Origin of the sequence: Amycolatopsis sp. NPDC051128, assembly GCF_040682715.1 — a bacterium.
GTDB lineage: Bacteria > Actinomycetota > Actinomycetes > Mycobacteriales > Pseudonocardiaceae > Amycolatopsis.
Window position 1 is genome coordinate 1 of the sequence record NZ_JBFBBN010000021.1, and the last position, 55917, is coordinate 55917.

Annotated in this window: 53 protein-coding genes (1 of these 53 only partly in view); 23 read left to right on the forward strand and 30 right to left on the reverse strand. The window is 72.2% G+C overall.

Annotated features, from left to right (window positions below; all coding sequences use genetic code 11):
* Nucleotides 1–60: 60 nt before the first annotated feature.
* Both mshC and AB0M82_RS21935 read right to left on the reverse strand, forming a co-directional pair.
* Nucleotides 61–1299: a cysteine--1-D-myo-inosityl 2-amino-2-deoxy-alpha-D-glucopyranoside ligase gene (gene mshC, locus AB0M82_RS21930; protein WP_364724614.1), complete on the reverse strand. Its 1239-nt coding sequence runs from the start codon at nt 1297–1299 to the stop codon at nt 61–63.
* 66 nt (nt 1300–1365) lie between these two features.
* Nucleotides 1366–2124 (reverse strand): MerR family transcriptional regulator, encoded by a 759-nt coding sequence (locus AB0M82_RS21935; RefSeq protein ID WP_364724616.1) that lies wholly within the window; start codon nt 2122–2124, stop codon nt 1366–1368.
* Nucleotides 2125–2250: 126 nt separating this feature from the next.
* Here AB0M82_RS21935 and AB0M82_RS21940 point away from each other — a divergent pair, with 126 nt between their 5' ends.
* Nucleotides 2251–3654: a hypothetical protein gene (locus AB0M82_RS21940; protein WP_364724619.1), complete on the forward strand. Its 1404-nt coding sequence runs from the start codon at nt 2251–2253 to the stop codon at nt 3652–3654.
* Here AB0M82_RS21940 and AB0M82_RS21945 read toward each other — a convergent pair.
* Nucleotides 3630–5663 (reverse strand): VWA domain-containing protein, encoded by a 2034-nt coding sequence (locus AB0M82_RS21945; protein WP_364724621.1) that lies wholly within the window; start codon nt 5661–5663, stop codon nt 3630–3632. The genes AB0M82_RS21940 and AB0M82_RS21945 overlap by 25 nt on opposite strands.
* On the reverse strand, nt 5660–7057 hold the full coding sequence (locus AB0M82_RS21950; RefSeq protein WP_364724624.1) for an ATP-binding protein: 1398 nt from the start codon (nt 7055–7057) through the stop codon (nt 5660–5662). Before AB0M82_RS21950 ends, AB0M82_RS21945 begins: the two co-directional genes overlap by 4 nt.
* 101 nt (nt 7058–7158) lie before the next feature.
* Between AB0M82_RS21950 and AB0M82_RS21955 the strand changes: the two genes are divergently transcribed.
* Nucleotides 7159–7956, forward strand: coding sequence for a hypothetical protein (locus AB0M82_RS21955; RefSeq protein WP_364724627.1), 798 nt, complete (start codon nt 7159–7161; stop codon nt 7954–7956).
* On the forward strand, nt 7953–8444 hold the full coding sequence (locus tag AB0M82_RS21960; protein ID WP_364724629.1) for a GNAT family N-acetyltransferase: 492 nt from the start codon (nt 7953–7955) through the stop codon (nt 8442–8444). Before AB0M82_RS21955 ends, AB0M82_RS21960 begins: the two co-directional genes overlap by 4 nt.
* On the opposite strand, the gene AB0M82_RS21965 is transcribed toward AB0M82_RS21960, so the two are convergent.
* A complete protein-coding gene (locus AB0M82_RS21965) occupies nt 8407–9450 on the reverse strand; it encodes a ferrochelatase (RefSeq protein WP_364724631.1) in 1044 nt (347 codons plus the stop codon). The genes AB0M82_RS21960 and AB0M82_RS21965 overlap by 38 nt on opposite strands.
* 86 nt (nt 9451–9536) lie before the next feature.
* On the opposite strand from AB0M82_RS21965, the gene AB0M82_RS21970 reads away from it, so the two are divergent.
* Together AB0M82_RS21970 and AB0M82_RS21975 are read left to right on the forward strand one after the other, a co-directional pair.
* Nucleotides 9537–10118 carry a TetR/AcrR family transcriptional regulator gene (locus AB0M82_RS21970; RefSeq protein WP_364724634.1) on the forward strand — a complete coding sequence of 194 codons (582 nt, stop codon included), beginning with the start codon at nt 9537–9539 and terminating at the stop codon, nt 10116–10118.
* Between the two features lie 73 nt (nt 10119–10191).
* Nucleotides 10192–11358: a Cmx/CmrA family chloramphenicol efflux MFS transporter gene (locus AB0M82_RS21975; RefSeq protein WP_364724637.1), complete on the forward strand. Its 1167-nt coding sequence runs from the start codon at nt 10192–10194 to the stop codon at nt 11356–11358.
* Nucleotides 11359–11361: 3 nt separating this feature from the next.
* On the opposite strand, the gene fabI is transcribed toward AB0M82_RS21975, so the two are convergent.
* Nucleotides 11362–12129, reverse strand: coding sequence for an enoyl-ACP reductase FabI (gene fabI, locus AB0M82_RS21980; protein ID WP_364724639.1), 768 nt, complete (start codon nt 12127–12129; stop codon nt 11362–11364).
* A gap of 88 nt (nt 12130–12217) precedes the next feature.
* Nucleotides 12218–12922: a beta-ketoacyl-ACP reductase gene (locus tag AB0M82_RS21985; RefSeq protein ID WP_364724642.1), complete on the reverse strand. Its 705-nt coding sequence runs from the start codon at nt 12920–12922 to the stop codon at nt 12218–12220.
* A 185-nt stretch (nt 12923–13107) separates the two neighbouring features.
* Between AB0M82_RS21985 and AB0M82_RS21990 the strand changes: the two genes are divergently transcribed.
* The 7 genes from AB0M82_RS21990 (at nt 13108) to AB0M82_RS22020 (ending at nt 19046) form a co-directional block, all read left to right on the forward strand.
* Complete coding sequence (locus AB0M82_RS21990; protein WP_364724644.1) at nt 13108–14454, forward strand: MFS transporter; 1347 nt, start codon at nt 13108–13110, stop codon at nt 14452–14454.
* 8 nt (nt 14455–14462) lie between these two features.
* Nucleotides 14463–15131, forward strand: coding sequence for a response regulator transcription factor (locus AB0M82_RS21995; RefSeq protein ID WP_364724647.1), 669 nt, complete (start codon nt 14463–14465; stop codon nt 15129–15131).
* A gap of 6 nt (nt 15132–15137) precedes the next feature.
* Nucleotides 15138–16532 (forward strand): HAMP domain-containing sensor histidine kinase, encoded by a 1395-nt coding sequence (locus AB0M82_RS22000; RefSeq protein ID WP_364724649.1) that lies wholly within the window; start codon nt 15138–15140, stop codon nt 16530–16532.
* Nucleotides 16529–17473, forward strand: coding sequence for a TAXI family TRAP transporter solute-binding subunit (locus tag AB0M82_RS22005; protein WP_364724651.1), 945 nt, complete (start codon nt 16529–16531; stop codon nt 17471–17473). The genes AB0M82_RS22000 and AB0M82_RS22005 overlap by 4 nt, the downstream gene beginning before the upstream one ends.
* A gap of 118 nt (nt 17474–17591) precedes the next feature.
* On the forward strand, nt 17592–18014 hold the full coding sequence (locus AB0M82_RS22010; protein ID WP_364724653.1) for a thioesterase family protein: 423 nt from the start codon (nt 17592–17594) through the stop codon (nt 18012–18014).
* Between the two features lie 3 nt (nt 18015–18017).
* Complete coding sequence (locus tag AB0M82_RS22015; RefSeq protein ID WP_364724656.1) at nt 18018–18488, forward strand: tRNA (cytidine(34)-2'-O)-methyltransferase; 471 nt, start codon at nt 18018–18020, stop codon at nt 18486–18488.
* A gap of 42 nt (nt 18489–18530) precedes the next feature.
* Entirely contained in the window at nt 18531–19046 is a 516-nt protein-coding gene (locus tag AB0M82_RS22020; protein ID WP_364724658.1) for a hypothetical protein, read from the forward strand.
* Here AB0M82_RS22020 and AB0M82_RS22025 read toward each other — a convergent pair whose 3' ends face one another.
* The 6 genes from AB0M82_RS22025 to AB0M82_RS22050 form a co-directional block, all read right to left on the reverse strand.
* The gene (locus tag AB0M82_RS22025; protein ID WP_364724661.1) at nt 19047–20027 is read right to left on the reverse strand and encodes a VWA domain-containing protein; all 981 of its coding nucleotides are present in this window, start codon (nt 20025–20027) and stop codon (nt 19047–19049) included.
* Between the two features lie 145 nt (nt 20028–20172).
* Nucleotides 20173–21117 (reverse strand): DUF58 domain-containing protein, encoded by a 945-nt coding sequence (locus tag AB0M82_RS22030; protein WP_364724664.1) that lies wholly within the window; start codon nt 21115–21117, stop codon nt 20173–20175.
* A gap of 7 nt (nt 21118–21124) precedes the next feature.
* On the reverse strand, nt 21125–22189 hold the full coding sequence (locus AB0M82_RS22035; protein WP_364724667.1) for a MoxR family ATPase: 1065 nt from the start codon (nt 22187–22189) through the stop codon (nt 21125–21127).
* 253 nt (nt 22190–22442) lie between these two features.
* Nucleotides 22443–22988, reverse strand: a complete 546-nt coding sequence (locus AB0M82_RS22040) for an NTP transferase domain-containing protein (protein WP_364724669.1) — start codon at nt 22986–22988, stop codon at nt 22443–22445.
* 10 nt (nt 22989–22998) lie between these two features.
* Nucleotides 22999–23715, reverse strand: coding sequence for a methyltransferase domain-containing protein (locus AB0M82_RS22045; protein WP_364724672.1), 717 nt, complete (start codon nt 23713–23715; stop codon nt 22999–23001).
* 42 nt (nt 23716–23757) lie between these two features.
* The gene (locus tag AB0M82_RS22050) at nt 23758–25065 is read right to left on the reverse strand and encodes an NlpC/P60 family protein (protein WP_364724906.1); all 1308 of its coding nucleotides are present in this window, start codon (nt 25063–25065) and stop codon (nt 23758–23760) included.
* Nucleotides 25066–25414: 349 nt separating this feature from the next.
* Here AB0M82_RS22050 and AB0M82_RS22055 point away from each other — a divergent pair, with 349 nt between their 5' ends.
* On the forward strand, nt 25415–28246 hold the full coding sequence (locus tag AB0M82_RS22055) for an aconitate hydratase (protein WP_364724675.1): 2832 nt from the start codon (nt 25415–25417) through the stop codon (nt 28244–28246).
* 226 nt (nt 28247–28472) lie between these two features.
* Here the strand turns inward: AB0M82_RS22055 and AB0M82_RS22060 are convergent, their stop codons facing one another.
* From AB0M82_RS22060 to AB0M82_RS22090, 7 genes are all read right to left on the reverse strand, one after another.
* A complete protein-coding gene (locus AB0M82_RS22060) occupies nt 28473–30092 on the reverse strand; it encodes an alpha/beta hydrolase (protein WP_364724908.1) in 1620 nt (539 codons plus the stop codon).
* 141 nt (nt 30093–30233) lie between these two features.
* Nucleotides 30234–30656 carry a nitroreductase family deazaflavin-dependent oxidoreductase gene (locus AB0M82_RS22065; protein WP_364724911.1) on the reverse strand — a complete coding sequence of 141 codons (423 nt, stop codon included), beginning with the start codon at nt 30654–30656 and terminating at the stop codon, nt 30234–30236.
* A gap of 46 nt (nt 30657–30702) precedes the next feature.
* On the reverse strand, nt 30703–31680 hold the full coding sequence (egtD, locus tag AB0M82_RS22070) for an L-histidine N(alpha)-methyltransferase (protein ID WP_364724678.1): 978 nt from the start codon (nt 31678–31680) through the stop codon (nt 30703–30705).
* Nucleotides 31677–32435: an ergothioneine biosynthesis protein EgtC gene (gene egtC / locus AB0M82_RS22075; RefSeq protein WP_364724681.1), complete on the reverse strand. Its 759-nt coding sequence runs from the start codon at nt 32433–32435 to the stop codon at nt 31677–31679. Before egtC ends, egtD begins: the two co-directional genes overlap by 4 nt.
* Before the next feature lie 4 nt (nt 32436–32439).
* A complete protein-coding gene (gene egtB, locus AB0M82_RS22080; protein WP_364724684.1) occupies nt 32440–33786 on the reverse strand; it encodes an ergothioneine biosynthesis protein EgtB in 1347 nt (448 codons plus the stop codon).
* Complete coding sequence (gene egtA, locus AB0M82_RS22085; RefSeq protein WP_364724687.1) at nt 33783–35036, reverse strand: ergothioneine biosynthesis glutamate--cysteine ligase EgtA; 1254 nt, start codon at nt 35034–35036, stop codon at nt 33783–33785. The genes egtB and egtA overlap by 4 nt, the downstream gene beginning before the upstream one ends.
* Before the next feature lie 148 nt (nt 35037–35184).
* Nucleotides 35185–36111: a LysR substrate-binding domain-containing protein gene (locus AB0M82_RS22090; protein ID WP_364724690.1), complete on the reverse strand. Its 927-nt coding sequence runs from the start codon at nt 36109–36111 to the stop codon at nt 35185–35187.
* A gap of 119 nt (nt 36112–36230) precedes the next feature.
* Here AB0M82_RS22090 and AB0M82_RS22095 point away from each other — a divergent pair, with 119 nt between their 5' ends.
* Entirely contained in the window at nt 36231–37430 is a 1200-nt protein-coding gene (locus AB0M82_RS22095; protein WP_364724693.1) for a Glu/Leu/Phe/Val dehydrogenase dimerization domain-containing protein, read from the forward strand.
* Nucleotides 37431–37480: 50 nt separating this feature from the next.
* On the opposite strand, the gene pip is transcribed toward AB0M82_RS22095, so the two are convergent.
* The 5 genes from pip to AB0M82_RS22120 form a co-directional block, all read right to left on the reverse strand.
* Complete coding sequence (gene pip, locus AB0M82_RS22100) at nt 37481–38428, reverse strand: prolyl aminopeptidase (protein WP_364724696.1); 948 nt, start codon at nt 38426–38428, stop codon at nt 37481–37483.
* A 78-nt stretch (nt 38429–38506) separates the two neighbouring features.
* A complete protein-coding gene (locus tag AB0M82_RS22105; protein WP_364724914.1) occupies nt 38507–39235 on the reverse strand; it encodes an ESX secretion-associated protein EspG in 729 nt (242 codons plus the stop codon).
* 25 nt (nt 39236–39260) lie between these two features.
* Nucleotides 39261–40616, reverse strand: a complete 1356-nt coding sequence (locus AB0M82_RS22110) for a WXG100 family type VII secretion target (protein ID WP_364724699.1) — start codon at nt 40614–40616, stop codon at nt 39261–39263.
* Between the two features lie 3 nt (nt 40617–40619).
* Nucleotides 40620–41222 carry a DUF3558 domain-containing protein gene (locus AB0M82_RS22115; RefSeq protein WP_364724702.1) on the reverse strand — a complete coding sequence of 201 codons (603 nt, stop codon included), beginning with the start codon at nt 41220–41222 and terminating at the stop codon, nt 40620–40622.
* 47 nt (nt 41223–41269) lie between these two features.
* Entirely contained in the window at nt 41270–41659 is a 390-nt protein-coding gene (locus AB0M82_RS22120; RefSeq protein WP_364724704.1) for a hypothetical protein, read from the reverse strand.
* Nucleotides 41660–41843: 184 nt separating this feature from the next.
* Here AB0M82_RS22120 and AB0M82_RS22125 point away from each other — a divergent pair, with 184 nt between their 5' ends.
* The 5 genes from AB0M82_RS22125 to AB0M82_RS22145 all read left to right on the forward strand — a co-directional run bounded on the left by AB0M82_RS22125 (nt 41844) and on the right by AB0M82_RS22145 (nt 47556).
* The gene (locus tag AB0M82_RS22125; RefSeq protein WP_364724706.1) at nt 41844–42425 is read left to right on the forward strand and encodes a helix-turn-helix domain-containing protein; all 582 of its coding nucleotides are present in this window, start codon (nt 41844–41846) and stop codon (nt 42423–42425) included.
* 175 nt (nt 42426–42600) lie between these two features.
* A complete protein-coding gene (locus AB0M82_RS22130) occupies nt 42601–43938 on the forward strand; it encodes a hemolysin family protein (protein ID WP_364724709.1) in 1338 nt (445 codons plus the stop codon).
* A complete protein-coding gene (locus tag AB0M82_RS22135; protein ID WP_364724712.1) occupies nt 43935–44978 on the forward strand; it encodes a hemolysin family protein in 1044 nt (347 codons plus the stop codon). The genes AB0M82_RS22130 and AB0M82_RS22135 overlap by 4 nt, the downstream gene beginning before the upstream one ends.
* On the forward strand, nt 44975–45856 hold the full coding sequence (locus AB0M82_RS22140; RefSeq protein ID WP_364724714.1) for a 3-methyladenine DNA glycosylase: 882 nt from the start codon (nt 44975–44977) through the stop codon (nt 45854–45856). The genes AB0M82_RS22135 and AB0M82_RS22140 overlap by 4 nt, the downstream gene beginning before the upstream one ends.
* 116 nt (nt 45857–45972) lie before the next feature.
* Entirely contained in the window at nt 45973–47556 is a 1584-nt protein-coding gene (locus tag AB0M82_RS22145; protein WP_364724717.1) for a hypothetical protein, read from the forward strand.
* A 7-nt stretch (nt 47557–47563) separates the two neighbouring features.
* Here the strand turns inward: AB0M82_RS22145 and AB0M82_RS22150 are convergent, their stop codons facing one another.
* Together AB0M82_RS22150 and AB0M82_RS22155 are read right to left on the reverse strand one after the other, a co-directional pair.
* Nucleotides 47564–48343, reverse strand: coding sequence for an aldo/keto reductase (locus tag AB0M82_RS22150; RefSeq protein WP_364724720.1), 780 nt, complete (start codon nt 48341–48343; stop codon nt 47564–47566).
* A 40-nt stretch (nt 48344–48383) separates the two neighbouring features.
* Nucleotides 48384–49193: a helix-turn-helix transcriptional regulator gene (locus AB0M82_RS22155; RefSeq protein WP_364724723.1), complete on the reverse strand. Its 810-nt coding sequence runs from the start codon at nt 49191–49193 to the stop codon at nt 48384–48386.
* A gap of 182 nt (nt 49194–49375) precedes the next feature.
* Between AB0M82_RS22155 and AB0M82_RS22160 the strand changes: the two genes are divergently transcribed.
* Complete coding sequence (locus AB0M82_RS22160; RefSeq protein ID WP_364724726.1) at nt 49376–49735, forward strand: nuclear transport factor 2 family protein; 360 nt, start codon at nt 49376–49378, stop codon at nt 49733–49735.
* Nucleotides 49736–49951: 216 nt separating this feature from the next.
* On the opposite strand, the gene AB0M82_RS22165 is transcribed toward AB0M82_RS22160, so the two are convergent.
* Nucleotides 49952–51106 (reverse strand): NAD-dependent epimerase/dehydratase family protein, encoded by a 1155-nt coding sequence (locus tag AB0M82_RS22165; RefSeq protein ID WP_364724729.1) that lies wholly within the window; start codon nt 51104–51106, stop codon nt 49952–49954.
* A 179-nt stretch (nt 51107–51285) separates the two neighbouring features.
* On the opposite strand from AB0M82_RS22165, the gene AB0M82_RS22170 reads away from it, so the two are divergent.
* Nucleotides 51286–51795, forward strand: a complete 510-nt coding sequence (locus AB0M82_RS22170; protein WP_364724731.1) for a GtrA family protein — start codon at nt 51286–51288, stop codon at nt 51793–51795.
* On the opposite strand, the gene AB0M82_RS22175 is transcribed toward AB0M82_RS22170, so the two are convergent.
* Both AB0M82_RS22175 and AB0M82_RS22180 read right to left on the reverse strand, forming a co-directional pair.
* The gene (locus AB0M82_RS22175; RefSeq protein ID WP_364724734.1) at nt 51719–53899 is read right to left on the reverse strand and encodes a glycosyltransferase family 2 protein; all 2181 of its coding nucleotides are present in this window, start codon (nt 53897–53899) and stop codon (nt 51719–51721) included. The two genes, AB0M82_RS22170 and AB0M82_RS22175, sit on opposite strands and share 77 nt — an antisense overlap.
* The gene (locus tag AB0M82_RS22180; RefSeq protein ID WP_364724737.1) at nt 53896–54843 is read right to left on the reverse strand and encodes an NAD-dependent epimerase/dehydratase family protein; all 948 of its coding nucleotides are present in this window, start codon (nt 54841–54843) and stop codon (nt 53896–53898) included. Before AB0M82_RS22180 ends, AB0M82_RS22175 begins: the two co-directional genes overlap by 4 nt.
* 128 nt (nt 54844–54971) lie before the next feature.
* Between AB0M82_RS22180 and AB0M82_RS22185 the strand changes: the two genes are divergently transcribed.
* Together AB0M82_RS22185 and AB0M82_RS22190 are read left to right on the forward strand one after the other, a co-directional pair.
* Nucleotides 54972–55637, forward strand: coding sequence for a hypothetical protein (locus tag AB0M82_RS22185; RefSeq protein ID WP_364724740.1), 666 nt, complete (start codon nt 54972–54974; stop codon nt 55635–55637).
* Nucleotides 55638–55703: 66 nt separating this feature from the next.
* Nucleotides 55704–55917: the beginning of a helix-turn-helix transcriptional regulator gene (locus AB0M82_RS22190; protein ID WP_364724742.1), read on the forward strand. It continues 530 nt past the right edge of the window; only the first 214 of its 744 coding nucleotides appear in the window; it begins with the start codon at nt 55704–55706; the stop codon falls past the right edge of the window.

The window sequence follows — 55917 nt, forward strand, 5'->3', positions numbered from 1 at the left end:
CGTGAATGTCGCATTGAGGGACTCTGAGTCCCTCAATGCGACATTCACGGCTTTCCGTGGTCAGAGGGTGACGCCGAGCAGGGCGTCGACGGCGATGCGGATCAGACCGGGGGCCGCCGGGTCGGTGCCGTCGCGGCGCAGGGCCTCGCTCGCCCACGCGTCGATCGCCGCCAGGGCCTTCGGCGTGTCGAGATCGTCGGAGAGGTGGTCGCGCAGGCGGGCGACGGTGTCCTCGGCCGACGGTCCGGTGGTCAGTGAGACGGCCTCGCGCCAGCGGGCGAGGCGGGCTTCGGCGTCGGTCAGCAGGTCGGCCGTCCACGGGCGGTCGGCGCGGTAGTGCCCGGTGAACAAAGCCAGCCGGATCGCGCCCGGGTCGACCTTGTCGGCCCGCAACCGCGAAACGAACACCAGGTTCCCGCGCGACTTCGACATCTTCTCGCCGTCGAGGCCGATCATTCCCGCGTGCACGTAGTGGCGGGCGAACTGACCGTCCTTCGCCACGGCCTCGGCGTGCGCCGCGCTGTACTCGTGGTGCGGGAAGATCAGGTCCGAGCCGCCGCCCTGGACGTCGAACCCGAGGCCCAGCCGGTTGACCGCGATCGCGCTGCACTCGATGTGCCAGCCCGGGCGGCCCGGGCCGAGCTCGGACTCCCACGACGGCTCGCCCTCGCGGGCCACACGCCACAGCAGCGCGTCCAGCGGGTGACGCTTGCCGGCGCGGTCGGGGTCACCGCCGCGCTCGGCGAAGTACTTCGCCATCGTGGCGGCGTCGTAGTTCGACTCGTAGCCGAACTTCCCGGTCGCGGTGTGGTCGAAGTAGACGTCGGGGAACTCGTCGTCGTCCGCCTGGTACGCGCTGCCGTTGGCCAGCAGCTTCGCGATGACCTCGACGATCTCCGGGATGCTCTCGACGGCGCCGACGAACTGCTTCGGCGGGATGACGCGCAGCGCGGTCATGTCTTCGCGGAACAGCGCCGTCTCCCGCATGCCCAGCACGACCCAGTCGTCCTGGTCACGCTGGGCCCGCTCCAGCAGCGGCTCGTCGATGTCCGTGACGTTCTGCACGTAGTGGACCTCGTGGCCGTTGTCCCGCCAGACCCGGTTCACCAGGTCGAAGGCGAGGTACGTCGCGGCGTGCCCCAGATGCGTCGCGTCGTAGGGCGTGATGCCGCAGACGTACATCCGGGCGGTGGCGCCGGGCGCGGTCGGGCGGATCTGCCCGGTGGCGGTGTCGTGGAGCCGCAGCGGGCGGGGGGTGCCGGGGATGCGGGGCACGTCGACCGATGACCAAGTCTGCATACCTCGACTGTAAATGCTGCCCCCGGCACCCTCCCGCCCGGTGGGACTGGTCCCCCACGTGGAGTATTACCCCCGGCGCGCCGCGTTCGCCCTGATCGCGTCGCGGACGAACGCGCCGGCGCCGGGCCGCTGCTCCGCTTCCCTGATCAGGAAGCCGAGCTGCACCGGCTCGGTGACGTACAGCTCACCGATCCGCCGGTGCGTCTCGTACGAACACTCCCCCATGAACCGGGCGAGCATCGCGCGGTGCTCCTCGGCCAGGTCCATCGCCTCGGCGCCGTCCGGAGCACCGCCCGCGTCGAGCACCGCGGTGAGCCGGCGCACCCAGTCCGTCCGTACCGCTTCCCCGGCCGCCAGGTCCTCCTTGGACGGTGTGGCCGCACCCTGCCATTCGGGCGTGTCACCCCACCGCCGCGCGGCCTCCTCCGCGTAGCCGTCCGGCTCGCGGAACCCGCCGAACACTTCGAACTTCTCCTCGGGCGTCAGTGCGTTGCCCATGGCTCTCGCCTCCATCACGCGATCGACGGCCGCGACCATCCGCCCGAGCTCGCCGATGCGCGCCACCAGCAGCTCCCGCTGCCGTTTCAGGTGCGCGCCGGCGTCGATCCCCGGGTCGTCGACGAGGGTCGCGATCGTCTCGAGGGGAAACCCGAGCTCCCGGTAGAACAGGATGCGCTGCAGCCGGTCGAGATCGCCGTCGTCGTAACTGCGGTACCCCGAGCTCGTCCGCCCGCTCGGGCTGAGCAGGCCGATCTCGTCGTAGTGGTGCAGCGTCCGGACGGTGATCCCGGCCAGCGCGGCGACCTTGCCCACGGGATGCCCCATCGTTCCCCTCCCTCTCCGGCCGGTGTGGCCCTTGCGGAGACCACGGTGGCGCCTCACGTGACGTGAGGGTCAAGCATCACCCTTCCGTGGCCGCCGCCCGGTGGTGCGCGCGGTTAGCCTGATTCGATGAGCGCCGAGACCGTGGTGGGCAGCGCGGTCGTCGTGATCGCCCTGGTCACGACATTCGTCCGCGTCCTGCGCCGGACGCCGTCGGCGGGGAAGCCGAGCCCGGCCCGGCGATCTTTGCCGCGGCTTGTCCACGGCGCCGTTCCCCGCGAGCCCCTTTCGGCTGTGCGCCGCGGCGCGCTGCTGGCGCGGATCGACGAGACCTTCGCCGGTGGCCGGTTCTGCGTCCTGCTCGGCGGCTGCGGCACCGGCAAAACCCATCTCGCCGCCGCCTTCGCCCTCGACGGCCGCTCGCCCGTGGTCTGGGTGGCGGCGGGCGATCCGGCGAACATCGTCCGGACGTACGCCGAGCTGGCCGGGCGGGCCGGGCTGAGCGGCGGCGACGCCGAAGCGGCGGCCCGCGCGGGCTTGGCGTGGCTCGACGGCCTCGACGGCGCCGTCGTCGTCTTCGACGGCGCGACCGACCCGGACGCGCTCAACCGCTGGCTGCCTGCCCGCGCCCGGGTGCTCGTCACGACCACCGTGCCGGACTTCGGGGTCCTCGGCGGCACCGTGCCGGTGGGCGGGTTCGGCGAGGCCGAGGCGGTCCGCTTCCTCAGCGCGCGGTCAGGCCGGGACGCCGGCGAAACCGCCGCGGCCGACGTCGTCCGGGCGCTGGGCTGCCTGCCGCTCGCGCTGGCCCAGGCGGGCGGCGTGATCCGGCAGCAGCGGCTGGACTTCGCCACATACCTCGACCAGCTGCCGCACGTCACGCCGCGGGAACGGGAACCGGGCGAGGACCGCCCGGCCTGCGTCGACGACACCACGCTGGCCGCGCTGCGGACCGTGGCGGCCCAGGACGGCCTGGCCCTGGTGATCGCCGAGCTCCTCGCCGTGCTCGCTTCGCGGGGCGTGCGCCTCACGCTGGTCCACCGCGCCGGGCCGGACCCGATGGCGGTGGACGCGGCCCTCGCCGTTCTCGCCGCCGCGTCCCTCGCCGAATTCGACGTCCGCGGCGAGATCGTCACCGTGCACCAGCTCACCCGGCATGCGGTGCTGGGCCGGCTCCACGCCGAAGAGCGGCTGGCCCCGGCGCTGGACCGGGCGTTCGCCGTCGTGGAGACGGACGACGCGGCCGTGGACCTCGTCGACCACGCGGCCGCGCTGTGGCGGCACTTCCGGGCACTGCCCTCGGCCGAGCCGGCCCCGAGGCTGGAGCGGATCCTCCGGCTCCGGCGCCGGTCGGTCGACCTGCTGGTCGCCGCCGGCGCGTACCCGCGGGCCCGCGCCCTCGGCCGCGAAGTGCTCGCCGACCACGACGCCTACCTGCCCGCCGGGCACGATGACACCGCGCTCGCCGCCCGGTCCCTGGACCAGGCGGCGAACCCGCCTGCCCCGGCTCAGCGGCGCCGGGTGCGCAAGTAGTCGCCGACCACCGCCGCGCCGAGGCCGTCGAGATCCGGCGCCACCACCCGGCCGCCCGAACGGCGCGCGATCAGGTCCACGAACGCCGTCAACCGCGGATCGTCACCGAGCCGGAACACCGTCACCGACGCGCCCAGCTTCGCCAGCCTGTCCACTTCGGACAGTGTCTTGTGGAGCGTCTGCGGCTGCGGCGGGTAGTCGAAGACCGCCTCGCCGTCCGGTTCCAGGTGCGCCGTCGGCTCGCCGTCGGTGACCATCAGCACCACCGGCTGGGCGTCGGGATGGCGCCGCAGGTGCTGCCCGGCGAGCAGCAGCCCGTGGTGGGCGTTGGTGCCCTGCTCCCACGCGCCTTCCAGCCCGATCAGCTCCGGCAGCGCCACCGGCATCGCGTACCGGCCGAAGGTGATCAGCTGCAGCGCGTCGTTGCGGAACCGGGTGCTGATCAGCTGGTGCAGCGCGAGCGCGGTGCGCTTCATCGGCAGCCAGCGGCCTTCCTGCACCATCGACCACGACGTGTCGACGAGCAGCGCCACCGCCGCGCGGGAGCGGTGCTCGGTTTCGACCACTTCGACGTCCTCGACGTCCAGCCGGACCGACCGCTCCCCCACCGACCCACGACGCTTTGGGGGGTCCAGGGGGGCTTGCCCCCCGGCTGGGGTCCGGGGCTCGGCCCCGGAGAACATTGTGCGCAGCACGGCGTTGCGGATCGTCCGGGGCACGTCCCACGGCTGCATGTCGCCGAACCGCCACGGCCGCGACGCCCCGGTCGGCTCACCGGCCGCGCCCGCCGACTCGGTCTCGCGGTCGCCTGCCTTGCCCCGCAAGGCGTTCACGATGTCGGACAGCGCCGTCTCGCCGAGCCGCCGCAACGCCTTCGGCGACAACCGGAGCGACCCGTCGGCGGCGCGTTCGAACAGGCCCTGGCGGCGCAGCTCACGCTCCAGTTCGGACAGTCGCCGGGCGTCGACCCCGGCGTCCTTGCCGAGCTGGCGCTCGAGGGCTTCCAGGTCGATGTCCTCCAGCCGCGCGCCGGGGTAGGACTGGCCGAGCTGCTCGGCCAGCGCGTCCAGCTCGGCGAGATCCGCCATCGCCTGGGCGCCTTCGCCCATGCCCAGGGGGTTCTTGCCGCGGAAGCGCTCGGACGACGTCCAGTCCTCGCCCGGCCGCGCCGCCCGCAGCTGCGCGTCCAGGTTGGCCAGCTGCTGCGCGAGCCGCGGGTCGCCGAACGCCTGCTGGGTCAGCTCGGCCAGCTCCGCGCGCTGCTCGGCGGACATCGAGTTGAGCATCCGCTGGGCCGCGGCGGACCGGGCGGCGAGCGCGTCGATCAGCTCTTCGACGTTCCGCGGGTTCTCCGGGAAGAACTCGCCGTGCTTGGCCATGAAGTCGTCGAAGCGTTCCTGGATGTCCTCGACGCCCTGGGCGTGCGCGGCCAGGAGGTCGTTGAGATCGCCGAGCATCTCGTTGATCCGCTCGACGTCCTCGGGGCCCGCGTTCTGCAGCGCCTGCTTCATGCCCTGGAAGCGGGACTCCATCAGCTCCTGGCCGAGCAGATCGCGGATCTTCTGGTAGTTCTCCCGGCCCTGTTCGGACCGCCAGTCGTACTCGGCCAGCTCGTTGACGGCGGCGGCCGTGCCCGGCGGCAGCGCGTCCAGCTGCGCCTCCCGGAACCGGGCTTCGTCGTCCGGGTCCGGGAACAGCTCACGGCGTTCGGCGTCGAGGGCCTCGGACAGCAGGCGCTGGACCTCCCGCAGGGTGCCGTCGAGGTTGTTGCGCCGCTGGATCCGCGACCGGCGCTGCCACAGGCGCCGCGTCAGCTCGTCCAGCCCCGACGTGCGTTCGGTGCCCCGGCGCAGCAGCTCCTCCAGCGCGGACCGCGGCGACGCCCCGGCCATCACCTCGCGGCCGATCTCGTCGAGCGCGTCGCGCAGGTCGGCCGGCGGCGCGAGGGGGTCCGGCCCGTCGTGCCACGGGCCGTAGGAGTAGCCGTCGGGAAGCGGGACCGCGGTCATCGGCCGTAGACGGTCGTCGCGTCGTCGGAGTCCTTGGCGAGTCTCCTGGCCAGGAACAGCGATTCGAGGGCCAGTTCGACGGCGGCCGCGATCCGCCCGGCGGGCTCGTCGGCGGCGACGCCGGCGCGCTCGGCGACCTCGTGCAGCACCGGGAGTTCCGGCAGCGCTTCGAGGACGTCCTTGCCGGGCACGCGTTCGCCGGTGGCGACCAGATGGCCGTCGGCGACCGCGTCGGCCAGCGGCCGCAGGTCCAGCCCGGCGAACCGCTCGCGCGCGGTCTCGGCGATCGCGCGGCGCAGCAGGTGCACCAGGTGCTCGATCTCGCGGCCCTCTTCGCCGGGCTCGAACTCGATCTTGCCGCGCAGCACCGACGGGACGGCGTCGAGGTCGACCGGCCGCGCCACGGCCGGTTCTTCCCCGGTCAGCGCCGAGCGCCGCAGCGCCGCGGCCGCCACCGTTTCCGCCGCGGCGACGGCGAACCGCGCCGACACGCCGGACCGCTGGTCGATCACGGACGACTCGCGGAGGTTCCGGACGAACCGGGCGATGACCTCCAGCAGCGGCTCGCCGACCTCGGCGACCAGGTTCGCCTCCTGGCGCACGACGGCGACCTCCGCCTCGACGTCCAGGGGGTAGTGGGTGCGGATTTCGGCGCCGAAGCGGTCCTTCAGCGGGGTGATGATCCGGCCGCGGTTGGTGTAGTCCTCGGGGTTCGCGGTGGCGACGAGCAGGACGTCCAGCGGCAGCCGCAGTGTGTAGCCGCGGACCTGGATGTCGCGCTCCTCCATCACGTTCAGCAGCGCGACCTGGATGCGCTCGGCGAGGTCGGGCAGCTCGTTGATGGCGACGATGCCGCGGTGGGCGCGCGGGACGAGGCCGAAGTGGATGGTCTCGGGGTCGCCGAGGCTGCGCCCTTCGGCGACCTTCACCGGGTCGACGTCACCGATCAGGTCGCCGACCGAGGTGTCCGGCGTGGCGAGCTTCTCGGTGTAGCGCTCGGAGCGGTGGCGCCAGGCCACCGGCAGGTCGTCGCCGAGTTCGGTGGCGCGGCGGAGCGACGCGGGCGTGATCGGCCGCAGCGGGTGTTCGCCCAACTCGGCGCCTTCGATGACGGGCGTCCACTCGTCGAGCAGGCCGGCGAGGGTGCGCAGCAGGCGCGTCTTGCCCTGGCCGCGTTCGCCGAGCAGGACGACGTCGTGGCCGGCCAGCAGCGCGCGTTCGAGCTGCGGCAGCACGGTGCGGGAGAACCCGACGATGCCGGGCCAGGCGTCTTCGCCCGTGCGGAGGGCGGTCAGCAGGTTGTCGTGGATCTCTTGGGCGATCGGGCGCGGCTCGTACCCGGCCGCGCGCAGGGCCCCGGCGGTGCGGGGAAGAGCGTCTGGAACAGCGTTCACCCGTTCGACGCTACTGCCGGAACGGCGGCCCGTCGATGTGGAGCGACTCCAGCGTGGGCGCATTCCCGCGATGGGAGGGCGAGCCGGTAAAATAGGGCGTCGTGTGCCGTCCCAGTGCGACTTTCGCCGTCTGGTCCAGCGCGTGGCTGAACGGAGCCGCCGCCGCGGACGATGTGCTCGATGCCCTGCTCGCGTGGGGTGAGGCCCACGACGTGGTCGCCGCCGACGCGGCCGCGGCGGAGGCGTTCGCGCTGCCGCTGGCGTTCCACCGCGCGGCCACCCCGGTCCAGCTGCTGATGGCGCTGCGTTCGCAAGGAGCGAAATCCCTCCGGCTGGTGCTCCCGGTGCCGGGCGACGTCCGCGGCCTCGGCGGCGGCGGGCCGTTCACCGAAGCGGCGTTGCGCGCCGGCGAAGCGGTGGTGCTCCCCGACCTCGGGTTCGGGCTGGTGCCGGAGCCGATCGCCGAGGGACTGGTGCGCTGGACGGTCTACTCGCTCGCGGTGCCGGCGCCTCCGGAGTACCTGGCGCTCGGCGATGCCGAGCACGGGCTGACGGACGCGATCCGGGCCAGCGCGGGGGCCTTGCAGACGCTGGACGTGGCTTCGGACCGTCCGGGCGTGCGCGCCGAGCTGTCCGCGCACCTGCGCTCGCGCCCGAACGTCGACTGGCCGGCCGGCACGCCCGGGCGCGCGCTGCGCGTGCTCCAGCGGGCCGAGGAGATCGCGGCGATCCTGGTCGTCGCGTCGACCGACGACCCCGGCGGCGCGTTGTCGGCGTCGGCTTCGACGTTGCGGGCGCAGGCGCTGAGGCCGCTGTCGGACGCGGTCCGGCTGGCTCGGTGTGCCGCGGTCAACGAGGCGGTGCGGGTCTTCGCGGAACAGACCGCCCGCGAAGGGTGACGAACATCGAGATCCGCGCCGCCCGGCCCGCCGAGCTCGAAGCCGTGGCCGGGCTGAGGTGGCGCTGGGTGGCCGAACAGGACGGCTTGCCGGCGGCGGGCCGCGACGAGTTCGTGCGGGAGTTCGCCGCGTGGGCGCGGGAGAACGCGGCCACGCACCGGTGCCTGGTCCTGCTGCGCGAGGAGCAGGTGATCGGGATGGCTTTCCTCGCGATCACCGCGCGCGTGCCGAGCCCGCTGGTGTTCTCCCGGGCTGCCGGCGACGTCCAGTGCGTGTACGTGGTGCCGGAAGCCCGCGACGACGGCCTCGGCGGCCGGCTGATCGACGCGACGCTGCGCCTGGCCGCGGATCTCGGGCTGGAACGCGTCACCGTGCATTCGTCGTCGCGCGCCGTCCCGGCCTACGAACGGCACGGGTTCGCGGCGTCCCCGCACCTCCTGCAGACCGGCGTCAGCGGGCCGGGCGCTTCGCCGGTTCGCAGCACCTGATCGCGCACGGCGCGCCGTTGACCGTGCACCCCGCCGCCGGGAACGACGACAGCTTCCGCGGCTCCGCACCGTGCGTGTGCTCGCGGACCAGCTCCACCACCAGCTCCGCGAAGCGCGGGTCCGAACCCGCCGTCGCGGCGCGGGCGAACGCCATGCCGTGCTCCGCGGCGCGTTCCGCGGCTTCGTTGTCGAGGTCCCAGATCACCTCGAGGTGGTCCGACACGAACCCGATCGGCGAGACCACCACCCCCGGCACCCCCGAGGCGTGCAGCGCGTCGATGTGGTCGACGATGTCCGGCTCCAGCCACGGCACCTGCGGCGGCCCCGACCGCGACTGCCAGACGACGTCGTACGCGTCGAGGCCCGCTTCGGCCGCGACGAGCCGGGCCGCCTCCGCGATCTGGCTCGAGTAGCGGCGGCCGCCGGCCGCGGGTGGCCCCGAAGCGAGATCCGCGCTCTCCGGCACCGAGTGCGCCGTGAACACCGTGCGGATGCCCGGCGCGTTGCCCAGCGAGGCGTGGGCCGCACGCACGCCGTCGGCCACCGCCGCGACGAACAGCGGGTGGTCGAAGAACTGCCGCAGCTTCACCATCTCGGGGGCCGCGGAGCCGACCGCCGCGCGGGCGCGTTCGATGTCCTCGTCGTACTGGCGGCACGCCGAGTAGCCGCCGTACGCGCTCGTGGGGAAGACCAGGACCCGCTTGGCACCGGCCTCGGTGAGCGACGCCAGGGTGTCCTCCACCAGCGGGTGCCAGTTGCGGTTGCCGAAGTGCACCGGAAGGTCGATCCCGGCGGCCGAGAGCTGCTTCTCGACCGCGGCCATCGCGTCGCGGTTCAGCTGGTTGATCGGCGAGACGCCCCCGAAGTGCCGGTAGTGCTCGGCGACCTCCAGGAGCCGCTCGCGTGGCACCCCCCGGCCCCTGGTCACGTTCTCGAGGAACGGTATGACGTCGTCGGGTCCTTCCGGACCGCCGAACGAAAGCCACAGCAGCGCGTCGTATCCCACCCCGTCATCTTGCCGATGTGGCGGCCCGCACGCCGATCCGGGCTCGTTATGAATCGACCAGTCCAAAACACTGGTACGGTGGCCGCATGGCCAGGCCACGGGAGTTCGAAGAGTCCGCCGCCGTCGAGAGCGCGATGCACGCGTTCTGGGAACGCGGCTACGAGGCGACGTCGACGCAGGACCTGTGCGAGGCCACCGGGCTCGGACGCAGCAGCGTCTACAACACGTTCACCAGCAAGCGGGCCCTGTTCCGGCGCACGCTGGCGCACTACAGCGCTCGGGGGCTGGCCGGGCGGAGAGCGGTGCTCGAGGGCCCGGGCACCGCCGCCGAACGGATCGCGGCGATGTTCGCCGGACTCGTCGACGAAGAGCTGACGCACGACCGCCGCGGCTGCCTCGTCGTGAACACCCTCGCCGAGCTCGGCGTCCCCGAAGACGAGGTCGGCGAAGCCCTCCGGCGCGACGCCGAACAGCAGCTCGCCCTGCTCGGCGAATGCGCGCGGGAAGGCGTGCTCGACGGCAGCCTCCGGGACGGCCGCGACCCGGCCGCCGTGGCGGAGTTCCTGCTCAGCACCATCTCGGGGCTGCGGGTGATGTCCCGCCGGGGCGCGAGCGGCGAGGCCATGCACGCCGTCGCGGACCTCGCGCTCGCCGCCATCACCGCCTGAGAGTCACCACGACCGGAACAGCGCGATCGCTGCCCGAGTTTTGAACTGACCGATACATAACACTGGAGGTCCCGTGCCCCTGGCCGTCTTCGTCCTCGGGCTCAGCGTGTTCGCGCTGGGCACGTCCGAGTTCATGATCACCGGCCTGCTCCCCGGGATGGCCGCCGACCTCGGCGTCAGCATTCCCGACACCGGGCTGCTGATCTCCGCCTTCGCGATCGGCATGGTGGTCGGCGCGCCGCTGCTGGCGATCGGCACCCTGCGGCTCCCCCGCCGCCGGACGCTGCCGGCGCTGCTCGCGGTCTTCTTCGGGGCGCACGTCGTGGGCGCGCTCTCCACCGGGTACGCGGTGCTGTTCGCGACGCGGGTGGTGGCCGCGCTCGCCTGCGCGGGCTTCTGGGCCGTCGCCGCGGCGACCACGATCGCGCTGGTGCCCGTCGAGCGACGCGGCCGCGCGATGGCAGTGCTGGTCGGCGGGCTGACCGTGGCCAACATCGCCGGTGTCCCCGCGGGGACGTTCATCGGCCAGCACGCGGGCTGGCGGACGGCGTTCTGGGCGGTCGCGGCGGTGACGCTGCTGGCCGCGGCCGGCGTGGCCACGCTGGTGCCGGAGACGACCGGCGGCAGGATGAGCGTCCGCACCGAGCTTCGGCTGTACCGGCGCGGCCGGTTCTGGCTCGCCCTCGGCGTGATCGCCCTGTGCCAGGCCATGATCTTCGCCGCGTTCAGCTACCTCGCGCCGTTGCTGACCGAGACCGACGGCCTGCCCGCGGAGTGGGTCCCGGGAGTCCTCGCCCTGTTCGGCGTCGGCGCGCTCATCGGCATCACGGCCGGCGGGCGGCTGGCCGATCGCCGGCCCTTCGCCACGCTCTACGGCTGCGTCGGGCTCGCCTTGGCGTCGCTGCTCGTCCTGGCCCTCACGACCGACACGGCGGTCGCCGTGGCCGCCGTGCTCGTCTTCGGGGCCGCCGGGTTCGGCGCCAACCCGGCACTGAACGTCCGCACGTACGCGGTGGCCGGGGACGCGCCGACGCTCGTCGGCGCCAGCACGACGGCGGCGTTCAACGTCGGCAACACGATCGGCCCGTGGCTCGGCGGCGTCGCGATCGGCGCCGGCCTCGGCTTCCCGAGCGTGGCGTGGACGGGCCTCGCGCTCGGCGTCGCGACACTGGCCGCGCTCACGGTCGCGGTCGTCGTCCAGCGGGCCGACGACCGCGACCGGGAACCGGTCGCCGCGTGAAACTCAGATGCCGAGGGCGTGGACGCCGCCGTCGACCATGATCATCGAGCCGGTCGTGGCCGGGAGCCAGTCCGACAGCAGCGCGCAGACGCTCTTCGCCGTCGGGTCCGGGTCCGAGCTGTCCCAGCCGAGCGGCGCGCGGTCGCCCCAGCCGTCCTCGAGGTCCGAGAAGCCGGGGATCGACTTCGCGGCCATGGTCTTCATCGGGCCCGCGCTGACCAGGTTGACGCGGATGCCCTGCGGGCCCAGCTCCTTGGCCAGGTACCGGTTGACCGACTCCAGCGCGGCCTTCGCGACACCCATCCAGTTGTAGACCGGCCACGCGACGCGGGCGTCGAAGTCCATGCCCACGATCGACGAACCCCGGCCCAACAGCGGCAGGCACGCCTTCGACAGCGACATGAAGGAGTACGCCGAGACGTCGACGGCGGTCTTCACGTCTTCGGACGGCGCGTCGAGGAACGGCGCGCCGAGGCAGCTCTGCGGGGCGAACCCGATCGAGTGCAGCACGCCGTCGAGGCCGTCGACGTGCTCCCGGATGTTGTCCGCGAGGCCATCGAGGTGCTCCTGGTTGGTGACGTCCAGCTCGATCACCGGCGCGGGCTCGGGCAGCCGCTTCGCGATGGTCTTGACCAGCGACATCCGGCCGAAGCCGGTCAGCACCACCTTCGCGCCCTCCTGCTGCGCGATCTTGGCCGCGTGGAAGGCGAGCGACGCGTCGGTGATGATGCCGGTGATCAGCAGGCGCTTGCCTTCGAGCAGTCCGGGCACGGATCCTCCAAGTCTTGGTGAACGAGCTGTGTTGTCGGGAAACGCTGTCGGGAAAACGTTGTCGGGAAAACGTTGTCGAAGAACGCTGTCAGTGGCCGAGGCCGAGGCCGCCGTCGACCGGCAGCACCGCGCCGTTGACGTAGCCGGCGTCGTCCGAAGCCAGGTAGCGCACCGCGGCGGCGATCTCGGCCGGCTCGGCGTACCGGCCGGCGGGCACCTGGGCGAGGATCGCCTTCTTCTGGTCCTCGCTCAGCTCGCCGGTCATGTCGGTGTTGACGAAGCCGGGCGCGATGACGTTCGAGGTGATGTTGCGCGAACCGAGCTCACGGGCCAGCGAGCGCGCGAACCCGACCAGACCGGCCTTCGACGCCGCGTAGTTCGCCTGGCCGGCCGAGCCGGAGAGGCCGACGACCGAGGAGATGAAGATGAACCGGCCCCACTTGCCGCGGAGCATCCCCCGCGAAGCGCGCTTGGCGACGCGGTAGGCGCCGGTCAGGTTGGCGTTGATGACCCGTTCGAACTGGTCCTCGCTCATCCGCATCAGCAGCGTGTCGTCGGTCAGCCCGGCGTTGGACACCAGCACCTCGACCGGGCCCTGGTGCTCCTCGACGAGCTTGAACGCCGCGTCGACCTGCGCGGTGTCGGTGACGTCCGCCTGGACACCGAAGAGACCCTCGGGCGCGCCCGAACCACGGTGCGTGACGGCGACCCGGTGCCCCTGCTCGGCGAGGTCCAGGGCGATCGCCAGACCGATGCCCCGGTTGCCCCCGGTGACCAAGACCGACCGTCCCACAGCGTTCTCCCTCTTCGTCGACCGTGCGCCAGTGTCGGGCACGAGGTTATCGGCAGCCCCGCCGCGTCGCGCACCCACGCCCGCGGGCCGCCGCGACCGTCCTAAGCGGGTGTTAGGAACTGCCCCCCGACCTTGCTGGTTACCCGCTGGTTGGTCACCGTGAGTCGCAACACAGGAGGTCGACGATGACAACCCGGATCAGCGGCACCCCCACGGGGGCCGTCAGCGAGAAACGCGTTATCGCCAACGTGCTGCGCGGCTCCATCGGCAACTTGGTCGAGTGGTACGACTGGTACGCCTATGCGGCGTTCACCACGTACTTCGCCAAGTCGTTCTTCCCCACTTCGGACACCACCGCCGCGTTCCTCGGAACCGCGGCCGTGTTCGCCGTCGGGTTCCTCATGCGCCCGCTGGGCGGCTGGATGCTCGGCCGGTTCGCCGACCGGTTCGGCCGCCGCAGCGCGCTGGTGCTCTCGGTCACGCTCATGGCGGGCGGCTCGCTGCTGATCGCCGTCACGCCGAGCTATCACACGATCGGGATCGCCGCGCCGATCCTGCTGCTGACCGCGCGGTTGATCCAGGGCCTCTCGGTCGGCGGCGAGTACTCCACCTCGGCGACCTATCTGTCCGAAGTGGCCACTCCCGGCAAGCGCGGCTTCTACTCGAGCTTCCAGTACGTGACGCTCTACGGCGGCCAGCTGCTGGCGCTGGGGCTCCAGCTGATCCTGCAGATGATCCTCACCGAGCAGCAGCTGACGGCGTGGGGCTGGCGGATCGCGTTCGCCGTCGGCACCGTGGCCGCGCTCACCGTGATGTGGCTGCGGCGCGGCATGGACGAGTCGGAAAGCTTCAAGAAGGAGTCCGGTGGCGAAACCGGCAAGGCCGCCGGGGAGCGTGGCACGCTGCGCGCGCTGGCCAAGTACCCCAAGGAGATCGCGCTCGTCGTCGGCCTGACCCTCGGCGGCACGGTGGCCTTCTACACCTTCGCCACCTACAGCCAGAAGTTCCTCGAGAACACCGCCCACATCCCGCGGCGCACGGTCACGATCATCCTGTTCTCGGCGATCCTCCTCGCGGCGATCCTGCAGCCCCTCGCGGGGAGGCTGTCCGACCGGATCGGCCGCCGGCCGCTGCTGCTGTTCTTCGGCATCGCGGGCACGCTGCTCACCGTCCCGATCATGACCGTGATGGGCTCGACCCGGAACCCGGTCGGCGCGTTCTTCCTGGTGCTGGCGGGGCTGGTGGTCGTCGCCGGGTACACGTCCATCAACGCGATCGTGAAGGCCGAGCTGTTCCCGACGAAGATCCGCGCCATCGGCGTCGGCCTGCCCTACGCGCTGACCGTCGCGATCTTCGGCGGCACCGCCGAGCTCATCGCGCAGGCGCTGAAGAGCGCCGGGCACGAGTCGGTGTTCTTCTGGTACGTCGCGGGCTGTGTCCTGGTCTCCCTGATCGTCTACGGCACAATGCGGGAAACCTCGAAGACCTCCGAGCTGGAGGCCAGGCCGGAGCCGGTGGGCGCCGAACGCTGAGATAGGGGATGGCCGTGCGCGTGCTCCTCGTCGAAGACGACGCGGGTGTCGCCGGCGCGCTCGCCGAGTCGCTGCACGCGCGCGGCCATCCGGTCACCAGTGTCGGCCGCGGGGCCGACGCCCTGCACCACCACCGCGAAGCCGACCTGGTCCTGCTTGACCTGGGCCTGCCCGACCTCGACGGGCTCGACGTGCTCCGGAAGATCCGGGCGGTGTCGCCGGTGCCGGTGATCGTGCTGACCGCGCGCGGCGACGAACGCTCGGTGGTGCGCGGCCTCCGCCTCGGCGCGGACGACTACCTGACCAAGCCGGTCCGGCTGGCCGAGCTGCTGGCCCGGATGGACGCCGTCGTGCGGCGCGCGGTGGCCCGCGACGCCCCGGCCGGCGACGTCGTGCGCGTCGACGACGTCGAGATCGACCTCGCCGCGCGCCGGGTCCTGGTGGCCGGGCGCGACATCGGGCTGACCACCAAGGAGTTCGAGATCCTCGCCGTGCTGGCCGCGCGCCCCGGCACCGCGGTCAGCCGCCAGCAGCTGATGGACGAGGTCTGGGGCGACGCGTACCTCGCGGTGTCGCGCTCGCTCGACGTCCACCTGACGCAGCTGCGCGCGAAGCTCGACCGGCCGGGGCTGCTCACCACCATCCGCGGCTTCGGCTACCGGCTCGGCCGGGACTGACCCCGCGTGCGTACCCGGCTGCTGGTTGTCCTGGTCGCCCTCGCCCTCGCGGTGGTCGCCGCCTTCGCCGTGCCGCTGCTGACCGCCACCGCCGAGCAGCGCACCCAGCAGCTGGTCATCTCCCGCACCGCCGACGTCGACCGGTTCGTCGTGCTGGCCCAGCAGGCCGTCGACACCCACGAGGCGACCGCGCTTGTGGCCGACGCGGCGCGCTACGCCGAGCTGTACGGCGAAGGCGTCGTCATCGTCGACGCCCGGCGCGTCCCGCTGGTGCAGGCAGGCGGGCTGACGGCCGCCGACCCGGCGGTGCGCGCGCTGGTGGAGGCCACGATGCGCAACGAGCCGGCGCCGCAGGTCGAGCGGCTCGGTCCGTGGTCGGCCGAACCGGCGTACTTCGCGCGCCCGGTCGGCACCGGCACCCGGGTGTCCGGCGTGGTCGTGCTGCGGGCCTCGGTGACGGCGGCCGCCGCGGACGTCGCCACCCGGTGGGCCACCATCGGCGCCGGCGCGCTGCTGGTCGCGGTGGTGTTCGTGCTGCTCGCCGTGGTGCTGGCCCGGTGGATGGTCCGGCCGCTGCACGAACTGGAGACCGGGGTGCTCGCCGTCGCCGCCGGGCACCGCGCGCACGTCCCGGAACGCACCGGGCCCCGCGAGCTGCGGACGCTGGCCGCCGAGGTCAACCGGATGTCCGAAGCTGTGCTCGAAGCCGCCGAGCAGCAGCACCGGCTGGTCGCCGACGCCTCGCACCAGCTGCGGAACCCCCTGGCGGCGCTGCGGCTGCGCGTCGACTCCCTGGCCGGCCGGGTCGAAGGCGACGGCGCCACCTACCGGGCCACCGTCGCCGAGGTCGAACGGCTCGAGAAGCTGCTGGACGGCATGCTCGCGCTCGCGCTGGCCGAGAGCACGGCGACGCGGGTCGCCGCCCTCGGCGCCGACGAGGTGTGCGACCTCGCCTCCGTGCTCGCCGAACGCGTCGACGCCTGGCGTCCCGCCGCCGAGGACGCCGGTTCGAGGCTCGTGCCGCCACCCGGCCACGACGAGCCGGTGACCGTGCGCTGCCCGGAAGGCGAGCTGGCGCAGATCCTCGACGTGTTGCTGGACAACGCCGTCCACTACGCCGGGCGCGGCGCGAAGATCACCACCGACTGGGCGGCCGGTCCGGAGACCGCCACCCTCGTCGTCGCCGACGACGGGCCCGGTCTGTCCACTGAGGACCGCGCGCGGGCGACCGAGCGGTTCTGGCGCGCCGGCGGCGAAGGCGCCCCGCGCGGGACCGGGCTCGGGCTGGCCATCGCGCACCAGCAGGTCCGCACCCGGGGCGGGCTCCTCGACCTGCGCCAGGCCGAGCCGCACGGCCTCGAAGTCCGCGTCACCCTGCCGCTGGCGGAGGTGCCGGGATGACCCTCACCCGCCGCACCGCCCTGCTCGGCGGCCTCGGGCTCGCCCTGGCCGGCTGCTCGGCGTCCGGCTACCGCGGCCCGGAGCGCGCGCTGACCATCGCGGCCGGCGAGCCGGGCGGGTTCTACCTGGCCTTCGCCGAGCTGCTGGCCGCCGAGCTGAACCGCGCGGAGCCGCTGCTGCACGCCAAGGCCGTCCCGACCGAGGCGAGCGTCGCCAACGTCGACCTCGTGCGACGCGGCCAGGCCGATCTCGGGCTGGTGCTCGCCGACGTCGCCCAGACGTCGCTCGGCGGGCACGCGCCGTTCACCGAGAAGGTGCCGTTGCTCGCGCTGGGCCGCGTCTACGAGAACTACCTGCAGCTCGTGGTCCGGGCGGACGGGCCGGTGCGCCGGCTCGCCGACCTGGCGGGCCGCCCGGTGTCGCTCGGCGCCGGCGGTTCCGGGGCGGCCCAGCTCGGCGAGCGCCTGTTCGCGAAGGCCGGGGTCACGGTCGACGCCCGGCACCTGCTGTTCGACGACGCGGTCCGCGCGCTGGCCGGACGGCGGATCGACGCGATGCTGTGGTCCGGCGGGGTGCCGACGCCGAAGCTCGCCGACCTCACCCGCACCACGCCGATCGCCCTGCTGCCCCTGGATCCGGTCGTGCCGGCGCTCCGCGCCGCGTACGGCCCCGTGTACGACCAGGTCCAGGTGCCCGACGGCGCGTACCGCGGCGTCGGCGCGCTGGGCACGATCGGCGTCGCGAACCTGCTCGTCTGCTCCCCCGCCCTGCCCGGCGACGTCGCCGCCGCGGTCGTCCGGCTGCTCGTCGGGCACGCCACCGCCCTGGTGCCCGCGGAGGCCGTCGGAACCCAGTTCCTCGACGTGCGGACGTTGATCGGCACCCAGCCGGTGCCGCTGCAGCCGGGCGCGGCGGCCGCGTACCGCGCCCTGCACGGCTGACTGTGCCGATCGTTCCCGATCCGACCACAGTCACGGCCGAATGGCTTGGTGGCAACGGGTCACGTGCCGCGCGGGGGTCGGCCTGCTTTTGGCCGGATCGGGCAACTAGATTGGGCGCGTGACCGAACCCCGCCGCCCGATCGTCGAGATGCCGCTGCGCGTGCGCTACCACGAATGCGACGGCCAGGGCATCGTCTTCAACGCCCACTACCTGGCCTATGTGGACATGTGCGCCTTCGAGGCGGAGAAGATCCTGTTCGGCTCGCACGCCGAGTTCCTCGCCCACGGCACGGACGTCGTGGTCGCGGAGGCGAACCTGAAGTACCGCGCCCCCGCCCGCTACGACGAGGAACTGGTCGTCGCGCAGTACCTGAGCCACCTCGGCACGACGTCGCTGATCTTCGACTTCGAGATCCACCGCGCGGGCGAACCCGTGCTGGCGGCGAACATCCGGTACGTGTTCATCGATCCGGCCACCCTGCGGCCCACGGCGCCGCCGGACGCCGTCCGCAAGGTCTACGCGGCGCTGCTCGAGGACTGAGCCGTGTTCCGCGTTCTCTTCTACCACCCCGAAATCCCGCCGAACACGGGCAACGCGATCCGGCTGGCCGCCAACACCGGCTGCGAGCTGCACCTGGTCGAGCCGCTCGGGTTCACCCTGGAGGACAAGCAGCTGCGCCGCGCCGGGCTCGATTACCACGACCTGGCCCGGGTGCGGGTGCACGCGGACCTTCCGGCGGCGTGGGAAGCGTTGCTGCCCGCGAAGGTCTACGCGTTCAGCGCGTCGGCGACCCGGCTCTACACCGACATCGCGTACACACCCGGGGACGTGCTGCTGTTCGGCCCGGAGTCGGCGGGCCTGCCGCCCGACGTCCAGCACGCGCCGGAAGTCACCGACCGGGTGCGGCTGCCGATGCTGCCGACCAGCCGCTCGCTCAACCTGGCCAACACGGCGGCGATCACGATCTACGAGGCCTGGCGCCAGAACGGCTTCGCCACCCCGGACGCGCGCTGAGCGCTCCGCCGCGCGCTTGATCGGCTCCGGTAGGTTCGCCGGATGCGACAGCAGTTCCTGGGGGCGCTCATCGGCGCCGCGTTCGGCACCGTGTTCGTCCTCGTCAACTCCGGCGACCCGCTCCCCGCGGCGGTGGCCTGGGTGCTCCGTGCCCTCGCCGTCGTGGCGCTCGCGGCCGTCGTGGTCCTCGGCGTCCGCGCGGGCGGGCGCCCGACCCTGGAGGGCCGGCCGATGTTCGGCCCGAGCTACCGGGTGATCGTCATCGGCGAAGTGGTGCTGCTGGTCGCCGGGTTCTTCGTGTTGAACCTGCTGGACGCGCCGGTCCAGGCGAACGTCGCGTGGATCGCCACGGTCGTCGGGCTCCACTTCGCCGCGCTCGCCTCCGCGTGGAAGACCCGCTCGATCCTGGTGGTCGGGGTGGTCCTGACCGTGCTCGGCGTCGTCGGCCTCGCCCTGCTGGGCTCCCCCGCGCTGCCGTGGGTGCCGTTCGTGAGCGGCGTCCTGTCGGGCGTCACCCTGCTCGGCGGCAGCCTGTACGGCGTCCGCCGAGCGGGGTGATCACGGCAGCCGTTGCCCGAAGAACAGGCTGGCCGCGGCGCCCAGCATGAGGAGCAGGGTGCCGACGACGACCCACGGCTTGCTGGCGTCGGCGTCCTTGAGCTCGTAGCCGATCTGCTCACCGAGGTCCGCGTACACCTTCTTCAGCTCCTCGGCGCTGGCCGCCTTGTAGAAGTCGCCACCCGACAGCCGCGCGATCTCGCGCAGTGACTCGTCGTCCACGCTCACCGGCTGGGGTTTGTCGTCGATGGTGACCGAACCGTGGGTGGTGCCGAAGGAGATCGACGAGATCGGCACCCCGGCCTGCTTCGCCGCCTGCGCCGCGGTGTACCCGCCGCGCGCCGCGTACAGGTCTTCCGGGACGGTCTGTTTCCCGTCGGACATCAGCACGACGCGCGCCGGCGGCGGCCCGTCGGCCCCGCCGACGACGCTGGAGAAGCTCTCCACCGACTGCAGTGCCGCGAAGATGCCTTCGCCGGTCGCCGTCGACTGGGCCAGCTTGAGGTTTTCGATCGCCTTGATCACGCCGTTGCGGTCCGTGGTCGGGTTGACCAGCACCGTCGCCGTGCCCGCGAACGAGATCAGCCCCAGGTTGATCCCCGGGGTCATGTTCCGCGCGAACTGTGTCGCCGCCTCCTGCGCCGCCTTGAGCCGCGACGGCGCGACGTCGGTGGCCTCCATCGACAGCGACACGTCGATCACCAGCACCACGGTCGCCCGGTTGCGCGGCACCTTCTGCTCGGCGGTCGGGCCCGCCAGCGCCACGGTCAGCAGCAGCAGCGAGAGCACGACCAGCACGGCGGGCAGGTGCCGGACCCAGCCTTCGCTCTTCGGCGCGATCTTCTCCAGCAGGTCCAGGTTCGCGAACCGCATCGTCCGCCGCCGCCGCGCCCGCTGGACGAGCACGTACCCGGCGGCGACCGCGGCCACCGCGATCAGCAGCAGGAACCACCAGGGCGCGGTGAATCCGGTGAGACTCATGCGCCGCCCCCCTCGCTGACGCTCGGCCGCACGGCAGGATTCCGGCAAAGTCTCGAGGGTTTCCTGGTCTCGAATGACTCATTCGGGACCTCGCAGGTCCCGAATGAGTCATTCGCGACACCAAGCGCGGTGTCCAGCGGCTCGTTCACGCCACACCCCCGGACCACCGGCGCTTGCGGGCGACGACGAACCGCACCACGTCGGCGATCCAGTCGGCGTCGGTGCGCAGCGTCAGGTGCGCCGCACCCGCCCGCCGGAGCCCGGCCGCCACTTTCTGCCGGTGGGCGTGGGCCGCGGCCCCGAACTCCTTGCGCAGCAAGGCCGAAGCGTGCACTTCGCGCTGTTTCCCTGTCTCCGGGTCGGCCAGCACGACGGTGCCCACCTCGGGCAGGTCGACGTCGCGCGGGTCGAGGACTTCGATCGCGATCAGTTCGTGGCGCCCGCCCAGCGCCCGCAGTGGTCGCTCCCACGAGCTGTCGCCCAGGAAGTCGGAGATCACCACGGCCAGGCCGCGACGGCGCGGCGGGCGGCGCAGCGCCTCCAGGGCCTGGGCGAAGTCGCCCCGGGTGCCCTCGGGCGCGCGCGGTGTCTCGGCCAGCTTCCGCACCAGCCCGCGGGCGTGCGGCAGGCCGCCGCGCGCCGGGATGCGGGTGGTCTCCGCGCCGGTGGAGATCAGCGCGCCGATCCGGTTGCCGCCGCCCCCGGTCAGGTGCGCGACCGCGGCGACGGCGCAGACCACCAGGTCACGCTTCTCGCAGAGTGCCGTGCCGAAGTCGAGGCTCGCCGAAAGGTCGGCGACCACCCACGTCTCCAGCTCGCGGTCGGCCACGGTCTCGCGGATGTGCGGGGTCGTGGTGCGGGCGGTGACCGCCCAGTCCATCCGGCGCACGTCGTCGCCGGGCTGGTACGGACGGGCCTCGCCGGGCTCGGACCCCGGCCCCGGCACCAGGCCGAGGTGGTTGCCCTGCAGCAGCCCGTCGAGCCGGCGGCGGACGTCGAGCTCCAGCGTCCGGAGCCCGGCCTCCATCCGGTCGCCGCGCAGCACCGGCGGCGCCCACGCCGGGCGGACGCCCTTCTCCTTCTTCGCCATCGCCGGGTTACCTGACCGGCGCGCCCGCCGGGACCGGGCCGGCCCCGCCCTGTGGCCGGGCCGAAACCTGCGGCAGCGGCACGGTCTGCAGCACACGCGTGATGATGTGGTCGATCGGCACGCCGTCGGCCAGCGCGTCGTAGGACAGCACGAGCCGGTGGCGCAGCACGTCCGGCACCACGTCGACGACGTCCTGCGGCAGCACGTAGTCGCGGCCGCGGACCAGGGCCAGCGCCCGTGCGGCGGCGATGATGCCGAGGCTCGCGCGCGGCGACGCGCCGTAGGACACCCAGCCGGCGACGTCGGCGAGGCCGTGCTCGTTCGGCGTCCGGGTGGTCAGCACCAGGCGAACCACGTAATCGACCAGCGCGTGGTGCACGAACACCTGCGACGCGACGCCCTGCAGCCGGACCAGCTCGCCCGGGCTCAGCACCTCGTGCGGGGTGGGCGGGGTGACGCCCATCCGGTAGATGATCTCGCGCTCCTCCTCGGCGGAGGGGTACTCGACCAGGATCTTGAACAGGAACCGGTCGCGCTGCGCTTCCGGCAGCGGGTACACGCCCTCGTTCTCGATCGGGTTCTGGGTGGCGAGCACGAGGAACGGGTCCGGCATCGGGAACGTCTGCCCGCCGATCGACACGTGCCGCTCGGCCATCACCTCGAGCATCGCCGACTGCACCTTCGCCGGCGCGCGGTTGATCTCGTCGGCGAGCACGAAGTTCGCCACGACCGGGCCGAGCTCGACGTCGAACCGCTCGGCGCCCTGGCGGTAGATCCGGGTGCCGAGGATGTCGGCGGGCACCAGGTCCGGGGTGAACTGCACGCGCGAGAACGACCCGCCGACGACCCGGGCGAACGTCTCCACGGCCAGCGTCTTCGCCACACCGGGCACGCCTTCGAGCAGCAGGTGGCCCTTGGCCAGCAGACCCACCAGCATCCGCTCGACCAGGCGGTCCTGGCCGACGATGATCCGCTTGACCTCGAACACGGTCCGCTCCAGCAACTGGGCGTCCCGCGCCGGCGTCGCGGGCTGCTGCCCGTTCCCGCTCTCGGCGTAGCCGGGCTCGGTCACTCTGCCTCCTCAAAATCGTGCGCCGCCCCCGCGACGGTGATCACGCGGTGCGACCGTACTGCGTCCCCCGGTCGTCCGTCCGTCCGGCTCGCGGACGCACGCGTTGGCCCGTCAGTAGCCAACACGGTCACCGGTATGACACCTGTGAAGCACCTCTCGACCTGACAGGCGCCCTGGTCCCGCGGGGCCTGCGGGAATCGCGGGGGACCGGCCGAGATCCGCGCGACCGGCGAGCCCGCCTGATCCGGGTGGCTCAGCGGTGGCGCTCCAGGTCCTCCGGGGTGTCGATATCGTCCGCTTCGCCCCGTTCGGCCGGGACCTCGGCGACGGCCAGGCCGCCCAGGACGCGCCGCAGGGCGGCGTTCGCCACCTGCTCCGGCAACGCCGCCTTCAACGCGGCCACCCGCCAGGCGCCCAGCAGCCACTGCCGCGCCCCCGCGGCGTCGACCAGGACCGCGCCGTCGCCGTCGCCGACCGCCGCCACCAGCTTGTCCACAGTGGACCGGCGGACGCCCGGGAGGTCGGCCGCCAGCAGCGCGACCACCTCGACCTCGTCGGGGACGAAGACGAGCCCGGCGGCCAGCGCCGCCACCGGGCCGGTGCCGGGCACCGGTTCCCGCGTCCACACCACGTCGAAGCCCGGCCGCCGCGGGCCGACGGCGATCACCCGTTCGGCGCCGCCGAGGGCGTGGATCGCGCGGGCCAGCAACGGTTTCCCGCCCACCGACAGCGCCGGTTTGTCCACACCGGACAGCCGGCGGGCCGAGCCGCCGGCCACCACGATCCCCGCGTAGCGCATCCCGGGAACATTAGCGGCCCAGCACGAGGTAGGTGAAGCCCAGCACCCCCCGGTAATCCCGGACGTACTCGCGCAGCCGCTGGTCGAGCCACTCACGGACCTCTCCCGCCCGCGGGTCGGCGGAGTGCCCCGCCAGCCACTCCTCCCAGCCGGCCCGCGAGGTCGACTCGAAGTCGTCCCATTCGAGCTGGTCGGCGGTGCTGAGGTGCAGCACGCGCCAGCCGGCGTCGTCCACGGCGTCGAGCAGGTCCGGCAGGGTCAGCAGGCCGGGGCCCAAGATCTCCGCCGCCGCATCGGACGGGGGCACGGCCCAGAAGCCGTCGCCGTAGAGCAGACGGCCGGACGGCACCACCCGGGCGAGCCGGTCGAGCGCGGCCTTCGTCGAGCCGAAGGCGTGCGCGGCGCCGACGCAGAACGCCCGCTCGGCGGGACCGTCCCAGGTCGCGGCGTCGGCTTCGGTCAGCTCGACCCGCGAGGCCAGCCCGCGCCGCTCAACCGCCGCCCGGCCGCGCTCGAGCGAGGTGACGTCGTTGTCGACGCCGGTGCCGCGCAGCCCGGGCGTCCGCTCGACGGCACGCAGCAGCAGCTCACCCCAGCCGCAGCCGAGGTCGGCGAGGTGCCCCTCGGCCAGGCCCATCCGGTCGAGCAGCAGGTCCGCGTGCGGCTCGGACAGGGGCGTGTTCCAGCGCATCCGGGCGCGCCGCAGCGCGTTCAGTTCGTCGTCCACGACTCGATCTTGGTCCGGGCCGGTGACGGCGTCGAGCGGGTTTCAGCCGATGAGGCGCGTCGCGTACGGCATGATCCCGCCGTACCGCACCGGCGCGATCCGGACGCGCAGCCCGGACTGCGGGGCTTCGACCATCTGGCCGCCGCCGAGGTACAGGGCGACGTGGTGGATGCCGCCGTCCCCACCCCAGAACAGCATGTCGCCGCGGCGCATCCGGGACAGCGGGACCTGCCGCCCCGCCGAGTACTGGTAGCCGCTGTAGTGCGGCAGCGACCGGGCCCCGGCGAAGGCGAAGATCATCAGGCCGGAGCAGTCGAAGCCGATCTTGTCGTAGTCGCCGTAGCGGTCCGCGACGCCGCCGTCGCGGATGCCGCGGGTCGGGCCGCTCGCGTTGCCGCCGCCCCAGGCGTACGGCATCCCGAGCTTCGACAGCGCCCGGGCGATCACCGCCTCGATCGACGCGCCGGCCGGGGCCGAGGGCCCGCCGGACGGGGGGCCCTCGGCCCCGCCGGACCCGAGCGCCGCCTGGCGGGCGCGCTCCTCGTCCTCCCGGGTCTTCTGGGCGAGCCAGTCCTGGTAGCGCTGCCGCTGACCCTGCAGGCCGTTGACCTTGGCCTGCGCGGCGTACAGCTGCTGCTCGACGTCGGACTTGTTCTTCTGGAGCCGGGTGTTCTGCGACTCCTGGTCGTCCTGCGCCCGCACGGCCGCGGCCTGCGCGGAGTCGGCGCCGGTCTTCGCCCGGCGCGCGGCGTCCTGCTTCTCCTGGGCGATCTCCGCGGCCTTGCGGGCCGCGGCGTCCTTGTTCGACTTCTCGGTCCGCGCCTGCTGGAGCCGGTCGAGCGCGTTGAGCCGGTCGCCACCGACGGCGTCGAGCAGCTGCGCGCGGGCGAGCATGTCCTTGGGGCTGTCGGCGCTGAGGTACGCCGAGAGCGAGCCGACCGTGCTGCCCTGCTCGAAGCTCGCGGCGGCGAACGACTTGAGGTTCGCGCGGGCCTGCTCGATGGCCGCCGACGCGGCGTCCGCCTCGGTGCGGGCGGCCTTGGCGTCGTCCTCGGCGCGCGCCGCGTCGTCCTGCGCCGCCTGCAGGTCGACCAGGGCCTTGTTGGCCTCTTCCTGCTTGAGCTCGACGTCGTCCTGCAGCTGCGACAGCTTCTGCTCGGCCTGGGCGAGCTGGTTGGTCAGCCTGCCGACCTCGCCCGCTTTCGCGTTGGCGTCGGCCTTGCTCGAACCGAGGTCCGCGTCACTGGGGTTGGGCGGCGGCGGGGGCGCGGCGAGGCCCGTCCCGGCCGCGGCGGACAAGATCACCAGGACCAGGGCGGTCACGGTGAGTCCACGGCGGGCTCCCGGCACCGACCGTCCCCCGCGCCGTCCCGCCACGACCGCCACCTCCGTCACCAGCGCACACCGCGTGTCACCGCAGCCACACCACTATCACAAGCATCATCGGAAACTTACACACCGTAGGCATCAATTCCCCCCATTGAGGGACCCTTGGCGCGGATGGCGCAGCCCACACCGCGTGTCGTCTTGAACCCTTAACAGGACACGCGTACTGTTTGAGGCACCGCGAGGTGTGCCATCCCGAATCCGGTCCTACGGTGGGGGTGCGCAAGACTCGCGTCCGCCTCGTGCGGACTGCACGACACCCGAACTGACCGAACTGACCCGGGACTCGACCGCCGCACCGGCGCGGAAGTCCATGCCACTGGAGTTAGACGTGACCGCACCTGCCAGCAAGGACAGCTTCGGCGCCAAAGACACGCTGAAGGTCGGCGACGCCTCGTACGAGGTGTTCCGCCTGAACAAGGTCGAGGGCGCCGAGCGCCTGCCGTACAGCCTGAAGATCCTGCTCGAGAACCTGCTGCGCACCGAGGACGGCGCGAACATCACCGCCGACCACATCCGCGCGCTGAGCTCGTGGGACCCGACGGCCGACCCGTCGATCGAGATCCAGTTCACGCCCGCCCGCGTGATCATGCAGGACTTCACCGGCGTCCCGTGCGTCGTCGACCTCGCCACCATGCGCGAGGCGGTCACCGACCTCGGCGGCAACCCCGACAAGGTCAACCCGCTCGCCCCGGCCGAGCTGGTCATCGACCACTCGGTGATCATCGACGTCTTCGGCCGCCCCGACGCCTTCGAGCGCAACGTCGAGATCGAGTACGAGCGCAACCGCGAGCGCTACCAGTTCCTGCGCTGGGGCCAGGGCGCCTTCGACGAGTTCAAGGTCGTCCCGCCGGGCACCGGCATCGTGCACCAGGTCAACATCGAGCACCTCGCGCGCACGGTGATGTCCCGCAACGGGCAGGCCTACCCCGACTCCTGCGTCGGCACCGACTCGCACACCACGATGGTCAACGGCCTCGGCGTGCTCGGCTGGGGCGTCGGCGGCATCGAAGCCGAGGCGGCCATGCTGGGCCAGCCGGTGTCGATGCTCATCCCCCGCGTCGTCGGCTTCAAGCTGACCGGCGAGATCCCGGCCGGCGTGACCGCCACCGACGTCGTGCTCACCATCACCGAGATGCTGCGCCGCCACGGCGTGGTCGGCAAGTTCGTCGAGTTCTACGGCGAGAGCGTCGGCGCGGTGCCGCTGGCCAACCGCGCCACCATCGGCAACATGAGCCCGGAGTTCGGCTCCACCGCGGCGATCTTCCCGATCGACGAGGAGACCGTCCGCTACCTCAAGCTGACCGGCCGCTCGGCCGAGCAGGTCGCGCTGGTCGAGGCCTACGCCAAGGAGCAGGGCCTCTGGCACGACCCGTCGCGCGAGGCGACCTACTCCGAGTACCTCGAGCTGGACCTCTCGACGGTCGTCCCGTCGATCGCCGGCCCGAAGCGCCCGCAGGACCGCATCGAGCTGACGGACGCGAAGTCGTCGTTCCGCAAGTCGATCCACGACTACGTGGACGGCGAAGACCTCACGCCGCACACCAAGATGGACGAGGCTTCGGAAGAGTCGTTCCCGGCCAGTGACGCCCCGTCGCTGTCGTTCGCCGAGGACGACGCCGCGCCGGTCACCTCGTCCGCCGCGAACGGCGCGTCGGGCCGCCCGAGCAAGCCGGTCAAGGTCAGCACGTCCGACCGCGGTGAGTTCGTGCTCGACCACGGCGCCGTGGTGATCGCGTCGATCACCTCCTGCACGAACACCTCGAACCCGTCGGTCATGCTCGGCGCGGCGCTGCTCGCGCGCAACGCCGTCGACAAGGGCCTCGCGGTCAAGCCGTGGGTCAAGACGTCGATGGCGCCGGGCTCGCAGGTCGTCACCGACTACTACACCAAGGCCAACCTGTGGCCGTACCTGGAGAAGCTGGGTTACCACCTGGTCGGCTACGGCTGCACCACGTGCATCGGCAACTCCGGCCCGCTCTCGGACGAGATCTCCGCGGCGATCCAGGAGAACGATCTCACCGCCGTTTCGGTGCTCTCGGGCAACCGGAACTTCGAGGGCCGGATCAACCCCGACGTGAAGATGAACTACCTCGCGTCGCCGCCGCTGGTCATCGCCTACGCGCTGGCCGGCACGATGGACTTCGACTTCGCGAACCAGCCGCTGGGCCAGGACACGCAGGGCAACGACGTCTTCCTCAAGGACATCTGGCCGACCGCGCAGGAAATCCAGGAGACCATCGACTACGCGATCACGCAGGAGATGTTCACCAAGGACTACGCGGACGTCTTCGACGGCGGCGAGCGCTGGAAGTCGCTGCCCACCCCGGAGGGCAAGACCTTCGAGTGGGACCTCGAGTCCACCTACGTCCGGAAGCCCCCGTACTTCGAGGGCATGACGCCGGAGCCCGCGCCGGTCACCGACATCACGGGCGCGCGCGTGCTGGCGAAGCTGGGCGACTCGGTCACCACCGACCACATCTCCCCCGCCGGCGCGATCAAGCCGGGCACCCCGGCCGCGCAGTACCTGACCGAGCACGGCGTGGAGAAGAAGGACTTCAACTCCTACGGCTCGCGGCGCGGCAACCACGAGGTGATGATCCGCGGCACGTTCGCGAACATCCGGCTGCGCAACCAGCTCCTGGACGACGTGCAGGGCGGCTACACCCGTGACTTCACGGTCGACGGCGCGCCGCAGGCGTTCATCTACGACGCGGCGCAGAACTACGCCGCGGCCGGAACGCCGCTGGTCGTGCTGGGCGGCAAGGAGTACGGCTCGGGCTCGTCGCGCGACTGGGCGGCCAAGGGCACTTCGCTGCTGGGCGTCCGCGCGGTGATCACCGAGTCGTTCGAGCGCATCCACCGGTCCAACCTGATCGGCATGGGCGTCATCCCGCTGCAGTTCCCGGCGGGCGAGTCGGCCTCGTCGCTCGGCCTCGACGGCACCGAGACGTTCGACATCTCGGGCATCACGGCGCTCAACGAGGGCACCACGCCGCGCACGGTGCACGTCACCGCGACCAAAAATGATGGAGCCACCGTGGAGTTCGACGCGGACGTCCGGATCGACACCCCGGGCGAGGCGGACTACTACCGCAACGGCGGCATCCTGCAGTACGTGCTGCGGAAGATGACGCAGGTGTAAGGGTTTCTCTCGCACGAAGCGCTCGGCCCGGCTCAACCGCCCCAATGTGGCGTTCGGTGCGTCCAACGCAACCAATGTGGCGTTCGGTTCGTTGGACGCAACCAACGCCACATTGGGGCGTTTCACGTCGCCGCCGGCGAAGCCGGGACCTGCCCGAGTGGCTGCCGGGCCGGACGTGAAACGGGCCGGGGTGACAGCGTCACCCCGGCCCGTCAGGCGATCGGCCTCAGCCCTGCGCGGGCGCGGCCGCCGTCTCGAACGGCTGGACGTTCGGCTGGAACACCTGGCCGCCGGCCGGCACCTTGAGGTCGGTCAGGTAGTCCGCCACGGCCTTGTCGACGCCCAGCGCGTCACCGAGGATGCAGTGGCCGAACGCGTCGACCGACAGCAGCCGGGTGTTGCCCAGCTCGGCCGCCATCCGCTGCGCGAACTGGTACCGCGTGGCCGGGTCGTAGAAGTTGCCGACCACGACGACCGGGGCGTCGGTCTTCGCCCGCCACGGGCCGCGGTAGGCGTCCTTCTTCGCCGGCCACACCGGGCAGGCCGCCGTGTCGGCGAACGCCTGGTACCGGCCGAACGTCGGCGATTCGCGCTCCCACTTGGCCGCGATCCCCGGCACCTGGTCCTGCTTGATCTTGAACGGCTTGTCGGCGCAGTTGACGGCGAAGTACGAGTCGTCGCTGATGTAGGGGCTGTCCGGGTTCTGGTCGGCCAGGCCCTGCTTGCCGGGCGTGAGCACCTTCATCGGCCGGCCCTGCAGGGTCTGGGCCTGCGCGCCCGCCGGGTGGATCGCGGTGTACAGCGCCTGCAGGTCCTCGGCCAGGCCGGCGAACGCCCCCGGCGAATACATGACGCCCGAAACCCCGCCGGTGAACTGGTTGATGTCCACCGTGCCGCCACCGGGGATGGTGATCGGCTGCTTGCGCAGGTACTCGCGCAGCTCGTCGAACTTCGCCCGCGGGGTGCCGTCGCTGAACGCGCACTTCGCGCCCACCTGGTCGCACCGCTTGAGGAACGCGTCCAGCGCGATCTCGAAGCCCTGCGCCCGCTCCCGGTCGTACTCGACACCGTCACCGGTGCGCAGCGCCGGGTCGACGTTGCCGTCGATCACGATCGCGCGGGACTGCTTCGGGAACATCGACGCGTAGGTCGAGCCGATCAGCGTCCCGTACGAGAAGCCGACATAGGTCAGCTTCTGGTCGCCGACCGCCGCGCGCAGAGTGTCGAGGTCGCGCACGACGTCCTTGGTGGACATGTGGTTCAGCAGCGAACCGGCGTTGTTCCGGCAGAACTGGCCGTAGTCGCGATAACTGGCCAGCGTGCCGGAGATCTCGGCGCGGCTCAGCGGCACCGGGATCTGGGCGGCGAAGACCTCGTCCGCGTCCTCCTGCGTGGTGAAGCAGCGCAGCGGGTTGCTCTCCCCGACCCCGCGCGGGTCGAACCCGATCAGGTCGAAGCGGTCGAGGACCGGGGGCTGGAAGATGTTCTGGCCGCCGATCGGCATCCGCAGGCCCGAGCCGCCGGGGCCGCCGGGGTTGAGGAACAGCGAGCCGACGCGCTTGTCGGACGTGCGGGCGGCGCGCTTGAGCAGGGCGATGTCGATGGTGCCCAGCGTGGCGTCGTCGTGGTCGATCGGCACGCGGTAGCGCGCGCAGCTGTAGAACTTGACCTGGTCCGCGGGCACCCCGGCGAGGGTGTCGCTCGAGCAGGTGCCCCATTTGACGGCGGCGGTCGCGCCGACGACGGCGGGCTTGGCCACCGCGTCTTCGGCCGCCACCGCGGTACCGGCCGTCCCGGCCAGGCTTACGCCGGCCACGAGCGCCCCCACCAGTGCGAACGACCGCACCCGGCCCTTTGTGGATCTCGGCAAGACGTCTCCTCCCTAGGTCACGCACTCGCCGCGCGCTCAAGGCCCCACGGCGCGTTACCCGGGTGAGACTGGCACAAACCGGTGAATACCGTCACCGGCCGAAAGGATGGTGGGAATCTATCGGGCGACGCGAGCGAGTACGAAAACGGGCAACGACCGGCCTGCCTCTTTTCGCTCCATCGCATACCCGGGCCAGAACGCGAGCAGCTCGGCCCACATCCGGTCGTACTCCTCGCCGGTGAGTTCGCGCGCCACGACCTCGATCGGCCGTCCCGCCAGCGCGATCCCGGCCTTCGGGTGCGCGCGCAGGTTGAGCGCCCACGCCGGATCGTGCGGCCGGCCCCAGTTGGACGCCGTGAGCACGAAGTCGTCACCGCGCGGGAAGTAGAGCAGGTTGGTGCTGCGGGGCAGCCCGCTCTTGCGGCCGGTCGTCGTCAGGCGCAGCGACGGCAGCCCGGCGAGCGCCACGAGGCTCACCCGGCCGCCGAACGCGCGGTGCAGTTTCTTGTCCGCCCAGACGACGAACCGGGCCGTGCGCATCAGCCACGGCTTCGTGCCGACGGCCCGGGCGAGCGCCCGGAGAGGATTAGCCACGCACAGATCTTGCCAGGCTCACCCCGAACCGCTGCTGGGAGTCCGTCCACCAGCGCTCGAGGGCGAACCCGGCCGCGGCCAGCTCAGCCTCGATGCCGCCGGGACGGAACTTGGCCGAGATCTCCGTCCGGATGTGCTCGCCCTCGGCGAAGGACACGGTCAGGTCCGCGCCGGGGATCTCGACCGTGAGTTCGCGGCGGGCCCGCAGCCGCATCTCGATCCACTCGTTCTCCGCGTCCCAGTAGGAGACGTGGTCGAACTCGTCCGGGTCGAAGTTCGCGCCGAGCCGGGCGTTGATCACCCGCAGCACGTTCTTGTCGAACTCCGCCGTGACGCCCGCCGCGTCGTCGTAGGCGCGTTCGAGAATCCGGGGGTCCTTGACCAGGTCGGTGCCGAGGAGCAGCCACTCCCCCTCGTCGAGCACCTCGCGGACCGACCGCAGGAAGGTCGCGCGTTCGGCGGGCAGGAAGTTGCCGATCGTGCCGCCGAGGAAGGCCACCACCCGGGGCTGGCCGCCGGGCAGCAGCGCGAGGTGCTGGGTGAAGTCCCCGACGACGCCGCGGACGGCCAGCCCCGGGTAGTCCGCCGAAATCGACTCGGCGGCCTCGGCCAGGGCGGACTCGGACACGTCGAGCGGGACGAACGCCTCCAGGGTCCCGTGCCCGGTGAGCGCGTCGAGCAGCAAACGGGTCTTCTCGCTGGACCCCGAACCGAGCTCGACGAGCGTGTGCGCGCCGGTCAGCTCGGCGACGTCCCCGGCGTGCGCGGCCAGCACCTCGCGCTCGCTGCGGGTCGGGTAGTACTCCGGCAGCTGGGTGATCTTCTCGAACAGTTCGCTGCCCTCGGTGTCGTAGAACCACTTGGGCGGCAGCCACTTCCGGCCGGCGGCGAGCCCGGCGACGACGTCCGCGCGGAGTTCCTCGGTGACGGCGTCGCCGGAGCGGTGGTGGTCGAGATCGACTTCGGTCATGGGTGCTCCTGGGTCAGGGGAAGCAGGTCGACGCCGGCCGCGGTGGCGCGCACGGCGTGGTGGTCGGGGACGGGTCGCCAGCGCGGGTCGCCGTCGCAGGGTTCGGACGACAGCAGGACGCCCGTGCGCGTCACCAGCATCGACAGCGCGTGCGTCCAGGTCGTGCCGATCAGCGTTTCGCCGTCGGTGAGCAGGAAGTTGAGCCGGGAACCGGGCGCGGCCGCCTCGACGGCGGCGGTGAGTCCCGCGACCGCTTCGAGGGGGTCTTCGCCGGTGGCCAGCCGGGCGCGCAGCATCGCCCAGAGCACCGCCGAGTCGGTCGGCGCCTCCAGGGTGAGCAGCTCGGTGACCGGCAGCTCCTTGGCGAGCTCGGCCAGCGAGGCCGGCCAGCCGCGGACGACGCCGTTGTGGCTGAACAGCCAGCGCCCCGCGGTGAACGGCGCCGCGGCCGCTTCGGTCACCGGCATGCCGGTGGTGCCGTTGCGGACCGCGGCGACGAACGCGCCCGAGGTGACGGCCGCGGCCAGCGTCGGCAGCGTCTCGTCCGTCCACAGTGGAGTGGACCGCCGGTGGCGCAGCGGCGCGGCGCCGCCGGGGCCGGGGTACCAGCCCAGCCCGAACCCGTCGGCGTTCACCGAGCCGCCGCCGCGCATGTCCGCCGGCGCGTACGACTGCACCAGCAGCGAATGCGGGGCGCGGAAGAGCACCTCGGCGGGCGAAACCGGCTCGCCGAGGTAGCCGATGTGGCGGCACATGGGCCTAGCCCACCTCGCCGGGCGCCGCGTCGCGGGCGGTGCGGAAGCCGGCGAAGATCTGCCGCCGGATCGGGTAGTCCCAGTTGCGGAACGTGCCCCGGACGGCCGCCGCGTCGGTGCCGAACGAGCCGCCGCGCAGCACCTTGTACTCCGGCCCGAAGAACACCTCCGAGTACTCCCGGTACGGGAACGGGGCGAAGCCCGGGTAGCCGTGGAAGTCGGTGCTCGTCCACTCCCAGACGTCGCCGATCAGCTGGTGCACGCCGGTCGGCGACGCGCCGGCCGGGTACGCCCCCACCGGCGCCGGCCGCAGGTGCCGCTGGCCGAGGTTGGCGTGTTCGACGCCCGGTTCTTCGTCACCCCAGGGGAACCGGCGCGACCGGCCGGTCGCCGGGTCGAAGCGGGCCGCCTTCTCCCACTCCGCCTCGGTCGGGAGCCGCCGCCCGGCCCAGGCCGCGTACGCCTCGGCTTCGTGGTAGGAGACGTGCACGACCGGCTCGCCGGCCGGGATTCGCTCGTACACCCCGAACCGGGTCCGCCACCAGCCGTCCTGCTCCCGCTTCCAGAACCGCGGCGCGGTGATGCCGTGCTCGGTGCGGTAGGCCCAGCCGTCGGCGCTCCACCAGCGCTCGTCGTCGTAGCCGCCGCCGTCGAGGAATTCGGTGTAAGCCCCGCACGTCACCGGCACGGTGTCCATCCAGAACGCTTCGACGGCGATTTCGTGCGCCGGGCGCTCGTTGTCGAGCGCCCACGGCTCCGCCGACGTGCCCATCGTGAAGGCACCGCCCGGCACCAGGACCTCCGCCGGCAACGCGCCCGGACGGGCGGGCGGCGGCTCGGGCGCGTGCAGCACCGGGTCGCCCTTGCGCAACTGGTGGGTGGCCAGCATGGTCTCGTCGTGCTGCTGTTCGTGCTGGGTGACCATGCCGAACGCGAACGCCCGTTCGGTCAGCCGCCTGCCCTGCAGCGGCACCCGCTCCAGCACGTCGAACGCTTTCTCCCGGACCTCCCGGACGTAGGCCCGCGCCTCGGCCGGGCCGAGCAGCGGCAGCGCCGGGCGGTCGGCGCGGGCGTGCTGGAAGGCGTCGTAGATGTCATCGATGTCCGGCCGCAGCGGCTCCCGGCCACCGACGTCGCGGACCAGCCACAGCTCCTCCTGGCTGCCGATGTGCGCCAGGTCCCAGACCAGCGGCGACATCAGCTTGGAGTGCGGGCGGACCAGGTCCTCGTCGTCGACGGCGTCGGTCAGCGCGATGCTGCGCGCCCGGGCGCGGGTCAGTGCTTCGGCGGCACGGGCGCGCAGGTCCTGCGGGCTCAGCTCCCCCAGAGCGTCGGCCTCTGTCGTGGTCATCGTTCGCTCCTCGATCGGTATGCGCGCCCCTGCACGCTCTCGCTGATCTCGGTGATGGTGTCCGTCGCCAGCCCGGTCGCGCCCAGCTCCGCGCAACCGAGGTCGGCCAGCGCGGTCGCGGCGGCCGCGAGCTCCCGGTCGGCGAGGCCGCGCCGCGCCGCCGTGTCCCACCGGTCCGCGACCGGCGCGCACAGGTCGCGCACCTTGTCCACAGTGGACGGACGGGCGAGCAGCGCGGTGACCAGCGCCGCCGGTGGCAGCCACTCGTCCGGCGGCTGCGCGTCGAGGTACCGGATCTCCAGGTACCCCTGCGGGCGGACGGGGGTGAACATCGTCGTGAGGTGGTAGTCGAGATCCGCCACCGTCGGCTTCGGCAGCAGGGCGGCCGCTCCTCCGCCCTCGATCCAGTCGGCGAAGGTCAGCCCCTCCGGCGCGTCCCACGGCCGGTCGCCGCGGCGCAGCACCATCAGCGGGGTGTCCATCAGGCGCTTGGCCCACACTCCAGCGGGGTCCTCGTCCACGACACCCGCCGTGCGGGTGCGGACCGCCTCCGTCTCGTGCACGGCGAGCCACCGGGCGGACGCGTGCCCGGTGTCCCGTCCGGCGTGGACCCGGGAATTGGCGAAGAGGGCCAGCAGCGGCGGGCCCATCGCGTGGGCGGCCGCCCACCGGGCCGCGTACTGCCCCGGCTCCCCGGTGTCGACGCAGATCTGCAGGCCCGCGGTGCTGCACATCATCGTGATGCCACCGGGGCCGATCGGCGCGAACCGGCGCTCCATCGCCGCGTAGCGGGGCGTGTGCAGGAGCCGGCGGGGCGCGCGGTGCGCGTCGATCCCCGTCTCGCCCAGCTCGAGGCCGTGCCGGGCGAGGCGGTCACGCAGGTGGTGGAGGTCGGCTGTCACGGCTGCGGCGAGGTCGCGCAGGGAGGCCTGGGGAAGGGCGGAGATTTCGACCTGGCCCCCGGGTTCGAGGCTCACGGGTGAGCCGGCCGGGAGCGGTGAGGCGGGGCTGTCGGGGCGCAGCGTCCGCGGCGTGTGCGGACCCAGCGCCGTGGCGAGGACGTCGGGATCGAGGGGTCTCGCCGGGTCATCGGCGTCGTGCACGATGAACTCCAGCTCGACGCCGGTCAGACGCGGTGGTCCATGCTTGAAACACACCGATGCCACGTACGCCTCCCCGGCCGCGCGGTCCGCCAGGACCCGCGCGGTGCGGTTCGACGCACTACCCGACTTCTCGGGAAAATCGTGCATCGTAGAACCTGGAGATGCTTCCGTCATGTCCGTTCCCTGTTCCGTTTGGTGGAACTTCTTGACATCGGACGCTACACGCGGGGTACGACAAAATCAGGCCGGATCTTGCGCAGCGGGACTGGTTCACCACTCCGTAAGAAGACCCGGATCAGGGCAACGCGGACTCGGTGCCCAGGCCCAGTTCGGCCGCGGACGCCCGCACGGCCTCGATCACCAGGTGCAACGCCGGGCGCCGGAACTCGGTGCGCCGGTAGGCGATCGACACCGTCCGGAGCAGCGGCGTGGTGAGGGTGACGACGTCGATCCCCGGTGGCCGCAGCAGGCGCAGGCCGAGGTCGGACACGAGGGTGATGCCGAGCCCGGCGCCCACCATCGCCATCGCCGTCGACTGCTCTTCGACCTCGTGGTTGATCTTCGGGGCGAAGCCGTGCCGCCGGCAGGCCGTGCGCATCGCCCGGCCGAAGTGCGACTTCGGGCTGGCCAGGATCCACGGGTGCTCGGCGAGGTCGTCCAGGGCCGCCGAGCCCGCGGGCACCGCGCCGCGCGGCACCGCCGCGTGCAGCCGTTCCACGGCCACGACGGCGCGTTCCAGCCCGCCGTCCCAGGTCGTCGGCGCGTCGGAGTACTCGATCACGAACGACAGGTCGAGGGTGCCGTCCCGGACCGCCTCGGCGGTGTCCTCCGGCGCCAGCTCGCGCGTGCGCACCTCGATGCCTGGGTGCTCGCCGGCGAGCGCGGTCAGCGCCGTCGGGAGCAGGCCGGAGGCCACGGACGCCCACACCCCGGCGGTCAGCCGGACGGTGCGGTCCTCCTGCGCCTCCTTGAGGGCGTGCGTCGCGCGCTCCACCGAACCGAGGATCTCTTCGGCGTGCTCGGTGAGCAGCTCGCCCAGCTCGGTCAGCTGGACGCGGCGGCCGAGCCGTTCGAACAGCTTCGCCCCCACGTCGCGCTCCAGCTGCGCGAGTTGCTGCGAAACGGCCGAGGCGGTGTAGTGCAGCGATACCGCTGCCGCGGTCACGGTGCCTCGGCGGTGCAGCTCGCGAAGCATCCTTAAACGGTGCAACGAAAGCTCCATGAACCAAACCTAAACGAGATCGTGCAGCAGCGTTAAATGGACGCGCGGACCTCCGGGGGCGCACGCTCGTGGTGGCGGTCAGGAGGCCGCCCCGGACTTCCCTGGAGGTGAGTGGCCTGATGACCCCGCGCGACGCCGAGCCGCTGATGCGGCTCACGTGGACCGATCCCGTCACCGGCGCACACGGCTACCTGGTCGTGCACAGCCTCGTCTCCGGCGTCGCCACCGGTGGCACCCGGATGCGGGCGGGCTGCACCATGAGCGAGGTCGAGGACCTCGCCCGGGGCATGGCCAACAAGACCGCGACCTTCAACCTCCCGGTCGGCGGCGCCAAGGGCGGCATCGACTTCGACCCGAAGGACCCGCGCGCGTTCGGCGTGCTGAAGCGGTTCTGCGAGTTCCTCCGGCCGTGGCTGGACGCGCACTGGGTGACCGCCGAGGACCTGGGCGTGCCGCAGCACCTCATCGACTCCGTGTTCGCCGAGCTGGGGCTGGAGCAGTCGTACCACGCCGCGATCCGCCGGTCGGCCGATCCGGCGCGCACCCTGCGCCGGGTGCAGGCCGGGCTCAACGCACCGGTACCCGGCGGGCTGCTGCTCGGCGACGTCGTCGGCGGCTACGGCGTGGCGCAGGCGTGCCTCGGCGTCGCGGCGGCGTGGGACTGGGACGTGCGCCGGACCACCGTGGCGGTCCAGGGCATCGGCACCATGGGCGGCGGCGCGGCCTGGTACCTGCACGAAGCGGGGATGAAGGTGGTCGCGGTGGCCGACGCCGCGGGGACGCTGTACGCGCCGGAGGGCCTCGACGTCCCGGCGTTGCTGGACCTGCGCGATCGCTTCGGCGAAGTGGATCGGTCCCGGCTCCCCGAGGGGGTCCGCTCGCTGCCGCGCGAAGCCGTCGTCGCGACCGACGCCGACATCTTCGTCCCGGCCGCCATTTCGTACGCGCTGCGGCCGGACAACGAGAACCTGGTCAAGGCGGCGGTGGTCGTCGAAGCGGCGAACGCGGCGACGACGCCGGAAGCGGAGGCGGCGCTGTCCGCTCGAGGTGTCGCGGTGGTGCCGGACTTCGTCGCCAACGCGGGCGCGGCGGCCTGGGCGTGGTGGCTGCTGCTGGGCGAGGTCGGCGCCGACCCGGCCGACTCGTTCCTGCGGCTGCGCACCGAGATGCAGGCGAAGGTCGCGCTCCTGCTGACGGCGTGGAAGCTGGACCGGCTGCCCCTGCGCGTCTCCGGGCTGCGGCTGGCCGAGGCCAACCGGGCCCAGCGTGCCGAAGCCGCGCTGACGCCGGAGGGTGAGCCGGGGCTGCTCATCCCGTGAGCCGGCGGTTCCGCGCGGCGCCTCGGGTGGGGCGCCGCGCGGGCCGGCTGTCAGCGGGCGAAGCGGTCCGTCGCGCCGACGAGGACGTCCCGCATCGGAGTGTCGGACGTCGAGTGCCCGATGTTTTCGAGCATCACCAGTTCGCTGCCCGGCCAGGCGTGGTGGAGCAGCCACGGCGTGCCGACGAGGTTGTTCGTGTCGAGCACGCCCTGGGCCAGCACGGCGGGGATCCCGGCGAGCTTGCCGAGGTTGTGCAGGATCTCGCCGTCGGGCAGGAAGGCCCGGTTGCTGAAGTAGTGCGTGACCAGCCGCGCGAAGCAGAGCCGGTACGCGGGGTCCTCGAAGTCGTCGTGCGGCGGGACGCCCGGAAGCATCGCGTCCTCCCAGGCGCACCAGTCTTTCGCGGCTTGGTGGTGGACGGCGGGGTCCGGGTCCATCAGCAGCCGGTGGTAGGCCGCGGACAGGTCGCCGTCGCGCTCGCTCTCCGGCACGCCGGCCAGGAATTTCGCGAAGCCCTCCGGGAAGTACGCGCCGAGGCCGCGGATGAGCATTTCGATCTCGATGAACCGGTCCGTCGCCAGGCCCATCAGGACGATCTCGCTGATCCGCTCGGTGTGCCGCAGCGCGTAGGTCAGGCTGAGCACCGAGCCCCAGGAACCGCCGAACAGCAGCCACTTCTCGATGCCGAGCCGGGTCCGGAGCAGCTCGAAGTCCGCGACCAGGTGGTCGGTGGTGTTGGCCGACAGGTCGGCGACGGGGGCGCCGGCGTGCGGGGTGCTCCGGCCGCAGCCGCGCTGGTCGGCCAGCACGATCCGGTAGCGCGCCGGGTCGAAGAACCGGCGGACGTTCGCGGAGCAGCCGGAGCCGGGGCCGCCGTGCACGACGAGCGCCGGTTTCCCGTCCGGGTTCCCGCAGGTCTCCCAGTAGATCTCGTGCCCGTCACCGACGTCGAGCATGCCGTGCTCGTACGGCTCGATCTCGGGGTACAGCCCAGCCATCAGCGCGTCCTTCCACCGGAATACAACAGCGCTGTCACATTAGCCGCGCAGACCGCTCCCGCGCGCGGTCTTTCCGGTTCAGACGAGGGCGCCGGCCAGCTCCATGAGTGTGTCGGCCAGCTCCCGCGGGCCCGCGGGGCCGATGTGGATGACGGCGTCGTCGCCCGCGCCGGACGTGTAGCTGAGGTAGCGGCCCCAGTCCGTGTCGGCGTAGTGCAGCGGCTGCCGCAGGCAGGTGTGGCGCCCGACGTCGTCACGGCGTCCGACGTAGAGCTCACCGCTGCCCGAGACCGGCCGCCGCACCAGGCTGACGACGTCGGCGATCGCCGGATCCAGCGAACGGGCGTCCTGACCGCGGCGGGCGGCCTCGGTCAGGTCCGCCACGCGGACGGTGCGCGGGTGACCGCCGCCGGGACCCACCGGCGGCAGCTGCTCGACGAGCGATTCGGCAAGCCGGTTCCGGTCGATTTCCCGCACGCCGACGTGCGTCCCGTCGGAGACCGCGAGGACCGCCTGCAGCCCTTTCGCCGCGGCGAGCACGCCGTAGGTCTGCCCCTCGGTGCCAACCCAGCCGTAGCACTCGCGTGCCGGGCTCACCAGCAGCGGGAGCCAGTCGAGGAAGTCGACGGTGACCCGGCCGCGCGCGTCGACCAGCCCTGCCTCCACGAGCGCGGCGTCGATCCGCTTGCCGGCTTCGTCGCGTTCTTCGCCCGAGAGCCACAGCGGCTCCGGACGCAGGGTGAGGTGCAGCTGGCCGACCTGCTCGCGCTCGGCCAGTGCGGCGAGCGCCTCGACCGGAACGTCCACCCGGCCTGTTGCCACGGTCACCCGCCTACTCCCCGATGACCGGCGGACTGGTCCGCTGGTCCGTGCCGAAGATGGCGTCCGGGTCCGCCTCGATCAGGAAGTCCGGGCGCTGGTGCTCATCGTCTTCCTCACCCTCGCCCCGGCGGCCGCCGGCACCCATCGGGCCCATCTGCCCGGACCGGCCGCCCGCCGCCCGCGCGGCGGCGGCTTCCGCCGCGGCCGCGTTGCCGAGGCTGCCCATGCCGGAACCGCGGCCACCGCCGAGGCCGCGCTCCCCCGCCGCGCCGCCACCGGTTCCGCTGCCGGACCCGGTTCCGCTGATCGGGCGGCCGTTCGAGTCGAGTAGCCGGCTCCCGGCGTTGCCGCTGGTGGGCCCGCGGCCGCCGGTGCTCGAGTTCGGGTCGCTGCCGAAGGTGTTCGAGTAGTTCTGGCCGCCCCCGCCACCGGTGTTGGTCGGGTAGAAGTCGATCCCGTCGGTGTCGGGCGTCGTCCGGCCCGGGCGGTCGGTGATCTGCTGCCCCGGCCGCGTCGGCGTGGTCGGGCGTCCGGTGCCGGTCGTGTGTGTGTCGTCGCCGGGCGGGACGACGACGCCCCCCGGCCGGTCGGTTCCCCCGCGCCGGTCCGTGCCACCCGGACGGTCGGTTCCCCCCGGGCGGTCGGTGCCGCCGGGCTGGTCAGGACCGCCGGTGTGCGTCGGGTCGACGGTGGTGGTCGAGGTGTGGTCGTCCGAGCCGGGCGGCGGCTTCGGCTGCCCCTTGTGCTCGTCGATGATGTGCGGGTGCGGGAGCAGCTCGATGATGGGCGGGGGCGGCGGAGGCGGCGGACCCCCGCCCGTGTTGACGGAGATCGACGCACCGTCGGACTCGAGCACGCCGTAGTCGGTGGGAAGCGCCGCCCTCGTGCTGTCGGTGGCGTTGCTGTACTGGTCCATGACGCGGACGTTGGTCTCGTTGGCGGCGTTGTACTTCGCCATGCCCGTCTGGTAATCGTCGATGTCGTCCTTGGCCATGAACGGCCCGGCGATCGGGATGGCGGCCTTGAGCCCGGTGGTCCAGGGGTTGGGCTTGTCGGGCTTCGGCGGCACCTCGACGACGGCGTTGTTCGAATCTTCGAACACGGCGGCCTGGGTCTTGACGGAATCCGTGGTCGCGTCCAGCGGCCTCGAACTGTCGCGGAACGCTCGTTCCATCGGTCCCGCGCCCGCGTTCGCGGCGTCCGCGGCGTCACCGCTCCAGGAGGTCACCATGCGTTCCTGCAGCGCCTTGATGCTCGCACCGTGCTCCATGTAGGCGTCGGACAGCTGCTGGACCACCTCCGCCAGCTGCTGCAGCCCCGTGGTGTCGCCCTGTCTGAAGTTGTCGAAGATCTGCTTGCCGTCCACTCGTCATGCCCCCTTGAGTGTCTTGATGATGCTGGACGCCACCTGGGTGGCCACCCCGCAGGAGTCGTCCGGCCCCTGGTAACCCTGGGCGTACACGTCGAATGTGAGGTCGTCGGCGATGCCGACGTCGAGGCCGCAGGAACCCTTCGGCCGTTCGTCCACGATGCCCCAATAGACGACCGGGTAGCCCTCGACGTCCGGAGCGCGCTCGAGGAACCGGACATAGGTCTTGTTGCGGTAGCCCGCGTAAAGCCCGGCCAGGCCACCCGCCCCCCGGTCGCGGTTTCCCGTCCCGAGCGTCACGAGCAGGCCGATGCCTTCGCCGCGCAGCTTCCACGCGCAGGACGGCCCCGCCTTGGTGAACGGCGTGTCACCCTTCGCCTGGTAAACACCCGGATCCGTATAGCGCAGCGAGGTCAGGACGTCCTTCGGGACGATCGCACAGGTGTCGCCGACGTACTTGCTCGCGTCCAGAGGAGCGGGAACCTTCGGCACCTCGGGGTCCGCCGACGGCGCGCCCGTCGCCGACGACCCCGCCGTCGAGGGGGACGCCGTGCCCTCGGTCGTCGTGGTGCACGCGGTCGCGAGTCCCGCGGAAACGGTCATAAGGATCGCCAGAGCACCCAGTTTGCTTCGGAACAAGTTCGGCTCGCCTATGCCTTGAAGGTGTCGGACAGGTCCTGGTCGGTGACCACGGTCTTCGACTGCGCTTCCTTGAGTTTCTTGATGTAGTCCTGTGCGTACTTCCGCATGGACGTGTTCTGGTTGAGCAGCGCGGTGATCGAGTCGGAACTGGTCGAGGCGAAACTTCCGCTGGCCGGGTCCTCGCCGGGCGCCCCGCGCACCATGAGGAGGCTCTGGATCTTGTCCCCGTCGTCGACGATCTTGTCGAGGACGTCCTCCCACTGGTGGATCACCGCGGACAGCTCTTCGGGGTCCATCTTGAACTGGCCACCCTTGCCCCCGCCGTAGACCCGGCCCGGGGTGTCGAAGACGTCGCCCCAGAGCGCCTGTGCCGCCTGCCCGGCCTCGCCGATGATCACGCCAGCACCTTCCCCTCAGTTCACCCACCGTGATGGTGCAAAGACTAGCCAACCGTCTCACGACCTGTCAGCGAATCGCCGCAACCTTCGGACGATGGGGCCGACGGTCCGGTTCCCCACACTCCCGGTCACAGTACGTACGTACGGATTGCGAGATGCCGGTCCGCGGTGCCAGGATTTCAGGATGCCACGCGTAAGCCAGGATCACCTCGACGCACGCCGGCGCCAGATCCTCGACGGCTCGCGCGTCTGCTTCGCACGCCACGGCTACGAAGGTGCCACAGTCCGGCGGCTCGAGGAGGCCACCGGGCTGTCGCGCGGGGCCATCTTCCACCACTTCCGGGACAAGGAGTCCCTCTTCCTCGCCCTCGCCGAGGACGACGCCATCCGGATGGCCGACGTCGTCGCCGAACAGGGCCTGGTTCAGGTCATGCGAGACCTGCTGGCCGGCGGCGACCACCCCGCCGACTGGCTCGGCACCCGCCTCGAGGTGTCCCGGCGGCTGCGCACCGACCCCGAGTTCCGCGCCCGCTGGGCCGAGCGGTCCGAGCAGCTGACCACCGCCACCCGCCTGCGCCTGCTGCGCCAGCGGGAGGCCGGGAACCTGCGTGACGACGTCGACGTGGACGTCCTCACCGCGTTTCTGGAACTGGTTCTCGAAGGGCTCGTCTCGCACCTGGCCATGGGCCTGCCCGGCGCCGGGCTCGGCGCGGTGCTCGACCTCGTCGAGGAGACCGTGCGGCGGCACCGGCCGGGCACCGCCTGACGCGCCGGGCGCGCACGACACGTTAAGATTGGCCCCATCTCCGCAGTACACGCCGATTCCAGCTTAGGAGTGACCGTTTCGTGCGCGCAGCGCAGTCACCCGGTGACAGTACCGGGCCGGGTGACCGACCCGGCTGTCCGATAGGTTCATCCCCCGCCGCTAGGGCGGGCGCGGAATGATCCAAATCCTCTTCGCCGTGCTCGGCGTCCTCCTCTTCGTGCTGCTGACGGTCGGCACCGGCCTCGCCGTCGCCGCCGAGTTCTCCCTGACCGCGCTCGAACGCAGCACCGTCGAGGCCAACGTCCGCCAGGTTGGCGACCGCCGCGCGCTGACCGTCCAAAAGGCACACCGGACGCTGTCCTTCCAGCTCTCCGGCGCCCAGGTCGCGATCACCCTGACCACGCTGATCACCGGGTACCTGGCCGAGCCGCTGATCGGCGAGCTCGTCCGGCCGCTGCTCACCGGCCTCGGGCTCACGGAAGGGTTCGCCGCCGGAGCGTCGATCGTGCTCGCCCTGGTCCTGGCCACCTCGCTGTCGATGATCCTCGGCGAGATGGTGCCGAAGAACCTCGCGATCGCCCGGCCGCTGCCGACCGCGCGCGCGGTCGCCGGCTACCACTCGCGGTTCTCCGCGCTGTTCCGGTGGCTCATCACGCTGATGAACAACAGCGCGAACTTCCTCGTGCGCAAGTTCGGCGTCGAGCCCCAGGAAGAGCTGCGGTCCGCGCGCTCCCCGCAGGAGCTGGGCTCGATCGTGCGGTCCAGCGCGGAGAGCGGCACCCTCGACACGTCCACCGCGGAGCTGCTGGACCGTTCGCTGCGCTTCGGCGAGCGCACCGCGGAGGAGCTGATGACCCCGCGCGTGCAGCTCGAATCCCTCGCCATCGACGACACGATCGAGGACCTCATCGACATCTCGCGCCGCACCGGGTTCTCCCGGTTCCCGGTGCACGCCGAGGACCTCGACGACGTCCGCGGCGCCGTGCACGTCAAGCAGGCCTTCGCCGTGCCCGCCGCCGACCGGGCCGCCGTGCCGATCGGCTCGGTCATGCGGCCGGTGCCGACCGTGCCCGAGTCCCTGCCCGGCGACGACCTGCTCAACCGCCTGCGCGACTCCCGCTTCCAGCTGGCGATCGTCGTCGACGAATACGGCGGCACGGCCGGGCTGGTGACCCTGGAGGACGTCGTCGAGGAGATCATCGGCGACGTCCGCGACGAGCACGACGACCGCGAGGCGCCCGCGTCCCAGCAGGTCGGCACCCACAGCTGGCTGGTGTCCGGCCAGCTGCGCGCCGACGAGGTCACCGACGTCACCGGGTTCCGGATGCCGGACGGCGACTACGAAACGATCGCCGGGCTGATCCTCGAGCGGCTGGGCAAGATCCCGGCCGAGGGCGACGCCGCCGAGGTCGACGGCTGGCGGCTCACGGTCACCACGATGGACAAGCGCCGGATCGCCGAGGTCGAGGTCGCCCCCGTCCCCGCCGGCGCGGAGCAAGAGGTGACGTCGTGACCGACTGGCTGAACATCGCACTGGTCGTGGTCCTGCTGCTGACCAACGCCTTCTTCGTCGGCGCGGAGTTCACGCTGATCTCCTCGCGGCGCGACAGGCTCGAAGCGCTGCTGGAACAGGGCAAGACCCGCGCGCAGATCGTCATCAACGCGAGCAAGCACGTGTCGCAGATGCTGGCCGGCGCGCAGCTGGGCATCACCATCTGCTCACTGCTGCTCGGCCGCCTCGGCGAACCCGCGGTCGCGCACCGGCTGTCGGCGTTCTTCGACCTCTTCGGCCTGCCCGAAGCCCTGCTGCACCCGATTTCGTTCGCCATCGCGCTGGCCTTCATCACCGTGCTGCACGTGCTGATCGGCGAGATGGTGCCGAAGAACCTCGCCATCGCCGACCCCGAGCGGCTCGCGCTGTGGCTGGTGCCGGTGCACGTCGCGTGGGTCAAGCTGGCCAACCCGTTCATCTGGCTGCTGAACTTCGTGTCCAACTCGCTGCTGCGCGCGGTGAAGGTCGAGCCGAAGGACGAGCTGGAGACGGCCTACACGTCCGACGAGCTGGCCGAGCTGCTCAGCGAGTCGCGCCGGGAAGGCCTGCTCGACCAGTCCGAGCACCAGCGGCTCGCCCAGACGCTGTCGTCGGTGCAGAAGACGGTCGCCGACGTGCTGGTGCCGACGGCCGAGCTGACCACTCTGCCGTGCGGCCCGACCCTCGGCGACGTCGAGCGGGCCGTCTCCTCCACCGGCTTCTCCCGGTTCCCCGTGTGCGCCGACGGCGGGCGGCTGACCGGCTACATCCACGTGAAGGACGTCCTCGACCTGGCCGGGCAGGACCCGGCGACGATCGTGCCCGACTCGAAGACGCGGCCGCTCACCGAGCTGCCGGCCGACGCCCGGCTCGACGTCGCGCTTTCGGCCATGCGCAAGGAAGGCAGCCACCTGGCGCGGGCGCTCGACCCGAGCGGGGGCGCCGTCGGCGTCGTCGCGCTCGAAGACCTCGTCGAGGAGTACGTGGGCACCGTGCGCGACGGCACCCACGTGGGCGCATGACGGCCGTCGAAGTGCTCGCCGAACCGGACTGGCTGGCCCGGGAGGCGGCGCACGCCGAGCGGATGCGGCGGTGGACCGTCCCGCACCAGGAGCGGCGGGCGCGGGGCGAGAAGCACCCGGTGCTGGACTTCCTGTTCACCTACTACTCGTACCGGCCGTCGCACCTCCAGCGGTGGCAGCCCGGGCCCGGCGTCGCGCTGGCCGGGCCGGCGGCGCGGCGCTTCCTCGACCGGAAGGGGTACGTCGAGACCGGGGACGGCGTCGTCCTCGACCCCGCCGGCTTCACCGAGGGCAAGGCCAAGACGGCCGAGTTCGTGCTCGGCCTGCTGAGCGCGACAGCGTCGCGGGCGCCCCGGCTGAGCTGCTTCGGGCTGCACGAGTGGGCGATGGTCTACCGCGAGCCGCCGGATTCGGTGCGGCACGCGCAGGTCCCGCTCCGGCTCGGCTCCGCGGGCACCGACGCGGTCGTGGAAACCCTCGGCATCCGGTGCGGGCACTTCGACGCGTTCCGCTTCTTCACCCCGCCGGCGCGGCCCCGGAACGAGCTGACGCCGACGCGGGAGACACAAGTCACCTTGGAACAGCCCGGGTGCCTGCACGCGAACATGGACTTGTTCAAATGGGCCTACAAGCTCGACCCGTTCGTGCCGGCGGAACTCGTCGCGGACTGTTTCGAACTGGCGGTCGAGATTCGTGCGCTCGACATGCGGGCGAGCCCCTACGACCTCGCCGCGCTGGGCTACCGGCCGGTGCGCATCGAAACCGCCAGAGGACGGGCCGAGTACGCTCGGGCACAGAGTGAGTTCACCCGCCGAGCGGCCCCGTTGCGTCATCGCCTGATTGCGCACTGCCAATACCTGCCCGGCGCAGCCCCCTGAGCACGGGCAACTGTGAGTCAGATTATTCTCTCTCCGATACTCACCTGTTAGGGTGATAACGGTTTGATTGCATCGCAGCGCGTGCTTGGCATGCGCACACCCGCGAAAGGATGACGATGGGGCGACACGCACGGGACGAGGAGCCGGTGCCGCACCCCGTGGACCGCGCGCCGCGCGTCCCGGGCGAGGGGCGCCCGCACCCGGAGTCCTCTCGCGCCGACGGCATCCCCGCAGCCCAGCGGACCGCGGATCGCGGTGCGGCGTCCGATGCGTTCCGGAAGCCGGGGCGCAGCTCCATCTCCGACGCGTTCCGGATCGCGGGCCGCCGCCCGGCCACCGGCTCCGCCCCCGTGCCCGGCCGTGGTGAGACGGGTTCGCACCCGGCCACGGGCCGCGGTGAATCGACCGGGTCCTACTTCGTCTCCGCGGGCGGCGAGACTCCCGGTGGATACCCGGCCGCCGGTCACGGCGACAGCGCCGGCGCCTACCCGGCCGCGGGACGCAACGACAGCTCCGGCAGTTACCCGGCCACAGGCCCCGGCGCCTACCCCGTCACGACTCGCGGCGAGACCTCCGGCACCTACCCCGCTGCAGGCCGCGGCGAGACCTCCGGCACCTACCCCGCCGCGGGACGCAACGACAGCTCCGGCAGTTACCCGGCCGCAGGCCGCGGCGAGACCTCCAGCGCCTACCCAGTCGCGGGTCACGGCGAGACTTCCGGCGCCTATCCGGCCGCCGGTCCCGGTCGCGGTGGTGCCTCCGGCGGTCGCCGGAGTAAGCGCTCCGCCCCCGCCTCCGGGCGCGGGAAGTCCGGCGTCACCCCGCCCGACGAGACCGCTGCCGAGCGGACCGAGGTGATCATCCGGCAGGACGAGACCTCCGGGAACTTCCCGGTCGTCACCCCGAGCGAGTCGTCCGGCTCCTTCCGCGCCGCCCGGCGAGAAAAAGCCGCCGGCACCTCCCGGCCCGCCGGCCGTGGCGAGACCACCGGCTCGCACCGCACCCCGGGCCGCGCCGAAACCACCGGCCCCCAGCGGACCGCCGGCCGGAGTGAAACCACCGGCTCGCACCGCACCGCCGGCAAGGTCGAGGCCACCGGCTCCCACCGCATCGTCGGCAAGAAGGCCCCGCGGCGCCGGATCGCGACGTGGCCGATCGCCTGCCTCGTGCTCGCCGCCCTCATCGGGCTCGGCGTGATCGGCTGGAACTGGGCCGACAGCGAGCTCAACAACCGCGCCGAGGCCCAGGCCGCCAGCTGCTCCGGCGGCACCTCCCACATGCGGGTCGTCGTCACCCCGAGCGTGCAGAAACCCCTCGCCGCCGCGGCGGATCGCTGGAACCAGGCCGCCACCGTCGTCCACGGCCAGTGCGTGCACGTCATGATCGAGCCCAAGCCGTCGGCACAGGTGCTCGACGCCCTGGTCGGCCGGGCCGGCCTGGACACCATCGGCGGGCTGCCGGCCGCCTGGCTGCCCGAATCGTCGTACTGGGTGAGCGAGCTGACCACCAAGAAGCCCGAGATGATCGGCTCCCCCGCCCAGTCGGTGGCGAACGCCCGCTCGGCGGACTACCCGTTCATCGGGCTCACCGGGCAGGGCATCGACGACACCGTGCTGCGCGCCGCCCAGACCTTCCGCGAGTTCCTGGAGCAGCCCGCCCAGCAGGCCGACTTCGCGGCCGCCGGGATCAAGTCGGCCTGACCGCGCTTCAGACGCCCGTGCCGTTGTCCAGCTCGGCCACCACGGCCAGGTCGTCGTCGGCCAGCTCGAAGTCGAAGATCCCGAAGTTCTCCCGGATCCGGGTCGTGGTGGCCGCGGCCGCCACGGCGACCGTGCCGCACTGCAGGTGCCACCGCAGCACGATCTGCGCCGGGGTCTTGCCGTACTTCGCGGCGAGCGCGGTGACCGTCTCGTCGGCCAGCAGCCCGGCGTTCGCGGCCGGGCTCGACGCGGCCGTCACGATGCCGCGGCCGTCGTGGAACTCGCGCAGCGGCAGCTGCTGCAGCCACGGGTGCAGCTCGACCAGGTTGACCGCGGGGACCGCGCCGGTCGCGTCGATCAGCCGGCGCAGTTCGGAAAGACCGAACCCGGCGACGCCGATGGCGCGGACGCGGCCCTCGGCGCGCAGCCGGCTCAGCGCGCGCCAGCTGTCGGTGAACGCGCCCTTCGTGCCGTCCAGGAGGCCCAGATCGGCGCGCTCGACCTGGAGCGCGCCCAGCGCCTCGTCAGCGGCGCGGCGGGCGGCGTCGTAGCCCTGCGCCGGCACTTTGACGCTGACGAACAGTTCTTCACGGGGCACGTCCGACGCGGCGAGCGCGGCGCCCACCGCCGGTTCCGTCCCGGGCGAGGTGTCGATGCCGCGGTACCCGGTGTCGAGGGCGATGCGGAGGGCCCGCCCGATCTCGGCCGAGGACAGCCCGGCCACACCGAACAGCAGCTGGGGGACGCGGACTCCGTCGGACAGGGCGAGCGAAGGCGGGACGGCCATCTACCGGTGATCCTCACTTCGGATGCTGCGCGGAACCCCATCATCCCACTCGGGCGGCCCGCTCGCGCAGGTAAGCGGCCGTCGCCGGGTCGGCCGGGAAGAACGACTCGATCATCAGCTCCGCGACCGTGACGTCGAGCGGGGTGCCGAAGGTGGCCACCGTGCTGAAGAACGTCAGGTCGGTGCCCTCGTGGCGGAACCGCAGCGGCACGAAGATCTCACCCGGTCCAGGGACCTCCACCTCCGGCACCGGCTGGTCGCACGGGTACCCGCGCAGCTCGGCCAGCAGGTCGGCGAGCCCGGGGTCCGCGGTCTGGCCCACCTGGCGCCGCAGCCGGCCGAGCAGGTGGGCACGCCACTCCCCCAGGTTCCGGATGTGCGGTGCCATGCCGTCGGGGTGCAGGGTCGCGCGCAGCACGTTGGTGGTCAGCTCGGGCGCGATCCCGGCCACGAAGAGCCCGACACTGGCATTGGCGTCGACGAGGTTCCAGTTCCGGTCGACGACGGCGGCCGGATAGGGCTCGTGGCCCGCGAGCAGCTGCCGGACGGCCTGACGGACGGCGGTCATGTCCGGGTCCCCCAGCGCGGTCTCGGTGTAAGCGGGCGCGTAGCCGGCGGCGAGCAGCAGCCGGTTGCGTTCCCGCAGCGGCACCTCGAGGTGTTCGCCGAGGCGCAGCACCATGTCCCGGCTCGGCTTGGACCGGCCGGTCTCCACGAAGCTCAGGTGGCGGGTGGAGATGTCCGCCGAGATCGCGAGGTCGAGCTGGCTGATCCGGCGCCGGTCGCGCCATTCCCGCAGCAGCTCACCCACCGGCCGCTGTCGCGCGGCCGCCTGCACCGTAGTCGTCACGCGAGCGACGCTACGGCGATCACCGGGCCGCGGCCATTACTTCCGGGGTAATGGCCGCGCCCGGTCCCGGAGCCGCCGGCGCATTACCTCCCGCGTAATCGACGGGCCGCCGCGTCTCCGCCAAAGTCGGTCTCAGCGCAGGACGACGAAAACCGTTGTCCCCCACCGTGAAGGAGCACCCCATGACCGACGTCCGCACCGTCGTCGAGCAGTACATCGCCGTGTGGAACGAGACCGACGGCGACAAGCGGCGGGCGCTGATCGCCGGCGTCTTCACCGAAGGCGCCGGCTACACCGACCCGCTCGGCGCCGTCACCGGGCACGACGGGATCGACCAGTTCGTCGCCGGTGCGCAGCAGCAGTTCGGCGGGCTCACCTTCAGCCTGCCCGCCGACCCGGACGCCCACCACGACCTCGCGCGGTTCCAGTGGTACCTCGGCACGCCCGGCGCCGAGCCGGTCGCGATCGGGTTCGACGTCGTCGAGCTCGAAGACGGGAAGATCGCCAAGGTGCACGGTTTCCTGGACAAGCTGCCCGGCTGAACGAACGGCGTGCGGGCTCCCGGGCAGGGGAGCCCGCACGCCACCCACCGCACCCCGCTAGCGTCCGAGGTTCGTTGACAGGGGCCCAGGGGTTTGCGCCCCAATGTGGCGTTGGTTGCGTCTGACGCACCGAACGCCACATTGGGTGCGTTGGACGCACCGAACGCCACATTGGGGCGCAACGCCCGAACGTCAAACACCTTGCGACGCGCGACACTAGCGCTTCAGCGCGCCCCGCCAGCGCACGGTCGGGCGCAGTTTCTCGGGGTTCACCCGGTGCTTGTTGGCACCGACGATGTCGAACATCGACTCGATCAGCGTGTCCGACAGCAGGTGCGGCTCCAGCCCCAGCCCGACCAGCCCGGTGTGCTTCACGTTGTAGTAGTGCTCCGGGGCCTCGGTCCGCGGGTTCTCCAGGTGCTCGATCTGCACCGGGCCGGGGAACCGGTCGGCGACGAGCTCGGCGATGCCGCCCACCGACAGGCTCTCGGTCATCTGGTTGAAGACGCGGAACTCCCCCGGCCCGGCCGGGTGCTCGACGGCCAGGCGGACGCACTCGACGGTGTCGCGGATGTCGATCAGGCCACGGGTCTGGGCCCCCTTGCCGTACACGGTCAGCGGCTGGCCCAGCACGGCCTGGATGACGAACCGGTTCAGCACCGTGCCGAACACCGCGTCGTAGTCGAAGCGGGTGGCCAGCCGCGGGTCCAGCGCCGTCTGCGGTGTCTGCTGGCCGTACACGACGCCCTGGTTGAGGTCCGTGGCGCGCAGCCCCCAGGCGCGGCAGGTGAATTCTATGTTGTGCGAATCGTGGACCTTGCTCAGGTGGTAAAAGGAACCGGGCCGCTTCGGGAACAGCACCCGATCCCGGCGCCCGTTGTGCTCGAGGTCCAGCCAGCCTTCCTCGATGTCGATGTTCGGCGTGCCGTATTCGCCCATCGTGCCCAGTTTGACCAGATGGATCGCCGGGTCGATCTCGGCGATCGCGTACAGCAGGTTCAGCGTCCCGATCACATTGTTGTGCTGGGTGTGGACCGCGTGTTCGCGGTCGATCATGGAGTACGGCGCCGACCGCTGTTCGGCGTAGTGGACGACGGCGTCGGGCGCGAAGCCGCGGATCGCGTCGAACAGGAAGTCCGCGTCCAGCAGATCGCCTTCGTAGCTGGTGATCTTCTTCCCGGACACGTCGCGCCAGGCGGCGATCCGGTCGGCGAGCGATTCGATCGGGACCAGGCTTTCGACGCCGAGTTCCGCGTCGTGGCCCCGGCGCGCGAAATTGTCGAAAACGGCGACCTCGTGACCTTTGTCCGATAAGTGCAGCGCGGTCGGCCAGCCCAGATATCCGTCACCGCCGAGAACCAGCACTCGCATTGTGCCGCCTTTCCTGTTCGTTTACGCCACAAGCGTGCTGATCCGACGAACGAGCAGAGGCTTGCGAGAACCCGACGTTATCGATCACCTGCTGATGAGGACCTGGCAAAGAGCTGTGAATCTCCTATGCGTCGGGGGCCCGGACGGCGGCGCGGCCGGACCGCGGGGAGGATGGGGGCATGTCGACCGTAACCAACGGCGTGCAGCCCCGCACGGCGGAGACTCGCGCTCCGGAACGAGGCCGCCGCGGCTGGGCCCGCCTGGCGCGCGCCGCCGCGAGCTCCGTCGCCGCCACGGTCCTCAGCCAGGTCGTCCTGCTGGCGATCCTCGCCACCGGCGGGGTGCCGGCGCTGGCGAGCACGCTCGCCTGGGCGGCCGGGGCGGTGCTGAACTTCGTGGTCACCCGGCGCTGGGTGTGGGGCCGCACCGGACGGCCGCGGGTCCGGCGCGAACTGCTGCCCTACCTCGCCGTGATCGGCCTCGGCGGGCTCGCGTCGATCGGCTTGACGACACTGGCCGGCGCGCTGCTCACTCCCCTGGACCTGCCGCACCCGCTGTGGGTCGCGCTCGTCGACGGCGCGTACGTGGCCAGTTACGCGCTGGTGTTCGTCGTCAAGTTCGCCCTGCTCGACCGGCTCGTGTTCGGCCGCGGCGCAGCACGTACCCGCGCCACCACGTCCCGGTCATGACGCGGGCGTAGTTGGCGCCGTAGACGAGGCTGCCGCCCTTCTTGCTCTTCCCCGCCTTGCGCAGGCGCATGCTCATCGGCAGCTCCCGCACCCGCGCGCCGCGCGCCGTCACGCCGAGCAGCAGCTCCGACGACTGGTACTGCGGCTCGTTGAGCGGCACCGAGCACGCCAGCTCCGCCCGCATCGCGCGGAAGCCGAACGACGTGTCGGTGATCCGCCGTCCGGTCAGCACCGACGCCAGCACCGCGAAGACGCGCACCCCGAGCCACCGGACGCGGCTGTCGGCCTCCTCGTGCCCCAGCCGCCGCGACCCGGTGACGAAGTCGGCGGTGCCGTCGACGACCGGGCCCACGAGCGCTTCGAGCTCGCTGTTGTCGTACTGGCCGTCGGCGTCGGTCGTCACGAGGTATTCGGCCCCGGCTCCGGCCGCGAGGTGGTAGCCCAGCCGCAGCGCGGCGCCCTGGCCACGGTTGTGCGGAGCGACGCAGACGTAGGCGCCGTGCGCTCGCGCGATCGCGGCGGTGCCGTCGGTCCCGCCGTCGACCACGACGAGCACGTCGACCGGCATGCCGAGGCACTTGTCCGGCATCTTCTCCAGCACTTCGCCGATTCCGCCGGCTTCGTTGTAGGCCGCGATGACGACGGTCAGCGGGGCCAGCTTCACGTCCGGGTGGCGGCCGCGGAAGTCGTCGAGGGCACCGGTGTCGACGTCGTCGGGGAACGCCGCGAGGCGCTTCCGGCTCGCCGACGTCAGCGTCGTGAAGCCGAGTGCCCCGGCCACCGGCAGCAGCACCAGCGCGGGAATCTGGTAGCGCCAGGAGAACTGGAACACCGCCGAGGCGAAGAGGAGCACGAGCCCGCTCGACGCCGCCAGCAGCGCGCCCGCCCGGGCCCGGTCGACCGGCTTCTTCCGGCGGACCACCGTCAGCAGGCCCAGCAGCGCGCCGATGCCGAGCACGGCGCCCGGCACATACCCGCCACCGAGCTGGTAGCCGCGCAGGAACTCGGCCAGTGGCCGGTCCACGCTCGCGACGACGCCGTCGTTCTGCCCCGTGACGAGGTCGATCAGCGACTGGTCGGCCCACTGGGGGTAGGCCGGCTGGAACTGCCACCGGTCCAGGGGGACGTCGGTCGGGTCCTGTTCGCGTGTCCAGGCGAAGCTCTTGGCGAAGTCGTTCAGGACCGCTTCGGCGACGTCGCCCGGCTGCGCCTTGAGCACTTCGATCGCGAACTCGTGGGCCAGCGCGTTCTTGTCCGCGCCCGGCGGGAGCGGCCCGGGCCAGTTCGGATCGAGGTCGGCGTGCGTGTAGTTGTCCACCAGCCGCGTCTCGCGCGGCTCGGCCGGGCAGAACGCCTGCAGCGCCGGCTCGAGGTGGAGGTTCGCGCAGTCGGCGACGGCGGCGGCGCGGCCGTAGAGCATGTTCCCGGACGGCCCGGTCAGGCCCCACTTGCCGGTCTCGGAATGCACCCGCGCGGCGTAGGGCACGAGCACGACGAGGAGGCCCAGAAGGCCGACGCCGGCCCGGCGCCAGCCCGCCCAGCGCCGCCACGCTCCCCCGGCGACGACCAGGTAGCCCAGCAGCGGCAGGGCCAGCGAAATCCCGATCAGCCGGGTGAGCACGGCGAAGCCGAGCAGCAGGCCGGCGAGCCCGGCCCGCCGCCGGCCCGGCGTGCCCCGGCCGAGCAGCAGCCACAGCAGCCCGAGCAGCACCGCCTCGAAGGTCACCTCGGACATGATGTTCTGCTCGATCTGCAGCTGGTACGCGTCGAACAGCACCGGCGTCGCGGCGAGCGCGCCGACCCACGGGCGGCCGCCGAGGCGCAGCACCAGCGCGTACACCCCGACGGCGATCAGCAGCCCGCCCACGTGCTGCACGGCCGCGACCCAGGCGAGGCCGCCGACGGACAGCAGCGGGCGCAGCACCAGGTCGTAGCCGATCGGGTCGAGCTGGTCGGCGCGCAGCTCGTGCAGATTGTCGATGTACCGGAACGAATCGATGAACAGCAGCGCGGGCCGGTAGGCCAGCCAGGTCAGCACCCGGAGGACGATCGCCGGGACCAGCAGGATCAGCAACAGCCAGTGACGGCGGAGGAACGAGGTCACGGTGTCCCGTTAGGACGGTCGAGGTCCGCGAAGTACTTCCACGCCGTGGCCAGCCCTTCGGTCAGCGAGACCGCCGGCCGGTAGCCGATCGTCTCGGCGCTGGCCGAGACGTCGACGACCACCGCGGGCATCTCCCCGGGCGGCGCCTCGACGTGCTCGACCGGCAGCGCGGCGCCGGTCACCTCGCGCACGGCTTCGACCATCTCCAGCACGGAGACCGACCGCCCGGCGCCGACGATCGCGCGGCCGGAGTAGCCGCTGTCGAAGGCCAGGACGACCGCGCGGACGACGTCGTCGAGGTGCACCAGGTCGCGGCGCTGGCGGCCGTCGCCGTACACCCGGATCCCGGTGCCGGCCAGCGCGGCCCGCATCATCCGCGGCACGAAACTGTCCTTATGGGACATTCCCGGGCCGTAGACGTTGGTGAACCGCAACGCACACGTCGTCATGCCGTACGCGCCGGCGTAGCCCGACAGCAGCATTTCGCACGCCGCCTTGGTCGCGCCGTACGGCGTCAGCGGGCGCGGCGGCAGGTCCGGGGTGATGGTGGCGGTGCCGACGTTCCCGATCACCGCGTTCGTCGAGGCGAGCAGGAACTTCGGCACCTCGTGACGGCGCGCGAGCTCCAGGAGTTCCTGGGTGACGAGGACGTTGTCGGCGAAGGTCTGCTCCGGCAGTTCGACCGAGCGCAGGACCGACGTCAGCCCGGCGAGGTGCACGATCCCGGCGGTCCCGGGCGTCACGGCCTCCTCGCGGACGGCGGCCTCGCCGAGCTCGCCGGTGACCACGCGGACGCCGTCGAGCTCGTCCGGGAACGGGACCCGGTCGACGACGGTGACCGGGACGTTCCGATCGCGGAAGGCGCGCACGACGGCCCGGCCGATGAAGCCGCTGCCGCCGGTCACGACCACCGACGTCCGATCAGGACCGTGCGCACTCGCCATGGCGTCAACCTACCTCCCGTTCCTGTGCGGGCGCCGCGCACCTTCGTACGCGGAAGTGCGTATGGCCGCCGATGCCGCCGGCTTGGTGTCCTTGACGGGTCACACAGCAATGGGGAGGAAACCACACCATGAAACGTCTCTTCACCGTTCCGGCACTGCTGCTCGCCTCGCTCGCCGGGGTCCTCAGCGTCCCCGCCGCCGCACAGGCGGCCACGACCGATGTCGGCGTCATCCCGTCGAGCAGGTCCTGCCCGGCCGGGACCGAAGCCGTCGTGATCCGGATGGACGACGAGGACTCGGGCAACGCGAACTCGCGCGGCGGGTTCATCGGCGCGGTCAGCAGCACCAGCAACACCGAGATGTTCTTCTGCCGGGTCGACGGCACCGCGTTCCGCGGGGTCACGCAGTCCGGCTCGTTCCGGCCCTACGCCGTGCTGAAGCTCGGCGCGAACTGCCCGAACGGCTCGCAGGAATTCTCGCGGCGATTCGACAACGAGGACGACGGCAACAACAACTCGTTCACCGGCAACATCTTCCCGAACGTGAGCGACAGCAACACGCTGCTGCGGTTCTGCCTGTTCGCGCCGGGGGTGGCCACGACGACGGCGTTCCCGAACGTCGGCTTCGGCTATCTGGTGTTCTCGGGCGTGGACTCGTCGGGCTTCTTCCACACCGACGACGAGGACGACAGCAACAACAACCAGTACAGCGCGCCGGCGGGGATCAGCAGCATCGCGCAGTCGATGGTGAGCGCCGGCTCGAACACCACGCTGAACGTCCGGATCGCCCGGTAACGACCGGTTCGTATCTCCTTTCGGCTCCCCGGCTCTTTCACCCGGGGAGCCGAAGGGGGATCGGGAGTGAGCAGTGAACTGACGGCGCGGGACGTGCACCGCGCCCTCGAAGTCGTGCGGGAGTTCAAGTCGGCGGGACCGGTGGCGGGGCTGGCCGGGCTCGGCAGGCTCGTCGGCTGCGACGTCGTCTCGTGCACCGGCGCGGAGCACCCGGCGAGGCGGCTCACCGGCACGGTCACCGACCGGCCGGACCAGAACCTGATGCGCCACCCGGAGTTCC

What these genes read in the sequence shown, in the direction of transcription:
- AB0M82_RS22090 (WP_364724690.1), bottom strand. Translation starts at nt 36,111, where the DNA reads ATGGAGCTTTCGTTGCACCGTTTAAGGATGCTTCGCGAGCTGCACCGC.
- AB0M82_RS22055 (WP_364724675.1), top strand. Translation starts at nt 25,415, where the DNA reads ATGCCACTGGAGTTAGACGTGACCGCACCTGCCAGCAAGGACAGCTTC.
- AB0M82_RS21990 (WP_364724644.1), top strand. Translation starts at nt 13,108, where the DNA reads ATGACAACCCGGATCAGCGGCACCCCCACGGGGGCCGTCAGCGAGAAA.
- AB0M82_RS22115 (WP_364724702.1), bottom strand. Translation starts at nt 41,222, where the DNA reads ATGACCGTTTCCGCGGGACTCGCGACCGCGTGCACCACGACGACCGAG.
- AB0M82_RS22145 (WP_364724717.1), top strand. Translation starts at nt 45,973, where the DNA reads ATGGGGCGACACGCACGGGACGAGGAGCCGGTGCCGCACCCCGTGGAC.
- AB0M82_RS21995 (WP_364724647.1), top strand. Translation starts at nt 14,463, where the DNA reads ATGGCCGTGCGCGTGCTCCTCGTCGAAGACGACGCGGGTGTCGCCGGC.
- egtA (WP_364724687.1), bottom strand. Translation starts at nt 35,036, where the DNA reads ATGCACGATTTTCCCGAGAAGTCGGGTAGTGCGTCGAACCGCACCGCG.
- AB0M82_RS22180 (WP_364724737.1), bottom strand. Translation starts at nt 54,843, where the DNA reads ATGGCGAGTGCGCACGGTCCTGATCGGACGTCGGTGGTCGTGACCGGC.
- mshC (WP_364724614.1), bottom strand. Translation starts at nt 1,299, where the DNA reads ATGCAGACTTGGTCATCGGTCGACGTGCCCCGCATCCCCGGCACCCCC.
- pip (WP_364724696.1), bottom strand. Translation starts at nt 38,428, where the DNA reads ATGGCTGGGCTGTACCCCGAGATCGAGCCGTACGAGCACGGCATGCTC.
- AB0M82_RS21970 (WP_364724634.1), top strand. Translation starts at nt 9,537, where the DNA reads ATGGCCAGGCCACGGGAGTTCGAAGAGTCCGCCGCCGTCGAGAGCGCG.
- egtD (WP_364724678.1), bottom strand. Translation starts at nt 31,680, where the DNA reads ATGACCGAAGTCGATCTCGACCACCACCGCTCCGGCGACGCCGTCACC.
- AB0M82_RS22160 (WP_364724726.1), top strand. Translation starts at nt 49,376, where the DNA reads ATGACCGACGTCCGCACCGTCGTCGAGCAGTACATCGCCGTGTGGAAC.
- AB0M82_RS22185 (WP_364724740.1), top strand. Translation starts at nt 54,972, where the DNA reads ATGAAACGTCTCTTCACCGTTCCGGCACTGCTGCTCGCCTCGCTCGCC.
- AB0M82_RS22165 (WP_364724729.1), bottom strand. Translation starts at nt 51,106, where the DNA reads ATGCGAGTGCTGGTTCTCGGCGGTGACGGATATCTGGGCTGGCCGACC.
- AB0M82_RS22095 (WP_364724693.1), top strand. Translation starts at nt 36,231, where the DNA reads ATGACCCCGCGCGACGCCGAGCCGCTGATGCGGCTCACGTGGACCGAT.
- AB0M82_RS22125 (WP_364724706.1), top strand. Translation starts at nt 41,844, where the DNA reads ATGCCACGCGTAAGCCAGGATCACCTCGACGCACGCCGGCGCCAGATC.
- AB0M82_RS22065 (WP_364724911.1), bottom strand. Translation starts at nt 30,656, where the DNA reads ATGCGCACGGCCCGGTTCGTCGTCTGGGCGGACAAGAAACTGCACCGC.
- egtC (WP_364724681.1), bottom strand. Translation starts at nt 32,435, where the DNA reads ATGTGCCGCCACATCGGCTACCTCGGCGAGCCGGTTTCGCCCGCCGAG.
- egtB (WP_364724684.1), bottom strand. Translation starts at nt 33,786, where the DNA reads ATGACCACGACAGAGGCCGACGCTCTGGGGGAGCTGAGCCCGCAGGAC.
- AB0M82_RS21935 (WP_364724616.1), bottom strand. Translation starts at nt 2,124, where the DNA reads ATGGGGCATCCCGTGGGCAAGGTCGCCGCGCTGGCCGGGATCACCGTC.
- AB0M82_RS22025 (WP_364724661.1), bottom strand. Translation starts at nt 20,027, where the DNA reads ATGAGTCTCACCGGATTCACCGCGCCCTGGTGGTTCCTGCTGCTGATC.
- AB0M82_RS22150 (WP_364724720.1), bottom strand. Translation starts at nt 48,343, where the DNA reads ATGGCCGTCCCGCCTTCGCTCGCCCTGTCCGACGGAGTCCGCGTCCCC.
- AB0M82_RS22020 (WP_364724658.1), top strand. Translation starts at nt 18,531, where the DNA reads ATGCGACAGCAGTTCCTGGGGGCGCTCATCGGCGCCGCGTTCGGCACC.
- AB0M82_RS21940 (WP_364724619.1), top strand. Translation starts at nt 2,251, where the DNA reads ATGAGCGCCGAGACCGTGGTGGGCAGCGCGGTCGTCGTGATCGCCCTG.
- AB0M82_RS22030 (WP_364724664.1), bottom strand. Translation starts at nt 21,117, where the DNA reads ATGGCGAAGAAGGAGAAGGGCGTCCGCCCGGCGTGGGCGCCGCCGGTG.
- AB0M82_RS22140 (WP_364724714.1), top strand. Translation starts at nt 44,975, where the DNA reads ATGACGGCCGTCGAAGTGCTCGCCGAACCGGACTGGCTGGCCCGGGAG.
- AB0M82_RS22170 (WP_364724731.1), top strand. Translation starts at nt 51,286, where the DNA reads ATGTCGACCGTAACCAACGGCGTGCAGCCCCGCACGGCGGAGACTCGC.
- AB0M82_RS22005 (WP_364724651.1), top strand. Translation starts at nt 16,529, where the DNA reads ATGACCCTCACCCGCCGCACCGCCCTGCTCGGCGGCCTCGGGCTCGCC.
- AB0M82_RS22130 (WP_364724709.1), top strand. Translation starts at nt 42,601, where the DNA reads ATGATCCAAATCCTCTTCGCCGTGCTCGGCGTCCTCCTCTTCGTGCTG.
- AB0M82_RS22040 (WP_364724669.1), bottom strand. Translation starts at nt 22,988, where the DNA reads ATGCGCTACGCGGGGATCGTGGTGGCCGGCGGCTCGGCCCGCCGGCTG.
- AB0M82_RS21945 (WP_364724621.1), bottom strand. Translation starts at nt 5,663, where the DNA reads ATGACCGCGGTCCCGCTTCCCGACGGCTACTCCTACGGCCCGTGGCAC.